Origin of the sequence: Halorussus halobius (genome assembly GCF_004765805.1) — an archaeon.
GTDB lineage: Archaea > Halobacteriota > Halobacteria > Halobacteriales > Haladaptataceae > Halorussus > Halorussus halobius.
On record NZ_SBIU01000003.1, the window covers coordinates 828,105 to 883,651 of the forward strand.

A 55,547-nucleotide genomic window follows, 5' to 3' on the forward strand; every position below is an offset into this window, starting at 1 on the left:
GGACGTGGACCTCGTCGCCGTCGAGGCCGGCGGGTCGTCGCTCGCCATCGACGAGGAGAACGACCTCGCGCCCCACTCGGCGTCCCTCTCGGCCGGCGAGGAGGGCGTCCTCCACGGCGCGCGCACCAAACTGCTCCAGAACCGGGACGGCCAGATTCTCGAATCCCACAGCGTGAGCGCGGGGCTGGACTACTCGGGCGTCGGCCCGGAACTCGCCCACCTCGCCGACGAGGGGCGAGTGACGCCGGTCAACGTCGGCGACGACGCGGCGCTCGAAGCCTTCCACCGGCTGTCGACGCTGGAGGGCATCATCCCGGCGCTCGAATCGAGCCACGCGCTCGCGTATCTGGAGGAGAACCCCGAGCGACTGGGCGACCTCGTGGTCGTCAACGTCTCCGGACGGGGCGACAAGGACCTCGACACCGTCATCGAGGAGAGCGAGCAGCGCGGGCTGGCCGAAGCCCCGTCGATGGAGGTGTTCGGGGATGGCGAGTGAGATTCGGGACGCCTTCGCCGACGAGCCCGCGCTGGTCGCCTACGTCGCGGCCGGCGACCCGGACGCGGACGCGACGAAAGAACACGTCCGGGCGCTCGTCCGGGGCGGCGCGGACGTGGTGGAGCTGGGGCTCCCCTTCTCGGAACCCATCGCCGAGGGGCCGACCATCCAGGCGGCGATTCGCCGGGCGCTCGACGCGGGGATGACCCCCGAGCGCTACCTCGACCTCGTCCGGGAGTTGGACGTGGACGTGCCGCTGGTCTGCATGACGTACTTCAACCTCATCTATCAGTACGGCGGCGAGCGAGGCGTGGAGCCGTTCGTCGAGGCGGCGGCCGACGCGGGCCTCTCGGGACTCATCGTGCCCGACCTCCCGGTCGACGAGAGCGACCCGCTCAAGCGCGCCTGCGACGCCCACGGCCTCGACCTGATATTCATGGTCGCGCCCACGACCACCGACGACCGCCTCGACCGGATGCTCGACCGGGCGACCGGCTTCGTCTACGTGCAGGGTCGGCTCGGAACGACCGGGGCGCGCTCGGACGTGAGCAGCCAGACCCACGGCAGCCTCGACCGACTCGACGGGACCGACCTCCCCAAGGCGGTCGGGTTCGGCATCAGCGAGCGCGACCACGCCCGGGAAATCGTCGCGGGCGGCGCGGACGGCATCATCGTGGGGAGCGCGTTCGTGGACATAATCGCCGAGCAGGAGAACGCCGTCGACCGCCTCGAAGCGCTGGCCCGCGAACTCAAGGCGGGCGCGCTCGACGGGGCGTCGGAAGTGCCGGAACCGGAAGGCAAATAACCGTCGTTTGCTACAGATTCACACAATGAACGCGGGTACTGCGGCGCGGCTCGAACGCATCGGCACAGGCGACAAATACGTAATCGTCCCGATGGACCACGGCATCACCCTCGGTGCGGTGACGGGACTGGTGGACATCGAATCGACGGTCGACGCGGTGACGCGGGGCGGGGCGGACGCGGTCCTGACCCAGAAGGGCGTCGCGCCCCGGGTCCACCCGAACAAGAACGGCGCGGGCTACGTGGTCCACCTCAACGCCTCGACCTCCATCGGCCCGGACAGCAACGACAAGCGACTCACGGGCACGGTCACGGAGGCGGTCCGGGCGGGCGCGGACGCGGTCTCGTTCCACATCAACGTCGGCAGCGAGTACGAGCGCGAGCAACTCGCGGAACTCGCCGAGGTGACCGACGACGCCGCCGAGTACGGCATGCCGGTGCTGGCGATGGCCTACGCGCGCGGTCCGGGCGTGGACGAACACGACGCCGAGAATCTGGGCCACGCGGTCCGGCTCGCCGAGGAGGTCGGCGCGGACGTGGTCAAGACGGCCTACAGCGGCGAAGCCGACAGCTTCGAGCGCGTGGTCGAGTCGACCCGCCTGCCGGTGGTCATCGCTGGCGGCGAGCCGGAGGGCGACCGCGCGACCCTCGACGCGGTCCGTGGCGCGATGGACGCGGGCGCGGCGGGCGTCTCGATTGGCCGGTCGGTGTTCCAGCACGACGACCCCGAGGCCATCACGCGAGCGGTCTCGGCGGTGGTCCACGACGGCAGCGCGGCCGACGAGGCACTGCGCGAGGCGGGGCTGGCGGTCGAGGCCTGACTTCTCGGCGATTCGGTTCGGACTTCCGGCGAGCTATCCTGGCTTCCCACGTCGGCGCGCGCTGGGGCGGCGCGGTCGCGGTTTGCCGAGGCGCAAGCGGTAGCTAGCGTTCTCCGTCTCTCAGATGCGGTCCGCTACGGGAGCGGCAGTAGTAGATAGCAACTCCTACGTTTCTGGCGGTAGAAGCGTGCGTACGATTCCTTCCGGAAAGACGACCTCCGAGTGTGTACTCGTGGCGGCCGCTCGGAGACACAAGACTTTCACTCCACATCCGCCGAGGTGGAACACTGAGATTTACCATGAGTGTCGGTGTCCCGACCAGCATCAGGAGCATCCTGCTAGCTTCCCTACTCCTCTCGACGGCCGGCTGTACCGCGATTAGCAACCCCGACGACGCCGCGCCCGGCGACTCGTCGACGACGCCGGAATGCGAACTGACACACGAACTGGTGGAGCCGTCGGACGGGTCCGTCGATGCGACCGAGACGTACGCGTACGAGAACCTGAGTAGCGACGCACGGCACGCGTTCGACGAGGTTCTCGCCGACGGTAGCTACTCGACCACCAACCGGAGCCTGCAGTCCTCCGAGTTCCGGTACTGGGACACGACGACGAGCTACAACGTCACGTACCGGAACGAGACGTACAAGCTACTGACGTACTCGGGGTCGGGTTGCGAGCGATAGGTCCTTTCCGAAAACCGTGTTTTCAGGTGCGAGGCTCACTGTCGCAGTGCGGTCGCGGTTTGCCGAGCCTCAAGCGGTAGCCAGCGTCTTCGAGACTGTAATTATTCACGAACAGTCTCCATAGGGTCGAGCAGAATTCGGCTCTCGTTCAGTTCCGACTGTAGAGGACGTTCGTACAGTCCCGGTACTCAACAGAAACCCAACGTTTTTGTGTACGTCCTTACAATGTTTACAATGCACAGCTCGCTCACCAGAACGTCGGAAGGGATAGTTACCAAATAACACGCTGTCCCGAAACGGCGCGACGGTCCACGGTCGACCGACCGAGTAGCGCGCGACAGTGCGTGAACGAGTAGCGCGTGGGTCCACGCGCGAACTGGACCACCATCCCATGTCGAAAGCAGACAAACGAATCCCAGTCACGGAAGAACGATGGCAGGAGCTCAACGACCTCAAGGAGGCCGGGCAGACCTACGACGAACTGCTCAAAGAACTCGTCGAGCAACAGCAGCGACGCCAGCTCGCGGCGCGTACTCGGGCCGTCGAGGAGGCTTCCGAGGAGGAGCTGACGTCGCTCGATGAGCTATAACGTTCTTCTCGCGGACCAGCCTCGCGAGTACGTCCGAACGCTCGACGACAAAAGTACGAGAATCGTCAAGGAAAATCTCCGGAAGTTGGAGGACGACCCGCATCCTCGTCCGGGCTCGGGGTCCGGCGACAAGGAGAAAATCCACGTCGACGGGAAGGAACTCTATCGGCTCCACATCAGCCGCACGCATACCGCCTTCTACTCGATAGTGGAGGACGAACAGCAGGTTCGAGTCGTCGAACTGCTACCAATCGACGACGCGCACGACCGCTACGGGTTCTGACAGGGACCAGCACGGCTTGGCGGTGAGTCCGTGGTCGGTCAAAAACCTCGACCGCTTCGCGGTCGGCCAAACGCCTCGCTTCGCTCGGCGTACGCTTATCGTTCTTCCGAGTCCAGCACTCGAATCTGGTCGCCCCGCACCGTCATGCGGCCACCTTTTTCCGCCTCGGGTGGCCTCGCTCACTTCGTTCGCGTCGGCCACCGCTCGGCGCAAAAATCTGGACCAAAAAGACCGACCGCTTCGCGGTCGGCGAAACGCCTCGCTCCGCTCGGCGTACGCTTATCGTTCTTCCGAGTCCAGCACTCGAATCTGGTCGCCCCGCACCGTCACGGGAATCGGGACCGTCGCCTCGTACAGCTCGACCGTCACCTGGTCTTTGCCCTCGTCGATGCGCTGGACCTGGGCCTTCTCGCCCTTGAACGGCCCGGCGATGAGTTCCACGATGTCGCTCTCGGCGATGCCCTCCACGTCGGGCGTCGGCGAGAGGAAGTGTTCGACCTCGGAGATGTCGCTCTCGCCGGGCACGATGCTCTGGGCGTGGGGAATCTCCTCGAGCACGCGGTTGATGACCGCGTCGCCGTCGGCCTCGACCATCACGTAGCTCGTGAGCGAGTCGGGCGCGAGCGCGGCGTGAATCTCGGGCTCCTCGCGGTTCATTATCATGTCCGCGACGGTGCGTTCCTGGCTCGCGGTCGTCTTGACTGCGTACATTGGCATCTGAGATCACCTACGGCAGGAAGCTCATGACCGCGAAGATGACGAAGCCGAGTATCCCCACCAGGATGATTCCGGCCCCCGCGATCTTGGATATCTTCGAGAACTCCTCCCACGAGGGCGTGCTGGCCAGCTTCAGCACGCGAACGTACGACGAGAGGTCGAGTTTGACGTCCATGGTTGTCGAGGATACGGGAGCGGCCTTTTTCTATCTATTGTTCTGGAGGCGAGTCCGAGTGACGGGGAAATCACGCGGCCACGCACCGAAACGGCCGACTGGTCGTCCCGCAGTCGTTCACAGGCCTGCCGGAACGTCGTCCAAGGACGCCCCGCACACGGGACACTTCGTCGAGACCAGCGGCGCGCTGATGAGTTCGTCCCTGTCTTCGAAAACCGTGTCACATTCGCCACCCACCGAACATTTCACCTGCATACTGAACCAGAGACGAACGCCTCCGCTTAGTTGTTTCGCCGATTACCGACATGTCCGCGCTCGACACGAGCCGGCCGTGAAATGGCTGGTCCGCGTTCGGCGCATCGTGAATGGGAGAACTCAGAACGGAATCCGAAGAGTAGTGTCCACTCCCCAGCAGGTCAGTCGAACGCGTAGTCGGACACCTGCTTTCCACAGTCCTGACAGACGCTCGTCCCGTCGTCCCACTCGAATTCGGTTCCATCGCAGCTCGGGCACTCGTCGGGGTGATCTTTCGAGACCATACGCTGGCGTTCTCACGTTGGCACATAAAGTTCGCGACGACGCACGAATTTACGGGTTTACGCGACCGAGACATCCCGACACGTGAACCCGAGCGCGACCCCTCGTCCCCCGTCGGCAGTTCGCCCGTCGAGCGTTCCCCGTGAACGTCGAACCCAGCGCGTCGGGACCGACCGAGCGACTACTCCACGTAGTCGATGTCTTCGAGTCGCTTGTTGGCCTTGGCCTGCTGGGCCTCGTTGCGGCCGTATATCTGCGGGGACTCGACGCCGGTGACCACTATCATCGTGCGCATCTCGCCCTCGAGTTCCTCGTCGATGGAGGTGCCCCAGATGATGCGGGCGTCGGGGTCGATGCGGTCGTAAATCTCCTCGACCACGCCCTCGGCCTCCTCGATGGACATGTCGTTGCCGCCGGTGACGTTCACCAGCGCGGAGTTCGCGCCCGAGATGTCGACGTCGAGCAGTGGCGAGCGCATCGCCGACTTGACGGAATCTTGGGCCTTCGCGTCCGAGTCGCTCTCGCCGAGGCCTATCATCGCCACGCCGCCCTTCTCCATCACGGTCCGGACGTCGGCGAAGTCGAGGTTGACGAGGCCGGGCTTGGTGATGAGTTCCGTGATGCCCTTGACCGAGCGCATCAGCACCTCGTCGGCGACCTTGAACGCCTGCCGGACGGGCAGTTTCCCGACCGAGTCGAGCAGGCGGTCGTTGGGCACGACGATGACGGTGTCGCTCACGTCCCGAAGCCGTTCGAGTCCGGCCTCGGCGTTGGTCCGGCGGACCTCGCCCTCGGCGGTAAAGGGCGTCGTGACGATGGAGATGGTGAGCGCGCCCGACTCGCGGGCGGCCTTGGCGACGACCGGGGCCGACCCCGTGCCCGTCCCGCCGCCGAGGCCGGCGGTGACGAACACCATGTCCGACCCCTGAATGGCGTCGTAAATCTCCTCCTGACTTTCGAGGGCGGCCTCCTCGCCGACCTGCGGGAGCGAGCCGGCACCCCGGCCCTGGGTCTTCTGCTCGCCCATCAGTATCTTGGTGTCGGCCTCTATCTCGACGAGGTGCTGGACGTCGGTGTTGGCCGCAACCAGTTTCGCGCCGTGGATGCCCTCCTCGGCCATGCGGTTGACGGTGTTGCCGCCGGCCCCGCCACAGCCGACGACCGTGATGTCGGTCTGGAGGTCCTGCAGGACGTCCTTGAGCTCCTCGTCGGTCATGGTCCCCGACGGGTTCACGTCGGCGGTCCCGCCCGACGGCGAGCCCCCGGACGCGGAGCCACCCGACCCGGACCGTCCGGCGGGCTGGCCCTGCCCGGCGTCCCCCTCGGCTTCCTCGATGGCGTCTTCGACTAGCGAGTCCATGCTGAAGATGGCTTGAGAACGGAGCGTAATTATCTTTCCCCTCTTCGTCGGACGAATGTCTGACGAACGGCGGTATTTCCCCGGATTCAGACAGGAAACTCGCGCGTCCGCTCGCGGCGCACGTCCTCGGGCGCGACGGCCTCGCCGTCGACCGTGACCGACTCGCCCGCCGACAGTTTCCCGAACGCCGGCCCCTCGGGGACGCCGAGGTCGCGGGCCGCCTCCGGGTCGAACGCGGTCCGGCGCGCGACGACCGCGCCGTCCTCGCGCGCGACCGAATCGTACTTGCGCTCCAGCAGCGACGCGAGGTCGTCGACCAGCGCGGCCCGGTCGGCGGGCTCGCGGACGGCGGCCCGGCCCGCCGCGCGGGTCCCGCTCTGGGCGGTCTCGAACGCGAGCGCGCGGGTTTCGACCGCCTCGCGGGCGGCCTCGGCGTCGATGCCCTGCGCTTCCGCGAGCAGGTCGGCCGGCAGGTCGACGAGTTCGTGGTCGGGCGCGCCCGCCCCGCGTTCCGCCTCGCGCGCTGGCTCGCCGAACCGGAGGCCCGCGCCGACCGCCGAGAGGTCGGCTTCGAGCGACTCGACCAGTTCGAGCGGGACGCCGGCGGTCTCGCGCACCCACGTCTCGCTCGCGACGTCGTAGCCGAGGTCCGCGACGACGGCTTCGAGTTCGGGACGGTCGCCCTCGACGACGGCGCGGTCGGCCCGGCTTCGCTCGAACGCCCGGGCTATCACGTCCCGATTCCGCTCGGGCGCACCCATCGCGTCGAGCGTCCAGTCGGCTCCGACGTGGCCGACCGCCCAGTCGGTCTCGCGCTGGATGCGCTCGAATCGCGGGACGTAGTGGCCGCCGCCGAAGCCGACGAGTTGCCTCTCTCGGTGGGGCTCGACCCCCTGCAGGTCGAGGACCGCGCGCGCGACCGCCCCGGCACCCTCGGGGTCGTCCCACTGGGGCTCGTCGCTGCCCAGCTCCGCGAACAGCGACGGGACGCCCACCTCGGAGGGGCCGTGGTGGGTACACTCCATCCCGACCGCGTACCCCTCGGGCGCGTGGGCCTCGAAGCCGTCGAGCAGGCGCGCGTGGGCGTTCGGGCACGCCTCGGCGAGCGCGCCGGACTCGCCGCCGTACTTCGCGGGGCCGAAGTTGCCCGTGAAGTGAGCGGTCAACAGCGGGCCGGTGTCCCCGGAGTGACGGGAGACGAAGACGAGCAGGTCGGGCGCGCCGGAGCGGGCCGGACTATCCCCGCCGGTCGCTTGCGCGGCGGCGTCCGACTCGCCGAACGCGGCCGCCGCGTTCTCGACCTCGAGGTGGAGGTCGTCGAACTTCCGGAGTTCGAAGCCCTCGCGGCGGTAGTACGTGCCCCCGCCCTCGGCGTCGGGCCGCGAGTCGTCCTCGCGGGACTCCCAGTCGACGAGGTCGAGCAGGCGCTCGCCGACGTGCTCGGACGCCGAGTCGGCGCGGCTGACGACGATTGCTATCACGGCCGGACGTACGTCGGTCGAGCGCGAAAAGCGCCTCGAAACCGGTCAGTCGGCGTGGTCGACCGCTTCGGACCCGCCGGGAAACGCGTCCCGGGCGTTCGCGACGGTGCGCTCGAATATCGCCCGGACCTCGTCGCGCCGGGCGACGAACAGCGCCGCGCCCAGCGCCATGTAGACGACCGTGTAGCCGTACAGTAACAGGAGGCTGAGTTCGCTCGCCTGCGGTTCGGCCATCGTCCGGACGACCCAGAACTCGGCGGCGACCTGCGAGACGAACAGCACCAGCAACACGACCGCCTCCCGGACGCTGATCTCGAAGTTGGTCAGCACGCCGATGGCGAAGAAGCTCTGGGCGGCGGTGATCCAGATCTCCGCCTGCTGTTTCTCGTCGAACGGGAGCGCGCCGACCGACCCGGCCGCGATGCTGTACACCACCGCGAGCGTCCCGATGAGCAGCGTCCACTGGTTGAGCTTCGAGGAGATGAGCGCGTTGAACCCGGCGGTCGAGCGCGCCTTGTTGACGAGGTAGGCGACGACGATGAGTTCGGGCGACTCGGAGGCCAGCGGCGCTATCCACTGTATCATGAAGAAGGGCGGAATCCCGAACGCCACGCCAAGCGTCTCGAGCCCGTGGGCGAACGGGTGGACGGCGGTGTATATCATCGCGCCAGAGTAGCCAAACAGCAGGAGGACGGTGGCGACGCGCGGCCCCCGCGAGTACTGCTGGAGGTACGCCGGCACGCCGACCTGGTCGTCGTGGGCCACCACGTCGCCGCGGATGATGATGCCGATGTACAGCGCGTAGAGGCCGACGAGGACGACGGTGTCGCCCACGCCGATGCCGCCGCCGAGCGGGACGAAGAAGGCGACGACGGTCGCGGCCAGCAAAAAGGCGATCTCGGTCGCGAGTTCGCGGTCGAGTTGGACCTTGCTCCGCAGGAATCCCGGCTCGCGCACGACGGCGGGGTCGGCCGAGCCGAGCGCGCGGTACACGGTGAACAGCGCGATGCCCGACCAGCCCAGCCCGATGAGGATGCGGTTCGCGCCCGTCATGTTCGCCACCGCGAGGTTGGCCGCCTCCGCCCCGCGCGCGGTGCCGACGTTGGCTCCGGCGGTCCACGCGTACAGGGCGTCGACCGCGTACTCGGGGGCGACCGCGAGGACCGCCAGCACGGCGATGGCGAACGCGCGGGGCACGTCCTTCTCGGCGGTCTCGGCTCCCCACGCGAGGAGGAACGAGGCTCCGAGGACCGAGACGCCGGAGACGGCGACGGTCCCCACGGTTCCGAGAGCGGCCGTCGAATCGGTGAGGTAGGTCCCGAGCCACGGAAGCGTGAGGGCGACCGCGCCCGCGACCGCGACCAGCGGGTGACGGAGTCGAGTAGCCATTCTCGGTGGCTTGTCCTGCCGGAAACGTAGATGTTGCGCTCCCGCGTCCGGGAAGCCCCGGCGTCCCGCGTCAGGCTACGGGAACAGGGCGTAGACGAAGCCGGCGTACGAGGCCAGCAACACCAGCCCCGTGCCCCGGCCGACGCGCCGGTTGGCCGCCATCAGCGCCAGCGCGCCCACGGTGAACCCGATGAGGACGGGAAAGTGGAACGACCGGACGTCGGTCTCGACCGCGAGGGGATTGACGAGCGCGAGGATGCCGATGACAGCCAGCACGTTGTAGATGTTGCTCCCGACGACGTTGCCGATGCTGAACTCGGCCTCGCCCCGGAACGAACTCACGACGGAGGTGGCGAGCTCGGGCAGCGACGTGCCGAACGCGATGACCGTCAGTCCGATGAACAGGTCGCTGAAGCCGTACGCCCGGAGGAGGTTCGTGCTCCCTTCCAGCAGTCCCATCGACCCCGCGAGCAGGCAGGCCCCGGCCCCCAACAGCACCACGACGTCCCGGAGCGTGGTCGACCCGCTCTGGTCGACTTCCACGTCCTCGGTCACCGCGACCTCGTCGCCCTGTCGGGAGTTGTACAGCAGGTAGCCGGTGAACGCCGCGAGCAGCACGAGCAACAGCCCGCCGTCGAGCGCGCTCAGCGAGCCGTCGAGCCCGAGGACGACCAGCAGCGCCGCCGCCGCGAACATGAACGGCCCGTGCTTCACGAGAACCGCCCGGTCGACCGACATGGGCTGGACCAGCGCCGACGCGCCCAGCACCAGTCCGATGTTGGCGATGTTCGAACCGAGGATGTTGCCCAGCCCGATGTTGTCGGAGATGCCCACGCTCCCGAGCAGGCTGACGAACAGTTCCGGCGCGGTCGTCGCGAACGCGACGATGGTGACCCCGACCGTCGCGGGGTTGATGCCGAACTCGATGGCGAGTTTGGAGGCGCTGTTGACCAGGAGTTCCGCGCCGAGGTACAGAAACAGAATCCCGCCGAGGAGATACCCGACGTCGAGGAGCGACCACGACGCACCCGTAGCGAGTGGAACTACCATTGGCGGGAGGTTTCGGTGGCGAAACTTAAATTTCACTAATGGACGTGCGATGTACGAAACGGGGCGTTCGGAGCGTCAAACGGTGGAACTATCGGCGTCGCGCCACTCGTCGGGACCATGGACGTGTTCGGACTGCTGGGCGACCCGGTGGGCCACTCGCTGTCGCCGCCGATGCACGAGGCCGCCTACGACGACCTCGGCCTCGACGCCCGCTACGTCACCTTCGAGCCAGACGACCTCGGCGCGGCCATCGAGGGCGCGCGGGCGCTCGGCGTCGCGGGGCTGAACGTCACCATCCCGTTCAAGCGGGACGCGCTCGATTACGTCGAGCCCGACGACCTGGCGGCCCGCATCGGCGCGGTCAACACCGTCGACTTCTCGGCGGCCGACGCGGGGACGCCCCCGACGGGCCACAACACCGACGCCGCGGGGGTCAGGCGGGCCTTCGCCCACCACGACGTGACGCTGGCCGACCGCGACGCCGTGGTCGTCGGTGCCGGCGGCGCGGCCCGCGCGACCGCGTTCGCGCTGGCCGACGCGGGCGCGACCGTCCACGTCGCCAACCGGACGGTCGAGCGCGCCGAGGAACTCGCCGAGGCGGTCGGCGACCGCACCACGGCCGGCGGCCTCGACGCGCTCGAAGCGCGCGTCTCGGCGGCCGACGTGCTGGTCAACGCGACGAGCGTGGGGATGGAGGAGGACCGCTCGCCGGTGCCCGCCGACGCCCTCCACGCCGACCTCGCGGTGCTCGACGCCGTCTATCGCCCGCTCGACACGCGCCTGCTCCGGGACGCCCGCGAGCGCGGCGCGACGGCGGTCGACGGCGCGTGGATGCTGCTGTATCAGGGCGTCGAGGCGTTCGAGCTGTGGACCGGCCGGGACGCGCCCGTGGACGCGATGAACGCCGCACTCCGTGGACGCCTTTAAGTGCCACGCCCGTCTACTGTCGGGCAAATGGGACTGCTCACGAAGCTGAAGTCGTTGCTTGGATTCGAGGACGACCGCTCGCAGGTGCGTCGGAGCGAGTCGGGCGTCACCATCGAGCGCGACCCCACCGAGCCGGCCGAACCCGACGAGTCGGCCGCGTCCGGGGCGGAGACCGAACCCGAGGCGTCCGACGCCGCCGAGGCGTCGACCGCCGAATCCGACGAGTCGGGGACGAGCACGCCCGACGGAATCGAGGAGGTGGGCTCGGAGACGGAACCCGACGAGCAGTCGGTCGAGGCCGAGCCGGAGACGGTCGACGCCGACGAGGGGACCGTCGACGCCGAGCCGGAAGCGACCGATGCCGAGGCCGAGCCGGAAGCGGGCGACGACGAGGCCGAGCCGGTCGAGCGCGCCGAAACCGACGACGATGCCGAGGCCGTCGACGTCGAGGAGGAGGCCGACGAGGAGACGCCCGAAGCGGAGCCCGAGCCCGGGGAAGGTGAATCCGAGGACGCCGTGCCCGACGAGACCGAGGCCGAATCCGACGAGCCGGCCGGTGCGGGCGAACCCCTCGAAGACGTGAAAGGCATCGGCGCGGCCTACGCCGAGCGGCTCCGGGACGCGGGCGTCGAGGACGTCGCCGACCTCGCGGCCGCCGACGCCGAGGGGCTCGCCGAGGCGACCGACCTCTCGGCCAAGCGCATCTCGACGTGGATAGAGCGAGCGCAGGCCCGGTAGCCGACACGCGAGCGACCCGTCCTTCTCACCGACCGACCACCCCCGGACTCGCGCCGCCGACCGACCCGCGAGCGGCTCGGCCGGCCGCTCGGCTCCGCGACTCCCGACGCGGTTCCGAGCGACTGCGGACCGATTCTACGACCCCGAGTCGGTCGCCCTCGAGCGCCGACGCGTCGTCCGACGAGCGCGGAGGGTCGACCTCGCCGACGGGTCCGCCGACCGCGCGGGCCGCGACGTTTCGGACGGGCGGGAGCGCCGGCTATCGACAGCGCGGCGACGAAGTCGACCGGCGAGCGCCGAAACGGTGGTCGAACAGAGCGAGTGAAAGGGAACGACGAATCGCAGTGCCGCGACGTCAGTCCGACAGCACCGAGCCGAGTGGATTCAGCGAACTCGCCGCGGTTCCGCCGTTCTCCGCGTCGTCTTTCGCGACGTCGGTGTCGTACTCGGCGTCCTCGGCCGCGACGTTGAGCGCGCCGAAGGCCGAGCGGAACGCGAGGTCGGCCACGTCGAGGACCGCCTCCTCGACCAGGTCGCGCCGGGACGACGGGGCCTCGTCGAGGACCGCGGTCGCCACGGCCGCTATCTCGTCGGCGGTCGCCGCCACGTCGTCGGCGGCCGCGAGGCGCTGGCCGATGCGGTGGCCGACGAGCGAGGCGACCGCGTCGGCGGCCTCGTCGTCGGACGCCGCGTCGAGCACGGCCGCGACCGAGGGAGCCTTGCCGGTCGATTTTTCGCGGGGGCCGACCGTCTCGTGGATGACGGGGTCGAGACCCAGCGACTCGTACAGCTCGGTCATGGTCGGGCCGTAGGCGTCGAGGCCGGCCGACAGCTCGGTGGATTCGCTGGCCTCGACGCGGTAGGCGGTGAACGCCCGCACCTCGCCGTCGCCGAGCTGTCCGGCCGGCGAGGCGAGCGAGTCGTCGACCTGCGCGACCGCGTCGCCGAAGACCTCGCTCGGATCGCCGAACTGCGGGGCCGCGACGACGTTCCAGCCGGGTTCGAGCGTGGTCGTTCCGGGGTCGGACTCGTGGTGGCCCGGCGGGACGCCCTCGCGCTCGCGGAAGTCCACGACCGCACGGACGCCCTCGCTGGGCGTCACGCGGAACCCGTCGAGGGTGCCGACGCGCTTGTTCCGGCCCTGCCCGCGAATCTTCTTCCACTTGCCGGACTTGGCGTGCCAGTACTCCATCGTCCCGGCGAACTCCCGGAAGTCGTCGACGCCCAGAATCTCGTAGATGGTCCGGTCGGTGCCGCCGGGGACGCCGAGTCCGTAGGTCGTGCCGGCGTCGAGGTAGAGGTCGGTGGCGATGCGAGTGGTCTCGGACCGGTCGACCTCGGCCGGGCGGGCGGTCAGGAACGGGTCGTACGCGAACTCGCCGTCGGCGATGGTGTCGTCGTACGCTCGGCCGCCGAGGTAGTTCAGCCGGACGTCGAACGGTCCCTCGGGCGCGGAGTCACCGTCGGCGGGGTCGCCGACGAACGGCACGTCGGTCGACGAGAGGTCGTTGTACCGCGCCACGACGGCGTCGGCGTCGAGCCCGGAGTAGCCGCCGTCGATGTCGAGACCGGTCTCGGCGTCGACGGTGTTGTTCTCCAGCGAGACGTAGTCGCCGGTCTGGAAGAAGCCGGTCGCGGCGTTCGCGACGGTGTTGTCCCGGACCACGACGTCGCGCTCGCCGAAGCCGTAGTCGCCGACCCGGATGCCGAGGTGGGCGTGGGCGACCTGGTTGGCCTCGATTTCGGCGTTGGCCTCGTCGACGAAGATGCCGGCGTCGCCGTCGCCGGACGGGTCGTCGGCGTCGGGCCCGGAGATGGTGTTCCGGGCGATGCGGTTGTCGTCGCTGGCGTCGAAGTCGCCCCAGAGGAGGATGCCCGCGTCGAAGCCCTCGCCGTAGACGATTTGGGACTCGGTGACCGTGACCTGGTCGCCGTTCTCGACGTAGACGCCGCCGTAGCCGTCGTCGTCAGGGCGGTCGAACGCGAGGCCGGTGATGGTCGCGTTCGAGACCGGACCGCCGCCCGAGATGTCGGTCCCGACGCCGATGCCGCTGTCGACGACCGTCACGTTCTCGACGGTGACGTCCGAGACGTTCTCGTCGAGGAGCACGCCGTTGGTGCCGGCGGCGGTCACGTTGCGAATCGTCGTTCCGCTGACGAGCGCGTTGACGTGGACGCCGAAGCCGACGTCGTTCTTGGGGTCGATCTCGCCGTCGAGGACGTTCGCCGAGAGGTTCTCCAGCGTGACGCCGTCGGCGTCGACGTTGACCACGCTCGGCGACGCGACGTCCTCGGCGTGGACGATCTCGACGGTCTCGCCCTCGACGCCCCGGATCGTGACGCCGCCGGTACCGACGTACAGTCCCGAGTCGCTGCCCCGGTCGGACGCGACCTCGTAGGTGCCCCCACCGACGACGACCTCGTCGCCGGCGGTCACGAAGTCGACGGCCGCCTGCAGGTCGTCGAGGTCGTCGGGGACGCTGAGCGGCGACTCGTAGACGGTGGTCGGGTCGAGCGTCACGGACGTCGCTATCTCGTGGTTGCCGTCGTCGACCGAGACGAACCGCGCGTCGAACGCGAACTCGCCGACAGCGCCCGCCGGGGTCCGGACGGTCGCCTCGACGGAGCCGTCGTACGGCTCGTCGTAAGTGATGGGCTCGCCGAACGGGACCGTCTCGCCGTTGACGGTCAGCGTCAGGTCCGACTCCTCGACGTATCGGAGCCCGGAGACGCCGAACTCCATCTCCACGAGGTTCGAGCCGTCGAGTTCGAGGGTCGCGGAGTCGCCGGGGGCTATCTTCTCGGCCGGGGTCGAGACGACCTCGACGGGCGGCGTCTGGACCGCGTGCTCGACGAGGTTGGCCAGCAGCGCGCGCCCCTCGGCCGTGAAGACGTCCGAGCCGACGTAGCTGCCGACGCCCAGCGACGAGGCGAGCGCGACCCGCGAGAGGTCGTCGACCGCGAGGCCGGCGTCGCCGGTGTCGCTGCTACCGAGCGCGGTCCCGGCGAGGGTCGAACTGGAGACCGGACCCTGGTAGTCGTCGAAGTACGCGTGGAAGCCGCCGAAGTAGAAGAACCCGGAGTCGACCGGGTCGGGTTCGTTGACGGTCACGCTGTCGCCGGGGTCGGCGACGTCGTCGAGCACCGGGTGGTCGCGGTCGACCGTGTAGTTGACCGGCGGGGCTTCGAGCTGGACGTACGCCTCGGTCACGTCGCTCGGATTGCCGATGATATCGGAACTCTGATAGATTGAGTCGGTCCCCGTGCCGTACTGGTCGAGGTAGACGACCCCGACATCGGGTGCGGTCGCGACGTCGGCGAACGCGGTGACGACGTCCTCGTCGGTGCCGAGGTCGACCGCGACGTACGCGTCGTGCTCGCGGTCCTCGGCCGCCGAGACCGCGGTCGGGGCGTCGAGCGTCGAGAGGTTGTACCGGGGGTGAAGTTCGCCGCCGAGCATCGACTCGACGTCGGCCCCGTACGCGCCGGTGTCGTCCACGATGCCGACCGAGACGGAGTCGGCGTACACCGACGTCGAGCCCGTCGCCACCGTCACCGTCTCGCCGAGCCCGTCGAGGGTGACCTCGAGGTCGAGGTCGCCCGAGCCGTCCTGGCTGGTGTCGACGGTGAGGGTCACGACGCCCGAGGTCGCGCGGCCGAACGAGAACGCCTCGCCGAACGCGGCCTCCTCGCCGTTGACCGAGAGGCTCGCGTCGCCGCCGTAGGTGCCGACGCGGTCGACGGTTATCGTCTCGGCGTTGGCGGCCCGAACCTCGACGTCGAATGACTCGCCGGCCTCCAGTCCGTCGGGCTGCTCGGTGACCGGCGTGACAGCGAGGTCGTCGCCGAGCGTGAAGTCCCGCGTGACGAACGCCTCGCCGACGTCGACGGTGACCGTCTCGCCGTCGTGACCGAACGCGTCGACCGAGAGCTCGTAGGTCCCGCTGGCCGCGCGCAGCCGGTACTCGCCGTTCTCGTCGGTCTCGGTCGGGAAGCCGTCGAGTTCGACCGACGCGCCCTCGATGGGCTTGCCGTCCGCGTCGGTGATGGTCCCCTCGACGCCGGCGTCGGCCGCCACGCGGCCGATCGCGGTCACCGCGTCCACGATGCCGTGGCCGTACCGGACGTCCGGCTCGTCGGGTTCGCCCTCGGGCTTCCACGCGGTGTTCTCGAGCGCGTTCTTGGCCTGTTCGGGGGTGACGTCTTCGGCCCCCGCGGACTCCATCAGACCGACCACCCCGGTCAGGTGGGGCGAGGCCATCGAGGTGCCCGAGATGGCGTTGTACGGCCCCTCGCTGTGGTCGACCGGGTACGAGCTGGTGACGTCGACGCCGGGCGCGGCCGCGTCCGGGACGACGTACGAGTCGGGCCACTCGTCGGGAGCGTTGTCGCCCCACGCGCTCTGGGTGTCGATGGTCTCGCCGCCGGAGAAGCTGGCGATGCCCTCGTCCTCGTTGCTCGCGCCGGCCGCGAAGCTCTCGACCACGTTGCCGGGCGACCCGGTCGTGCCCTCGCCGTCGTTGCCGGCCGCCGCGACCACGGTGGTTCCGGCCGCCTCGGCGTTGCGAACCGGCTCGATGAGCTGGCTGTTGTACCCGGTGGCACCGAGGCTCATGTTGATGACGTCGGCGTCCTGCTCGACCGCCCACTGGATGCCGGCGATGATCTGGGTGAACGACCCGCTGCCGCCCGGAAGGATGAGCCCGTGCAGGAGTTCGGCCTCGGGCGCGACGCCGATGGCGGTGCCCGAGTCGTCGCCGCCGGTGGCGGTCCCGCTGACGTGGGTGCCGTGGTACGCCGAGTCGTGTGGCTCCGAGTCGACCTCGTTGCCGTCGCCGTCGAACTCGGCGAAGTTCCCGGCGTCGATGTCGATGTCGGGGTGGTTCGGGTCGACGCCGGTGTCCAGCACCGCGACCGTCGCGCCCTGCCCGCGAGCGTCGAACTGGTCCCACGCCTCGGGGACGTCGAGCTGGTCGAGACCGTAGGTGACGTCCGTGGCCTCGGCGCTCGCGTTGCCGGTCTCGGGGTCCGGAATCGCCATCTCGTAGTTGGGATGGACCTGGGAGACCCCCTTCTGTGCTGCCAGTTCGTCGGGGTCGACCTCGTCGGTGTCGACCGCGAGCAGGAGCGAGTTCGAAATCCAGAACTGGTTCTTGACAGAGAGACCGTCGGTCCGTTCGACGTAGTCGACGATGGGGGCCTGGCTCTCCTCGGCCTCGGCCTTGAGTTCGTCGACGACCGACGTCTCGGCGGCGAGCGGAACGTCGACCTGCTCGGCCCGTACCACGAGCTCGGTCGTACCCTCGGCGCTTGCGCCCGTTCCGGACACCAGCGAGAGAACGCCGGCACCCGCCGTCCCCTGGAGGACCTCACGCCGCGACAGCCGACCGACCGCACCATTATTTGCGCTATCGTTTGTACTTGTCATTTGTGCCTCTATGGCTGAAAGCCATACGCACACGTCCGCCCTTATTTTTAAAAATGTTTTGCTATCAATCGTAATTAGGAAGAAAGTAATTCCGATTCGCCGCGGGAATACGTCCGAGTGTGAATCCGTGGACCGCGCGCCTATCATCCGTAGACTGTACAGAGATGGGCACACGTGTACGCTACCGCTGGCCCCGCGGGTCGGTGGGCCGATATCGCTCGCCCGCAGTGGCCGACGCCGCCCGCGCCGAGTACGGGTTCGTCGAGAAATGCGCCCTGGCACGGGCCGGACGTCCGACCGTCGATGTCCCCCGAACATCGCGCCGTGGTTCGTGCAGCCGAGCGCGCCGTCGCACCCGAACTCGTCGTCCGAGGTCGGCGCTCACTCGATCCGGAACTCGGGTTCGGCGACCGACTCGCTCTTGCACTCGGGGCACCGCGACGGCCGGTTGGCCGGGTCGTCGAACCCGTCGAACCCGCAGTCCCGACACTCCGGCGGCGCGACCAGCAGCCGCTCGTCGGCCTCGGACAGCGACCGGGCGACGTGGCGGACGTGCTCGACCGCCAGCGCCGCCGTCACGTCGAACTCGCGGGCGAGCGAACTCGGCGCGGCGGCGGTCTCGCGGAGGTGGGCGGCGATGCGCTCGCGGGTGGTCTCGTCGGCCTCGCGCATGTGATGGCGTCGGAACCGGGCGGACATAACCCTTTTCGCGGGGGCGTGGACGAGGACAGCCCCGACAAACGATACTCGGCGAAGGGCGACCATCCACCGGTCGCGCTCGGCGAACCAGCCGACGCCTCGGCGGACTGAACGGGCGAGGCGGGGTCACGCGAGCGAAGCGAGTGTGACGTTGTCGGAACTTGCTTCCGACAGGACTCGCGTTCGCGTGGTCGTCTCTGCGGGCCACTATTCGAAGCGGCGAGCGAAGCGAGCCGCGAGAATATCCCGCAGAGCGACCGCGAGCGCGCCGAGGGCGTTCGAGGACGTTGCAGTGGTTGTATCGTCGGAGAACTCGTCGAAGGCGTTCGAGAGCCCCGTTTCCACTCGAACCGACCCGCCGACCACGTCGACTCGCCACCCGGCGGATTTAAGCCGGGGGGCTAAGCATACCTGAGCATGAGCGTTCCCCGCATCGTGCAGTCCGAACTCGACGGCGAACAGGTCGCGGCACAGGTCCCGCTGGGAGGCGAGGACGCCCTGTTCGTGACCCCGACGCGCACGCTGGTCTACCGCGCCGACGGACTCCTGAGCGACGAGTCCGTCGAGGCGTACCCCCACGACGCCGAGCGGATCGAGATATCCGAGGGGCGACGCAAGTCCGCCGTCGAACTCGACTACGGCATCGAAGGCGAGGCGAGGTTCAAGGTCCCGAGCAGTCGGCTCTACGAGGCCCTCCACCCCGTGCTGGCGGGCGTGCTCAACGCCGCCGGCGTGACCGGCCCCGACGAGACGGTGACTCAGACCTACCAGTTCAGCGAGCTCACGCTGGTCATCACCAGCGAGCGCGTGGTCAAACACGTCGGCTCGGCGGTGTGGGACGACGACTACGAGGAGTACCACTTCGCGGACGTGACCCGCCTCGACGTCGAGGAGGGCAGCGTCTCCTCCCAGATTATCATCGAGACCGACGGTCGGCCCCAGCGCATCAAGACCCCGAGCGACCAGACCCGCGAGGTCCGCGAGCGAATCGAGCGCGCGCTGCTGGACTACCACGGCGCGCCCTCCTACGAGGCGTTCGCTCGCGAGCGCGCCCAGGCCTCCGACGACGACCCCGAGGACGAGTCGGCCGACGACGCCGAGGCCGACCAGTCCAGCGCCGACCCGCTGGCCGGCGGCGTCGACCCCATCGACGCGAACCCGCCGGAGCTCGACGACGAGGGCGCTATCGTCGAGGACGACGCGAGCGAGACGGCCGACGAGCAGGCGGAGTCGGCCCCCCAGACTGGCGAGGCGGCGTCCGCGAGCGCCGGAGCCGAGTCGCCGGCCGCCGACGAGCGAGCCCGACGCGTCCCCGACGAGGACGGAGGCGAGGTCGACCCGAGCGACGGCGCGACGGACGCCGACGCGAGCGGACCCTCGACCGGCGGGGAGACGTCCCGCGAGGAAACGGTGGTCGACCCCGACAAGGCGGTCCAGACCGGCGAGCCCGACCGGTCGAGCCCGGAGCCGGGCGAGACCGCGTCCGACAGCGGGTTCGCCGACTCGGGGTTCGAGCCCGCGAGTTCCGAACTCGAATCCGACGACACCGACGAGCAGCTCGCGGCGCTGACCGAGGCGGTCGAGCGCCAGAACGAACTGCTGGCCGAGCAACAGCGCACGCTCGAAACCCTCATCGACGAACTCCGGCGCGGCCGGTGAGCGGGCCGCGTCGGGCGTCGAGCCGTCCCCGGGCTCGGGCTGGCTCCGAGGTCGGACCGCTTTCGGGGCCGAGCCGTCCCGGGCCGGTCAGTCCCGACCGGTGACTTTCCGGATGCACTCGGGACCGAACGGACCGTGTTCGGCCGCGTCGAGTTCGAGGAAGTGACCCTCCGAGATGCTCGCGCCACAGCGCCGACACGAGAACTCGCCCTCCTTGGTGACGACCTCGCTGCCGAAACTGACGTAGGTGCCGCCCGTGGGCCGGACGACCCCGTCCTCGCGCTGGATGACGCCGCGTTTCTCGGCCTCGTCCAGAATCGCCCGCGTGGTCGCCGGGTGGGTGGTGACGGTCTCGATGCGGTCGACCGCTTGTGCGACCGAGAGTTCGGGGTGTTCGAGCTTCGAGAGGAGTTCGACGCCGACCTCGACGGGGTCGAAGTCGTCGCCCGTCGACTCGGCCTCGCCGCTGGTCGCCCGCTCCGCGGGGTCGTCGCTCCCGGCGTCCGCGTCGTCGGCCATTACCCCGGATTGGCTCGCCCCGCGGGTTAAAGCTTGCCGGACGGCGAACGTGGTGAGACCAGCGACGATAACGCTCCGGGAGCGCGAGGTTCCGTCGAGAACTCGTCGGCGCGCGCTGGCCGACTCATCCACGTCGGCGCGCCCCGGCGTCATCGCGCCCTCGGCGCGATTGCTCGGCGGACGCGGTTGTTTCCCGGCGTCTGCGCAAGCGACGTGCGCGCAGGCTCGGCGGACGCGGGTCGTCCGTCGACGTCTCGTCGAACGGAGTGAGACGAGGCTCGTGGACCAACGCTCCACGGCGTCTGCGCGAGCGAAGCGAGACTTGCGGGACGCCCTCGGCGTCCCGCCGGTCTGCGAGCGCAGTTCGCAGGGACCGCAAGCGGTTGGGCGGACGAGGCTGTCGCGGTGCTGTGCGGTCGCGGTGCGGTCTCTCATCGGTCGAGGCAGTAGCTAGCTCCGCGTTGCGGTCGACGACCGGCAAGCGATATCGAATAGCCGACGAACGGGGCCCAAGCACCCAACTGTCCCCGACCCGTAGCCGGTCTATGGCCTACCGAACCACGATTGGATGGTCCCTGCTATCGTCGGGCGTCGTCACGCTCCTGCTCGCGTTCCTCCCGGGCGACTCGCTGTGGTGGGGCGTCGGCCTGCTCGCGGCGGGCATCGCGGTCCTGTTCGTCCGGCAGTGACCCGCCGACGCCACCCGTCGATTTTCGGCCGGGCTACGCGACGTGGACCCGGGTGACGTGACCGCCACAGCCACACTGCTCGACGTACTCCCACGAGGCGTCGTCGCCGAACCGCTCGGCCAGCGCGTCGTACAGGTACGTCTCGGGATGGCCGTGGTCGCCGTGGGTCACGAGGTTGACGTGGTTGCCGGCGGCCGTGTGCTCGACCGCCGTCGCGGCCTGTGCGACCACGAGGTCCCGGTCGTCGGCGTGCTGCGGTTTTTCGAGGTTGGCCGACCACGAGTTGTCGTGGACCCGGTCGGTGATGGGTTCGACGTCCCGGTCGAGGTCCGCGGTGTGCTCCCGGTCGTCGCCGTTCGCGTCGGCGTGGTCGTGGTCTCGGCTACTGGTTCCCATGTCTAAACGAAGGGCCCGGTCGGGCAAAAGGGGCGTTCCGAACACGTTCGCGCCCCGCGGGCGCGGAAGCGCCGCGACAGCGCCGGGCGGACGTCGACGGTCAGTGCCGCCGGGCCGCCAACATCCCGACCGCGAGCAGCACCGCGAGCGCTCCGACCACCGCGGCCGGGCCGAACCCGGGTGCCGGGGCGCTCGCCGCGAGCGCGTCGTCGGTGGTCGTCGCGTCCTCGTCGGCCGCTCCCTCGTCGCCGTCGGCCGCGTCGTCGCCCTCGTCGGGCGTCTCCGCCGCGGTCGTCGTGTCGCCCTCGCCGAGGTCGGCTCCGGCGTCCGCGGCGGTCGTCTCGCCGTCCTCATCGCCGACACCGGCGTCGGCCTCGTCGTCCGCGGCGGTCGTCTCCTCGTCCCCGACGTCTTCGTCCTCGTCGGCAGTCGTCGTCTCCTCGTCCGCGTCGGCAGTCGTCCCGCCGTCGCCCGCCTCGGTGGTCTCGGTCCCGTCCGCGTCGGCCGCCGCGCCGTCGGTCTCCACGACCACGCCCGAGGCGTTGGCCTCGGGGTCGGCGACGTCGACGGTGAAGTTCGTGCCCGGTTGGACGTCCGAGAGGTCGACCGTCACCTCCCACGTGCCGTCCTCGCCGACCGTCGCGGTCCCGCGTCGCAGGAACGGGGCGTCCTGCGTGTTCGAGAGTTCGACGGCCAGGTCGGTGCCCGCCGCGACCGAACTCGCCCCGGAGACGGCGGCGTCGCTCGACGCGGGCACCTCGACGGGTTCGTCGAACGTGACGTTGCGCTCGACCACCGAGAAGTTGGTCGTCAGCGAGGTGGCGTTGCCCTCCTCGACGTAGGGGTTGGCGTCCGAGACAGTGAAGTTGGCCTCGTAGGTCGCGCCCTGCTCCAGCGCGTTCGCGTTGAGCACGAGGAAGAACCGGTCGTCGTCCTCGTCGACCAGCAGGTCGGCCCGGTCGAGGTCGACCTCCTCGGACGGCACGTTGGGCTCGGCTCCCCTGGTCAGCGACGTCGACAGCCCGGTCTCGTTGTCGTTCAGGTCCGAGACGTTCTCGACGTAGGCGTACAGCCCCGACGCCTCCACGCCCACGATGGCCCAGTCCTGGTCGGCGATCCGGTCGTCCCGCGTGGCGACGTCGGTCAACTGGGAGACGCTCCGGACGCTGGCGGACTCCGGTGCGGTCCAGGTCTGGATTCCGCCGGTCTCGCGCTCGGTGAGTTCTATCAGTCCGACGGCCGTCCGCTGGGTCCCGACCGAGACCGCGACGGGGTAGCCCGCGGCGTCGAGCCGGCCCGGAATCGGGTCGGTCAGCAACTGGAAGTCGGTCACGTTGTCCTCGCCGGCCGCCGAGACGCCGGGCGCGTCGCCCGACTGCCCGGCCCGGTAGGTGTCGAACTCGACGGTGGCTTCGCCGTCCTCGTCGCCGTCGACGACGGTGAACCGCGAGTGGTAGCCCACGTCCGCCGAGCCGAGGTCGACCGTCGCCTCGTCGGTGCCGTCGAACGTGACGTTGAACCGGACCACGTCTCCCCGGTTCTCGACCGGCGACTCGTCGTCGAGCCCGGCCTCGCCCGCCATCGGCTCGGTCACGGTTATCGCCGCGGTGTCCTCGGCGGTGCCGTCGGCGGCGGCGACGGTGACCTCGTAGGTCCCCGGCTCGACGCCGCTGAAGTTGGCCCGGAGCAGGTCGTCGCCGCTGACGTTTCGCTCGACGACCGCGCGGTCGTCGCCAGCTCGCGCGGCCGAGAAGGCGTCCGCGAGCTCAGAGGCGTTCAGCTCCTCTGAGAACAGCGAGACGCGGTAGCCGGCGCGGTTGGACTCGAGCCGGAGGTCGGTCCGCGCGTCGGGGTGGTCGTCGTTCCGGACGATGTCGTCCTCGAAGCTGGCGTTGAGCGACTGGGCGGCAATCTCGAAGCTCGCCTCGCTCGCGTCGCCGACGCGCTGGGCGTCGCCGTTCTCGAAGACGACCGGGCGGTCCTGTTCGTCGACGACGACGAACCGGCCGTCGAGCCCCGAGGTGCCGACGACCGCCGAGCCGTTCCCGGCGAGCAACACCTCGGTCACGAGCCCGCCGACGTCGCCGTCCTCCAGCTCGCGGACGGCCCAGACCTCGCTGGCGTTGTCCGCGCCGGCGGTGAACTCGAGGAACTGCCCCTGCCAGAACACGTCGCCGGAGTCGACGGCCGCGTCGGCCAGCTCGTCGTCGCCTTGCTGGTACGCTCCGGCGTTCGATTCCTGCTGCGTCGATTCGGCGTCCGACGTCGGCGCGTTCGACGCGACTGCTCCCGAGAGCCCCGCCGTGGCCGCGCCGACGACGAGGAGTGCCGTCAGTAGTAGACTCGTTCGTGTCATGGATTTCCCCCAACTGCCCCCACCGCGATGCCCGCCCCGAGGGCGGCGTGCGCGGGTTCTCGTCGGCACTTCGACGAAATTCGCCAAGTATCTTGCGCCGGTATCGGGAGCTTGCGTTCGAGCAAAGGCAGCCTATGCCGACCGACGCCCGGATACCGGCCGGACCGCCGCGAGTAACGAGGGCCGACCGACGGCGCTTCGGCCCGACCCGCGACGCCGGGGTCCGACCCGCGACCTCCCGACCGACTACTGGGCCAGCGACGCGAACCGCTCGACGGCCTCGTCGGTGCCCGCGACCACCACGTCGTCGCCGCGTTCGAGCCGGAAGCCCGGCCCGACCGTGGTGTGGACCTCGCCGTCGCGTTCGACCGCGACCACGGTACAGCCGGTGCGGGAGCGCACGTCGACGTCGCCGAGCGTCCGGCCGGCCAGCGCGGGCGCGACGGTCCGGACGATCTCTATCTGCTCGTCCATCGAGACGACCTCCTCCCGGTCGAGGACGGTCGAGGCCAGCATCCGGCCCGAGACGGTCGCCAGCGCCAGCACGTAGTCCGCACCCGCGCGGTATATCTTCCGGACGTTCTCGGTCTCCTCGGCCCGGGCCAGCACCTCGACGTCGGGGTTGAGGTCGAGCGCGACCAGCGTGCCGAACCCGGTGACGGTGTCGTCGGCCACCGCGAGCACCACGCACCGGGCGTCCTCGATGCCGGCCTCGACCAGCGTCTCGGGGTCGGTGGTGTCGCCCACCACGTCCACGCCGGGCTTGTCCTCGACGTCGACCACCGTGTAGGGGACGTTCGCGGCCGCGAGTTCGGCCGTGACGACCGACCCGACCTCGCCGTGTCCGACCACGACGACCCGTCCGCGCCCGGGCGTCCGGGTCCGCGAGCTGGTCAGCTCCGCGAGGTGGTCTATCTCGGGGCGTCGCCCCGCGACCAGCAGGACGGTCCCGTCGCCGAGTTCGAGGTCGGGCGAGGGCGGCGCTTCGAACTCGCCCTGTATCCACGCGCCGACGACGTTCACGCCGGTTCGCTCGCGGATCGCGCTCTCGGCGAGCGTCGCGCCGGCGAGGTCGCTGTCGCGCTGGACCGAGAGTTCCGCCACCTCGAAGTCCTCGCCGACCTCGACGGCGGCCTCCGTGGGGTGGTGGTCGTCCGCCCCGTCAGCCCCTCCCTCCTCGCCCCCGGCCGTCCAGCTCCCGTCGAGGTCGGTCGAGACGGTGGTCGTGACCTTCCCGGCGAGGCGCTCGCCGAGGAGTCCGCGGGGCGACAGCACCTCGTCGGCCCCCGCGAGTTCGTGGTAGGCGGCGAGGTCGGGGTCCTCGACCATGCTGACCACGCGCACGTCGGCGGCCGCCTCCCGGGCGGTCAACACGACGCTCACGTCGACCTCGTCACCCGCGTCGGCGACCAGCGCGGTGGCCGCACCGAGATTGGCGGCTCGGAGCGTCTCGACCGACTCGGGGTCGCCGTGGAGGACTGCGTGGCCCGACTCGTGGAGGTCGACCGCCCGGTCGCGGTCGGGTTCGACGACCACGTAGGGTACGTCCCGGCCGGTGAGTTCGGCGATCAGCGCCTCGGCTCGCGGCGAGTACGTACAGACCACGACGTGGTCCTCGACCTCGTCGAACGACGACGGGAGCGTGGTCGAGAGCGCGTCCTCGAACAGCGGGACGACCAGCACCGGCAGCGCCATGAAGATGAGCACCACGCCGGTCAGGTCCATCACCATCACGAACACGTTCATCTCGGGGGTCGACCACGGCGCGTCCGACCCGTACCCGGTCGTGGTGAACGTCTCGACGACGATGCGAAGCGAGTGGTAGAACGGCTCGGGGTCGTTCTCGAAGGCGGTCATGCCGTAGTCGTAGGCCACGGCGAACCCGAGCATGACCGCCGCGAGCGTGCCGAGGTAGTAGAGCGTGCGGCGCTTCCACGTGTCCATCGCCCGGGAGTTTTCGGGTCAGCGGTTTAGCCCTTCGGGACCGACTCCACGCGCTCTAGGACGATTCCCTCGGCGAAGCCGCCGCGTTCGTCGGTCTTCTCCTCGCGGTGGCGCGCGACCGTCTCGGGGTCGACGTCCTCGGTCTCGCGTATCGCCTCGACGACGTCCAGTACGTCGGCGAGTTCCGCGAGGTCGCCCGACTCCCGGAACTCCGCCGCCTCCTCGCAGAGCTTTTCGCGGAGCCGTCGCCGATACTCCTCGCCCTCGGCGACGTGAGTCACGGGCGTCTCACCGCTCTCGCGCACGATATCGGGTATCTCGTCGCGGACGAGCTTGTCGTACTCGGGCACGGGAAAATCGGTACGCGACGCGAACAAAGTCGTTTCGGCTCGTCGGAACTGTCGGGGATTAGACGATCGGAATCAAACCGCTTCCGCGCTCTCGGCCGCGCGCTCGCCGGTCTGTAGACACTCCTCGACCGCGTCGGCGAGGACGTATATCTGCTTGCGGGCGTCGGGGATGTACACCCGCTCCTCGACGACGTCCTGTTGCTTGAGCCGCTTGATGGAGCTCCGGACGGTTCGGGGCGACAGCCGGGTCCGGTCGCTGATCTCGCCCTGCGTGAGGGGTTCGTCGGCGTATTCGAGGACCTTTACGACCAGCTTCGCGCTCGGCGGGGCGTCGTCGTCGAGACAGTCGGACATCGTGTCCGGAACGTGGGCCGCCAACGGATTATACGTTTGCTAACCCGAGTGAAACGGGGTTACGTACAGGTAACCGCCCGGCCGGAAACGGTAGGTGGGCGGGTGGCATACTCCCGGCGACCATGCGACCGACAGCGGCGTCGCGGCCGGCGAGACGGGAGGGAGCGGCGTGACCTCGCCGGTCCGCCGGGGACTCGCGCTCCTCGCGGCCGGGCTGGTGGTCCTCGTCGGGTCGTTCGGGGCGAGCTGGGCGCTCGCGCCCGAGGTCGACACCGCGTCGTCCGGCGACGAGGAGTCGAACGGGACCGCAGTGCTGGTCGGCGTGCAGGGCCCGGGACCGAACGGCAACGTCACCGCGCTCGACGCCGACGGCGACGTGCGCTGGAGCGTCGGCGACATCATCAGCTACCAGAGCGTCCAGACGCTGGACAACGGGTCGGTGCTGGCGACGTTCGCGGCCGGGGGCTACGACGACTGCGGGCCGTACGACCCGCCGTGCAAGCGGACCGGCGTCCGAATCATCGACCCCGGTACGGCGTCTTCGGCCGACGATTCCAAGGTGGAATCGTCGGCCGACCCCGAGGTCGTCTGGCAGTGGAGCTATCCGGTCCGGACCCGCGAGGACAGCGAGGTCCACGACGCCGAGGTGCTGCCGTCCGGGAACGTGCTGGTCGCCGACATGGAGTTCGAGAGCGTCTTCGTCTTCGACCCAGCGACCGGCGACCGGGAGTGGACGTGGAACGCCAGCGAGTTCTACGACGCGCCGGCCGACCCGACCCGCGTCGACTGGCTCCACCTCAACGACGTCGACGCCATCGGCGAGGACCGATTCCTGGTCTCGATCCGCAACGAGAACCAGCTCCTCGTGGTCGAGCGCGGCGAGGGCGTGGTCGAGGTGATAAACGAGGACGGCGACGAGGACCTGCTGAACCAGCAGCACAATCCGCACTGGCTCGACGACGGCGCGGTGGTAGTGGCCGACTCCGAGAACCACCGCGCGGTCGAACTCCACCGCAACGGGACGACCGGCGAGTGGGAGGAAGCGTGGTCCGTCGCGTCGGCCGGCGGCCTCGCGCTCGACTGGCCCCGCGACGCCGACCGACTGCCCGACGGCAACACCCTGATAACCGACAGCCGGAACAACCGCGTGGTCGAGGTGAACGAGACCGGCCGGCAGGTCGCAAGCTACGCGGTCCCCTCGCTGCCCTACGAAGCCGACCGGGTTCCCCACGGGGAGTCGCCCGGCGAGCCCTCGCCGGCGCTCCCGCGGAGCGGTTCCGCCGGAACGGCCGGTAGCGGGCCCGAAGAGCGGCTTCCAGTCCTTTCGCCGGTGCTGGCCGGGGTTCGTCACGCGGTCGCACTCCCGTTCTGGGTGTCGGAGGGCCACGTCCTGGCGGTTGGCGTCGCGGCCGCGCTCTGGGCGTGGGGCGGCTATCTGCTGGTGCGGGCGGGCATAGAGAAGAGTTGATGGCGCTGGCGGTGGGACGGTCCGCCATGAGCGACGCGGGCGACGCGCGGGGCGGCCGAGACGAGTCCGAGGGCGACGGACGGGCCGAGTCGAACCCCGATCGGGGCGGCCGGCCGTGCCCCGTCTGCGGGGAGCCGCTGTACTCGCGGCACTGCAAGTACGTCTGTCCGCAACACGGCGTGGTGTACGACTGTAGCGACACGTTCTACTGAGGCGGAGTCACGGGGACAGCCGCCGGCGAGTCGCCGTGAGGACGCCGACTCGGCGAGGGGTCGACCGGCGGTACTTCCGCGCCGCGCTCCGCCACGAGGGCGTCCTGTACACCTCGGCCGCGCGCGCCGCCGAGCAGGTGGGAAGACGACGGCGCGTGGCGAGTCGGCGGCGCGCTTCCGAGTCCGGACACGCTGTACGGCCGCTACGTGAACCCCGCGTGGACCGACGAGTAACCGACGCGCGACGCCACGCGACCGGCCTACCGTCGAGCGCTCACCGCGCGATACGCCGGCCCCGCGAGCAGCGCGACCGCGAGCGCGCCGGCCGCGACCAGCAGCTCCCAGCCCACCGCCGACAGCCCGCCGGTCGAGAGCCGGGTGAGCGAACTCCCGGCCAGCACGGCCGGGACGGTCCACGGGACTTCGCCGACCGCCGTGCCGACGACGAACGCGCGGGTCCGCACCCCCGACAGCCCCGCCGCCGCCGAGACGGGGTCGGAGGGCGCGGGCGCGAGCCGGGAAGCCACCATCCCGCGGAGGTCGCCGGTCGCCGCGAAGAAGCGCTCGCCCGAGTCGCCGAGTCGCGCGACCAGCCCCGACCCCTCGCCGACGTACCGCGCGGCGAGGAAGGGGAGACACGCGCTGGCGGTCGTGCCCGCGAGCGCGACCGGGACCCCGACCACGGGGCCGTAAGCGAACCCGACCAGCACCGCCACGAACGAGGTTGGCCACGCGAACAGCGGCCGGACGAGGTAGACCCCGACCAGTAGCCCGCCGAAGACGGCGGGCCGGTCCGCGAGGTCGCGGGCGAGTCGGACCAGCGGCTCCGGGCCGGCGAGCAGGCCGGCGGCCGCGACGACGCCGACCAGAGCCAGACCGACGGCCTGCCGGCGGGCGAACCCGGTCATCGCGGAGGGGTTTTCGTTCGTCGGGTAACTGCCTTCGGGTTCGCGGTAGCGTTCGGGTCGGTCCAGTTCGAGTGGGAAGAGTCCGCGAAAGTCGTCGTTAGATTCATCCAGAAATGTCGATAATACAGCTAGTCGGCGGTGCGCGCAGCAAAGCGTTTAGGTTCCCCCGGCATATCTTCGAGAATATGCCAACTGGCGAGGCACGGAGACGTGCGCGTGGTCGACGGTGGGGCTGACCTACCAGCACCTCAACCCCACCTCGGGCGGCGGGTCGTACCTGCTCCGGTTCCCTGACGCGGTCCGCGAGCGCACGCCGTGTCTCCTCGTCGACTCGGGCGTCGGCGTCGACCTCGACGCGGCGCTGGCCGACGACGACTACCTCGCCGCGGCGTTGCTCACTCACGCCCACCTCGACCACTACGCCACGCTCGCCGAGTCGCTGCGCGACGGTGCCCCGGTGTACGCCGCCGCCGCGACCGCGGCGGTCCTCGACGACGTGCTGGCCGAGGGCGAGAAGAACTACGACATCGGCGCGGTCGAGTCGGTCCTCGACGCGGTGGTGCCGATAGACGGCTGGGAGACCGTCGTCTCTGACGTGGAGGTCGCGCCGGTCCCGGCGGGCCACGCGCCGGCGGCGGCGGGCTTCGTCGTCCGGTTCCGCGACGGGTCGCGAACCAACCACGTCCTGTTCACGGGCGACTTCACGGCCCGACCGGTGGCAGGCTACCCCGGCCTCGACGCCGACCTCCCGTTCGATATCGACGTGCTGTTCGCGAACGTCTCGACCGCCGGCGACTTCGAGGAGACGCTCTCGGAGGCGCTGTTCACGGTGGTCGAGCGCGCTCGGGCCGGGTCGTCGGTGCTGGTCACCGCGAGCGCGCTGACCGGCGTCCACGTCGCCTACCTGCTGGGCCACCTCGGCGAACGCGTCGGCGCTTCCGTCCCCGTGAGGCTGGTGGGACAGGCCGCCAAGCTCTACGCCGACCTCGGCTACGACGTGCCCGACGTCGACGCGGTCCCGGTGTTCGACTCGCCGGGCGACGTGCTCGACCGGGACACCGTCACCGTGGCCGGCCCCGAGGTCCCTTCCGCGGGGAGCGCCCGCCGGCTGTTCGAGGCCATCGAGGACGACTCGGCGGCCACGCTGGTCCAGGTGACCGGCGGCGCGACCGACCCGGTCGGGACCGCCGGCTGCACCGTGTACGACTACGAGGTGGTCAACCACCCCGCGAGCGGCGCGGTCGACGCCCTCGTCGAATCGCTCGACCCCATCCACGTCGTCGCCGGCCACGGCCCCGACCGGGAGATTCGGTCGTTCCGGGGCCGGTACGACGAGCGGTTCGTCTGGGCCGGTTCCGACGACCGCGAGCAGACCCTCTACGGCGACGGCCGGTGGTCGCCGCCGCCGTGGCTGAGCGAGCCGGCGGTCAAGTCAATCCGGGCCCGCGACTGGCGGTCGAACGGCGTCCGGTCGGGCGAGGCGGTCACGGACGGCGACGGCTTGCCCGCGGTCGCGCGCGACGGGGCGGTCGACCTCGACGCCGAGGGCGTCGAAGTCGGGCGGTTCGAGGCTCGCTTCGGCGACGCGGACGAGGACGCGACGGGTGCGGTCGCCGGTGAGCCCGACGACGCCGAGCGAGCTTCCGCGGCGGAGTCGGGTGCCGACGACCTCGCGGCCGACAGCGGGTCGGCTCGGGGGGCGAGTCCGCCCGACGCCGACCACCCCGCCGTGGCCGACGCCGAGACGTTCCGGAGCGAGGTCCTCGGCCGGCTGGACGCGCTCGAATCGACGGTCGGCGGCGACGCTTACCGGGCGCGTGTCGCGGACGCCGGCGGGGACGTGACCCTGCTCAGGCTCTTAGAAGAAGCGGACCTCGACCACGGCGAGGAGCTGACGGTCGTCGTCGCCGAGCCGGACGGGGAGCGGTCGGTCGACGGATAGAACTGCGGGACGGCGGCGAGCGGGCGGGACCTACGCGGAGACGGAGGGCGTCGCGTCGAGGTGGCCCTGCTCCCACTCGCGGCGGGCCTCGATCTCCCGACGACCCCGGTCGGTCAGGGCGTAGTAGTTGGTGCGGCGGTCGAGTTGCCCCTTCTCGACGAGGCCCTTGTCGACGAGGGTATCGAGGTTGGGGTAGAGCCGGCCGTGATGAATCTCCTTCTCGTAGTACGATTCGAGTTCCTCCTTGACGGCCAGCCCGTGCGGTTCGTCTTTCCCCGCGATGGCGTACAGCAGGTCCCGCTGGAACCCAGTCAGGTCGTGCATGAGTTACGCTAGACGATAGTTTTTCTGTAATTATAAATTTGGTGGCCACAAAACCGAACGTTCGTCGGAACCGATTCTCAGCTTATTTTTCACGCCAACGGTCCCCAACGAGTGTCGAGTTTACTCGTCGCCCGCCGGGTCAGGTGCCGCATAACAAACATCGGTCGGGGGCAACGTCGGTGACGAGCGCCCGGACCGCGCCGGTCCGGGTCGAACGACACCATGAACTCGCGCACGAACACGCCGACTCGGGTCCGCCAGCACAGGCCAGCGGGAGACGCGCTCGGGGTGACCGGATGAACGTCCTCAACCTCGTGTCGAACGCGAACGCCCGGTTCTTCGAGGAGCAGACCCGGGCGCTCGAACGACGCGGCGTCGCCTGCGAGACGTCGACCCCGCCGGGCGACCACCTCGCCCGCGAGGACGTGACCGAGCGGTCGGTCGGCGACTACCTCCGGTTCGTCCCGCAGGTAGCACGGGAGTCGCTCGCCGGCTACGACCTCGTCCACGCCAACTACGGGCTGACCGCGCCGATGGCGCTCGCGCAGGTCCGACTCCCGGTCGTGGTGTCGCTGTGGGGGTCGGACCTGTTCGGCCGATACGGCTGGCTGTCGAGGCTGTGTGCCCGCTACTGTGACGCGGTCATCGTGATGTCCGAGGACATGGCCCGCGCGCTCGACCGGCCCTGCCACGTCATCCCCCACGGCGTCGACCTCGAGAAGTTCGCGCCCCGGCCCAAGGACGCCGCGCGCGCCGAACTCGGCTGGGACCCCGACGCGCGCCACGTCCTGTTCCCGTACCCGCCGAGCCACGAGGTGAAGAACCACCCGCGCGCCCGCCGAGTGGTCGAGCGCGCGGGCGACCGAATCGCGGCCGACGCGACCCTCCAGGTGGTGTACGGCGTCGCCCACGCCGAGGTGGCGACCTACATGAACGCCGCCGACGCCCTGCTGTTGACTTCCGACCACGAGGGGTCGCCCAACGCCGTCAAGGAGGCGATGGCGTGCAACCTCCCGGTCGTCTCGACCGACGTGGGCGACGTGCGCGAGCGCCTCGCCGGCGTCTCGCCGGCCACCGTCTCGGACCGCGACGACGAACTGGTCGACGGCCTCGCGGACGTGCTGGCCGACCCCCGGCCCTCGGACGGCCGAGAAGCAGTGCGGGACATCAGCCTCCAGCGGATGGGCGAGCGCATCGAGGGCGTCTACGAGTCGGTGGTGTGAGCGCGAGCCGACCCCGACCGCCGCCGGAGCCTCGCCCCGTTCTTGGGTCCCGATAGCGTCCGCCTGTACGCCCGATAGCGCCCGCCTCGTGTTCGACAGCGTCCGCCTATAGCCGCCCAAACGCGGGCTACCGCGGGTCAGGCGCTGGAGAACAAAGTGCGCACGGGCGGTCGAATGACTCGACCGAATCATGAGTCTACAGGCCGCCGAGGGCGGACGCGACGGCGCGACCGTCGACGAGCCGCTGGACGACGCCCGCGTCGTCGTCGGCATCCCGGCGTACAACGAGGAGAACGGCATCGGAAGTACCGTCCTCGGCGTCAAGCGCTACGCCGACGACGTGGTGGTCGTCGACGACGGGAGCACCGACCGGACGCCCGCCATCCTCGAACAGGCCGACGTCACCGTCCTGCGCCACGAGCGCAACCGGGGCAAGGGAGCCGCCGTCCGGACCCTGTTCGCCCACGCCCAGCGGACCGACTGCGACGCGCTGGTGGTGCTCGACGGCGACGGCCAGCACGATCCCACCGACGTCCCCCGACTCGCGGGACCCGTGGTCGACGAGGAAGCCGACGTGGTGGTCGGGAGCCGCTACCTCGACGGCGGCGAGGACGACGAGACGCCGCTCCACCGCCGACTCGGGCAGTTGCTGCTGGACTTCGCCACCGCTCGGGTGACCGGGTCGGAGCTCACGGACACCCAGAGCGGCTACCGGGCGCTCTCGCCCGACGCGCTCGACGCCATCTCCATCACCACCGACGGGATGGGCGTCGAGTCGGAGATGCTCGACGCCGCGACCAGCGAGGGGCTGACCGTCACCGAGCGCCCCATCGACGCCCGGTACGACGAGCTCGACGGACAGACCCACAACCCCATCCGGCACGGCCTCGCGGTGCTGGCGTTCCTCGGGCGACTCGCCAGCCGCCGAGGGTCGTCCTCGGAGTCGACCGGCGACGCGCGGTCGCGGCCGTCCCGGGAGCGCTGACGGGGAGTCCCCGACGCTCCGCGTCCGGCGTCAGTCGGGCTCCACGTCCACCCGAGCGCCCGTCCTCGCGGACTCGTAGGCCGCCTCGGTCAGGGCGGTCACGGCCAGCGCGTCCCGGGCGGTCGCGGGCGGGCGCTCGCCGGTCGCCACGCAGTCGAGAAACGCCTCGGCCTTGTTCCGGACGGTCTCGCTGTCGACGAACGGGACGACCGTCGCGCCGTCCGACTCGACCGTCGAGAGTTCCCGAGCCTCCCACTGCCTGCCGTCGAGGTAGACCGCGCCCGCCTCGTCCCAGACGCGGACGTGCTCCCGGACGCAGGGGGCCTCGCTGTGGACCGCGATGGTGCCGGTCGCGCCGTTCTCGAACCCGACCGTCAGAATCGCCCGGCGGTCGACCCGGCGCTCGTCGTCGGCGAACGCCATCTCGGCGTCGACCCACGCGGGCGAGAGGCCGGTGGTCCACAGCACCGCGTCGACGAGGTGGCTTCCCGTGTCGTAGAGGTTCCCGCCGCCCGAGCGGTCGGGGTCGGTCCGCCACGTCCCCTCGAACTGGGGGAGCCAGTTCTGGGTTATCTCGGCGCTGAGGTAGTCGGGCGAGAGCGCAGCATCCCCGCCCTCCGATTCCCCGCCGTGCCACCGCTCGCGGGCGCGCTGGAACGCCGGATTGAGGTGGCGCTGGTAGCCGACCATCAGCACGCGGTCGGTGGTCTCGGCGCGGTCGGCGAGGTCCCGAGCGCGCCCGAGGTCGGTCGTCAGCGGCTTGTCACACAGGACGTGGAGGTCGCGGTCGAGCGCCGCCGCCACCATCTCGTAGTGGAGCGTGTGGGGCGTCCCCACCAGCACCGCGTCGAGCGGTTCGGCGTCGAGCATCGCGGCGTACGCCTCGTATCTGGACGCCTCGGGAATCCTCAGCGTCTCGCCGGCCTCGCGGCGGGTCCGGGCGTCGACGTCGGCGAGCGCGGCCGGCGTCGAGCGCGGGTCGCGCCGGAACAGTTCCCCGACCGTCGTGCCGATGTACCCACCGCCGACGACGCCGACGCGGACCGGTTCGGACGTAGCGCGGGACATTCGTCCGGTCTCACGACGAGGGCGCTCTTGAGTCGTGGGGCCGCGTCGGGGACTCGTCCGGTCGCCACTCACAGGCGACGGTAGACGAACGGCGACAGGACCGCGGCCAGTCCGGCTCCCGCGAGTATCGGGACGACGCCGGTCGGGTCCGGAGCGAACAGGAACGCGAGGGAGAATCCGACGAACGCCGCGATAACGACCGAGGCGAGGGCTCGGAGCGGGGACTCCATGGCCGTACCACTCCGTCCCCGCGAGATAAACGTGGCGGCGAACTCGGCGCGCCGGCAACAACGCACTTCCGCGCGCCCGTCGTCTCCGCTCGCATGGCAACTATCGTTGGCGTCGAGACCGACGGCGGCGCGGTCCTCGCGGGCGACCGCCTGCGAGTCGAGGAGGGGACTGTCCGGAGCCGGGACGCCCGGCACGTCTTCGACTTCGGCGCGGTCGGCGCGGCGGCGGTGGGCGAGACCGACGCGGTCGAGGAGTTCCGCCGCCGACTCGAAGCCGAGATTCGGTCCCACGACACCGAACACGACGACCCGACGAGCCTCGGCCGACTCGCCACGGTCGCGTCGAACCTCGCCAGCGAGGGCGTCGAGGCCGTCGTCGCGGGCCGCGAGGACGGCCGCGCGCGCGTCCGAGGCGTCGACGCCGGTGGCGGCATCGTGACCGACGACCGGTTCGCGTTCGGGTCGGGCGCGGAGCTCGCGCTCGGCGTGCTGGAGAGTGGGGAGGCCGAGAGCGTGACCGACGCGGCGGAACTGGCCCGCGAGGCCATCGCGGCGGCGGCCGACCGGGACACGGGAACGGGCGAGGAAATCGACGTGTATCGGCTCGAGAGCGAGTCGGAACTGGGGTGAATAAACGTCGTCCCCGTCGACGCGTGCGCTCGGTCAGCCTCCGTGCGTTCTCGCCGGGCCTGTCTGGGTCTGGGACGCGCTATTCTGGTCGGCTTTCGGTCGGCGCGCTGACTCGGTTTCCACGTCGGCGCGTGCTGGCGCGGCCCGAAAGTGGCCGCGACAAAGCGCGCGAGGGAGGGGCCGTGTGGTTGCGGTGCGTTGCGGGTGCGATGCTTTGCGGTCACTCATAGGCTTCGGCGATAGCTAGCTTCCTGTTCGCGCCGACCTCTGCGTAGAGCCGGATTCAAGCTAGCTACTGCTTGAGCCAATGAGTGACCGCAACGGCACCGCATCCGCCCCGCGACGGCGAGCCTCGTCCCTCCCCAGCCTCGGCGAGCGCCTGAAGGCGCTCGCCTCCCTCGCGCGTTTTGGCGGACCACGAGGGTCCGCCAGCGCACGCCGAGTTTCTGGTCCCGTCGCTTGAGCGCAGGTGTTCCCGTCGCTTGGGCGCAGGTGTGGCCAAATCGACGTGACGGGCGTCCGCCGGGACTCACCCCGCTTTTAACTCCGTCCGGACCCAACGCCCGAGCGACCATGACGCAAGTCGAAATCGAATACTGCGTGCCGTGTGGCATGCTCGACCGGGCCCAGGACCTCCAGCACGCGCTGCTCGACGAGTACGGCGAGCGACTCGACGCGGTGGCGCTGGTGACCGGCGACGGCGGCGTGTTCGAGGTCCGCGCGGACGGCGAGCAGGTCTTCGACAAGGACGCCGACGAGTACGACGTCGACGCCATCGTCGAGTCGGTCGGCGAGTACGCCTCGGCGACCGCGTAGGCCGCCGGCCCTTCTCACGCGTATCGACGTCGCACGTTTTCGCTCCCGGCGGTATCGGCCACCCTACGGTCGACCGACGCGGCTCCGAAACCCGCGTCGCGGCCAAGCGGGCGGGCGAGGAAGACGAGACGCGCGCACGGTTACGCCCGACCTGACGCGGAGAGCTATCGCGCGCCCGACGAAACCGTGGTGAGGATTTATCACTACCCCCGTGGTCACCCACGCCGGGGGCTACGAATGAGCGCTACTCAGTACGGGGGTCGAGTCCGAGCTATCGCCGACGCCAACCCGGCCGACCGCGCGAACGACGGCCGTCGACTCGCTCGCGCCGCGGAGGTGCCGGGATGAAGCTCGCGATGATCGGCTTCGGCCAGGCCGGCGGCAAGATAGTCGACAAGTTCATCGAGTACGACCGCCGCACCGGCAGCGAGGCGGTCCGGTCGGCGGTCGCGGTCAACACCGCGAAGGCCGACCTCGTGGGACTCGACTACGTGCCCGAGGCCAATCAGGTGCTCATCGGTCAGTCCAGGGTCAAGGGCCACGGCGTCGGTGCGGACAACGAGCTGGGCGCGGAAATCGCCGAGGAGGACATCGACGAGGTTCAGGGCGCGGTCGACAACGTGCCCATCCACGACGTCGACGCCTTCCTCATCGTGGCCGGGATGGGCGGGGGCACGGGGTCGGGCGGCGCGCCCGTCCTCGCCAAGTACCTCAAGCGCGTCTACACCGAGCCCGTCTACGGGCTGGGCGTCCTCCCGGGCCGCGACGAGGGCGGCATCTACACGCTGAACGCCGCCCGCTCGTTCCAGACGTTCGTTCGCGAGGTCGACAACCTGCTCGTGTTCGACAACGACGCGTGGCGCGAGGCCGGCGAGAGCGTGGGCGCGGGCTACGACCGCATCAACGAGGAAATCGTTCGCCGATTCGGCGTGCTGTTCGGCGCGGGCGAAGTCGCCCGGGGCGACGAGGTCGGCGAGAGCGTCGTCGATTCGAGCGAGATAATCAACACGCTCGGCACGGGCGGGGTCTCGACGGTCGGCTACGCGGCCGAGGGGGTCGAGAACCCCTCGGGCGGCCTGCTCTCGCGGTTCACGAGCGACGGCACCGAGGAGGTCGACTCGACGCACGCCACAAATCGCATCACCAGCCTCGTGCGCAAGGCCGCGCTGGGCCGACTCACCCTGCCGTGCGAAATCGACAGCGCCGACCGGTCGCTGCTCGTGGCCAGCGGTCCGCCGGAGTACCTCAACCGGAAGGGTGTCGAGAAGGGGCGCAAGTGGCTGGAGAACGAGACCGCCTCGATGGAGGTTCGGGGCGGCGACTACCCGACGCCGGGTGCCGAGGAGGTCTCGGGCGCGGTCCTGCTGTCGGGCGTCTCGGAGGTGCCCCGCGTCGAGGAGCTTCAGGAGGTCGCGGTCGACGCCCAGGACGACATCGAGCAGATGCGGGCCGAGAGCGACCAGCGCACGACCGACCTGATAGAGGACGACGACGGCGAACTCGACCCGCTGTTCTGAACGCGACCAGAACGTCGAATCGGGGGGTTCGCTGACCCTACTTCTCCGCACTGGAGTTCTGTCAGAACCACGATGCGGTAGTCAACCAGACCAGAATCAGACCTGCGACGATAGCTAACATCGAGTCGAACATATCCAGCGCAGGGATGATAGAGGACAGTGCGCTTGGAAGGCTGATGTCGTAGCCCTGCAACCGAAACACTGGCTGCACCATCTGGTGAGCACCGTAGAAGAGGACCCCAAATCCCGAGAGTTGAATGGCCGTATAGCCGAGAGTCTTCGCACGCAGTCCAAGAACCTCTACTGAGAAGTGTCTCCGTTGCGTCTTCGGGGAATTCCCGCCAACTGTCGTCTCGTTCTGAATCGACCCGTCGAGCGCGACATCCGGGCTCGAATCGATATCGGACTGTTTCGACGAACCGACGGTCGGCTGGTCTGCGGTCGACTCAGCCTCGGTGGCTCCGATCGTTTGTCGGTCACGCTCGCTACTACTCGCTTCGCGTCTGGTTGCCGCCGTGTCGTCGACAATCGGTTGGTCGGAAGCGTCGAGCGCGAGACAGTCATGCTTCTCAGGGAGAGTGTGCCTGCTGCAGGTTTCGCGACCGCAGTAGTTGCAGTTTCGGGTGAATTCGTCGGTATCCCCGCAGACATAGCAACGGCCCATGGTACAATCTTCCCTAGCGTCTAAAGTTAATTATTCGGGTCGAACAAGATGTCGGCCGTGGATCGCTCAGTTCTCCTCTGGTGCGATATATGACCGTGTCGAATCCCGGGGTGCTCCCACCAACGTCCGACCGACGACTGGGATTCTATGTCATCGGGCTCGGGTGTGCCAGCGACCCGGCCCCTCCCGAATCGCCGTCCAGCGCCTCGAAGACGATGACGCCGTCGTTCTCGAACACGGTCCGGTAGGTCGGCGAGAGGTGCATCGACATCGCCAGTTTGCTGGTGCGGCGATACTCCATCCCCCGGACCGTGAACTGGCCCTTCGGCAGGTAGACGTAGTCGGTCTCGACGCCGGCCGACGAGAGGGTCTGGCGCATGCAGGTCGCGCTGTTGCACGACGAGACGTCCCGGAACAGGTCGAGTTGGCGGTCGTAGGGCTGTTGGCCCTTCCACTCGACGCCCCACGGCCCGACCAGCATCGTGCGGCGGGTCTGTTGGGGGAACCACTCGGCGGCGTCGCCCTGCACGACGAACGTGGCGCTCGAATCGGTCTCGGCCCGGACCCACTCCATCGCCGCGACGTCGTCGCGGTCGATGAATTGCGGGAGCGAGGGGTTGCCGGCGTGGGCGTTCGCGGCCCCGGTGGCGTACGTCGCCCCGCCCGCGAGGCCGACGACCGTGAGCGCGACCAGCGTGACCGTGACAGCGCTCCGGCCGTCGACCGACAGCGAGGTCTCGCGCCGGAGCCACGGCGCGACGCCCTCGAACAGGACCGTCGCGAGGACGAGCGCGCCGACGGTGGCCGACAGTCGCGGCTTGCCGAACGCCAGCACCACCGCGACGAACCAGACCGGGAGGAAGTACCGACCGTCCTTCAGGAGGTACGCCACGCCGGCCACCGGAGCCAGCATCCACAGTTGGTCGAGCGGTAGGCCGCCGAGACCGCCCGACAGCGCCGCGAGTTCCGCGAGGCCGCCGCCGATGCCGCCGTGGGTGCCGGCCGCACCGGTGAACACGTCCGCGCCGTGGTGGGCCATCACCTGCGTCCACCACGGGGCCGCCAGCGCGAGCCCGCCGACCCCGACGAACGCGCCCCGCGCGAGCCCCTGGAGCGTCCGGTCGAACCGGACGAACAGCAGGACGTACGACAGGACGAAGAACGCGGTGTACAGCGGGTGGGTCAGCACCGTCAGCCCGAACAGCACCAGCGAGGGGACGAGCCAGCGCCGGTCGCGGTAGCGGTAGACCCGCAGGCCGGCGTAGACGCCCGACAGCGCGAACAGGAACGCCGGCGCGCGGACGATGCCCCCGGCCGAGATGTGCCACCGGAGCGCGGGCGGACTCACCGCGACCACCAGACACGCCAGCGCGGCCTGGGGCCGGGAGTCCAGCAGGTCCCGGCCCAGCAGGTACAGCGGCACGAGGTACGCCACCGTCACCAGCCCCGGGAGGAACCGGGTGATCGCGATGGGGTCGAGCCCGGTGAGGTCACGGATGGCGGCCACGACGTAGAACATCAGCGGCGGGTACGCGAAGGGGACGCCGCCCGCGGTGTAGTAGGGGATGGTCTCGGGGAGCGCGTAGCCCGCCGCCGATATCTCCTCGGCGACGAGGAGGTACAGCCCCGCCCCGAACGAGGGGTAGGCGTGCGACCGCAGGTAGGCGTACGCCACCACGAGCCCCGAGAGGAGCGCGGGCGCGAGCCAGAGCAGTTCCCGCGTGAGTCCACCCTCCCGTACCGTCGTCTCGTGTGCGAGGTTCTGTTCGGTCATGTCGGGGTTCCCGCGTCCGGCGGTCGGCCGCCGCGTTCGGTCGCCGTCCCGGGTTCCGTCGGGAGGGACCGTCGCGGCCGAGGCCGGACGCACTGGTCTCGACGGGGGTTGTGGCGGGACGGTCTTTGTTATCCGCCGGTTAGTCGACGCGCACGCTCGACGCACCGCGCCCCGCTCCCGGCGCGGCGTCGTTACCGTCACGGGCCGCGAGTCAATCCGAGCTTTCCCAGCCGGAACGGCCGACTGCGTGGGTCGTCTCACTCGTGGCGCAGGGCGTCGATGGGGTCGGTGTGGGCCGCGTCCCACGCGGGGTAGAGGCCGGCGAGCACCCCCACGGCGACGCCGACGACCACCGCCGCGCCGAACCAGACCGGACGGAACGCCAGCGGGAGGCCGATGGCGCGCGCGCCGAGGAAGGCGGCTCCGAGGCCGACGAGCGCGCCCAGCGCCGAGCCGAGCACGCCCAGCACGACCGCCTCGACGAGGAACAACTGGAGGACGTCGCGGTTCTGCGCGCCCACCGCCTTCATGATGCCGATCTCGCGGGTGCGCTCGGCGACCGACACCAGCATGATGTTGGCGATGCCGATGGCCCCGACCACCAGCGAGATGACCGCGATGCCCGAGATGTAGGCGGTGAACGTGCCGGTCAGCTGCTCGATCTGGCTCACGATCTGGTCCTGGGTGGTGACCTCGAACTGGTAGTTGTTCGACTTGAGCTGGCGGGCGTCCGAGCGCTCGCCGAGGTAGCTGAACACCCGGCCCTGCACCGCGTCGACCTGCCCCGTGGAGGTGGCGGTCACGAGGACGCGACCGTAGACGAGCTGGCGCGTCCGGAGGTTCGGGCTCAACACCGTTCGCTCGTAGTAGGGGTCGGTCGGCGCGTAAATCTGGGGCTGCTCGCCGTCGCCCTGGATGCCGAGGACGCTCCCGTCGTCCTGGGTCTCGACGACGCCGACCACCGTGGCGTTCAGCACCTCGTCGTTGGCCGCGCGGGTGAACGAGACGGTCTCGCCCACCGAGAGGTTGTCGGCGAACATCCCCGTGGCCGGGCGGTTTATCACCACCTCGCGTTCGCCCGTCCGATACGGGCGACCCTCCGCGAAGTCGAGGTTCCGCACTCGAAAGTAGCCCGGCGACGAGACCGTGATCCACTGCCTGCCGACCGAGGAGTTGTTGAAACTGGCCGACGATGCCGCGATGCCGCTCTCGGGCGCGGCGACCTCGACGCCGCGAAGCTCGCGTATCTGGTCCACGTCGTGCTGGGTGAACACGACCGGCCCGCCGCCACCGCCCAGCGACGGGAGCTGGCTGTCGCCCGGCGACTGGGCGGTCACGTACATCGTGGCGGCGTTGCCCCCGGCCACGGTGCTGATGATGTCCTGCTGGAGGCTCGCCCCGAGCGTGACGAACGTGATGACCGCCGCGACGCCGATGATGACCCCCAGCGTCGTCAGCGTCGAGCGGAGCTTGTGTTCGCGGACGTTGCGCCAACTGATGCGTACGCCTTCGAGAACGTCCATGTGTCCCCCGACCCCGTCCCCGTGGCGCGACCGACGGGAGCGAGCCCCAAAAATCCCCGAACCGAAACGAGCCGTTTCGGCTCGCCCGGCGTCGCGAGTCGACGAGCGGGACGGGCCCGCGGGACCAGCAGCCGAGGACGCCTTTCGCTGGGTTTACAAGACGCTCGCGGAAAGCACTCGCCGATGACCCTCCGTGACGCCGCCGACCGGCTCCGGGCGCGAGTCGGGGGCGCGCTGGCCCGCCGGCTGAGCGTCGATCCGCGCGCGCTGGCCGCCGTTCGCGTCTCGGTCGGCTTGCTCCTGGTCGCGGACCTCGCCATCCGGGCGGGCCACCTCACCGCGTTCTACACCGACGCCGGCGTGATGCCCCGAGCGCTGGTCCGGGACCTCTATCCCGGGCTGGCGGCGCTGTCGCTCCACGCCCTCTCCGGGGCGGCGTGGTTCCAGGGCGTCCTGTTCGTCCTCGCGGGCGCGGCCGCGGTGGCGCTCGCGCTCGGCTACCGCACTCGGCTGGCGACCGCCGCGTCGCTCGTCCTGCTGGTGTCGCTACACGCGCGTAACCCGTTGATACTGAACGGCGGCGACTCCGTCCTCCGACGACTGCTGTTCTGGGGCCTGTTCCTCCCGCTGGGCCGCCGGTGGTCTGTCGACGCGCTCCGAAGGGAGGGCGGGTCGGCGAGTCGGGACGAAACCACTCGCCGCGTCGCGAGCGTGGCGTCTGCGGCCCTGCTCGTGCAGGTGGTCGTGGTGTACGCCGCAAACGGGCTGTTCAAGCTCCGCGGGGACAGGTGGCTCGCGGGCGAGGGGAGCCGAATCGCGCTCGGCCTCGACCAGTTGACCACCGGCCTCGGAAGCGCGCTCGCCGACTTCCCGGCCCTGCTCGGACTGGTCGACCGGCTCTGGCTCGGCCTGCTGGTGACCAGCGTGTTGCTCGTGGTGCTGACCGGCTGGGCGCGGGCGCTCTTCGCCGGGCTGTTCGTCGGGATGCACCTCGGGATGGCGGCGACGCTCAACCTCGGGGTCTTCCCGCTGGTGTCGGCCGCCGGACTGCTCGCGTTCCTGCCGCCGACGTTCTGGGACGCCGCCGAGCGACTGTGGGCCGCCCACGGGAGCCGGCGACTCGACTTCGGCAGGGTGCTCGCCGGGGCCGACCGGCTGCTGCCGGGACCGGTTCGCGTCGAGTGGCCGGGGGCGGGAACTGTCGCGTCCGGCCTCCGAACCGGGTGGTCGACCGCCAAGCCGGGCGTCGTGGGCGGCCTGCTCGCGCTCGTCCTGCTGTGGAACGCCGCCACGCTGGGCTACGCCGGGATGCCCGACGCGGTGTCCGAGACGGTCGACCCCGAGGACTACCGGTGGGACATGTTCGCGCCCGAACCCCGGTCGGACGACGGCTGGTACGTGGTGGTCGGCAACCTGACCACGGGCGAGACCCGCGACCCGCTCCGGGGCGGCGAACTCCGGTGGGACCGCCCGCCGAACGTGGCCGCGACCTACCCCGACGTGCGGTGGTACAAGTACCTCGTGGAGCTCCAGCGCGGGCAGGCCGACCGGCTCGGGCCGGCGTTCGGCGACTACCTCTGTCGGGAGTGGAACGCGGACCACGGGACCCAGCTGGAGAATCTGACCGCCTACTACGTCGAGGAACGGGTCCGACTCGACGAGCCCGAGACCACCGAGCGCGTCGAGTTGTTCCGGTACGCCTGCTCGGAGGGCCTCGCGGAGTCGTGAGGAACCCTGCGGTCGCCGACGACACTCGACGGTCGCTCCAGCGGTCCGGGCGGGGATTACGAAATCGCCTCGCGCTCGGCCCGGATTTTCTCGGCGTACGCCTCCGCCACGCCGTCGAGAATCGCCTCCCCGGCCTCGGGCGTCGCCTCGCGCGGGTCGCCCAGGACGCCGGTGTCCGTGATGGCCTCGAACCCCTCGCTGAGCAGGCGGGACACGGATATCTCGCCCTCGTGGCCGACGTCGAGTTCGTCGGTCCGCACCAGCCCCTCGTCGACGGCCATGACGACGGCCGTCTCCACGGCTCCGGCGTGGATTACGTCCTCCTGATACGCCACGCCGCCCGCGCGGAGTCCCTCGTTCTGTAGCGCCATGAGTTCGTCGAGGTCGGCGAGCGCGAGGACGTTGGCGTCTATCTCCCGCGCTATCTCGGGCGCGACCGTGTTGACCGGCGCGAAGTTCCCGCCGTGGGTCGGCACGAGCGCGACGTGCTCGAAGCCGTGTTCGTCCAGCGACCGGCAGTACGACCGAATCAGGTCCATCAGGGTCTCGGGCGGTATCGTGATGGTGCCGGGGAACTCCATGTGGTGGCCCGAACAGCCGGGTCGAATCGTGGGGGCGGCCAGCGCGTCCCCGAGTTCCTCGGCGATGCGCCGGGCGAGTTCGTCGCCCGCGAGCGTGTCCATGACGAGTGGAAGGTGCGGCCCGTGCTGCTCGATTGCGCCGACGGCCACGACTGCGGTCCGCGTCCCTTCGTCCAGTTCCGCCTCCACTTCCGGCCACGTTCGCTCGGCTAACCGGACGGACGTATTGGATTTCATACTCGTATCCGGCTTGCAGTCGTCGGAACTTAACGCTTCGTCGGGCGTGGGACGGATTGTCTAGGCACGCGGCGAAGGTCGACGGATTCCGGGTTCAGAACAGCGCTTCCAGTTCCTCGGCCTCGTCGTGAACCAGTTGCTCCAGCCGGTCGTCGCTCTCCTCGCGGGCGTTCGCGATGTCGTCCTGGGCCTCGACCGCGACCTCCTGGAGCTCCTTGATTCGCGGGACGTCCGTGACGCCCGACAGCAGGGTGACGGCCGCGACCTCGCCGGTCCCGGCGGTCGGGTAGTCGCCGCCCCGGACCTCCATCGAGGCGGTCTCGTTCTCCAGCCACTTGCGCCCCTTCTCGACACCCTTCCGGTTCAGGTACTCCGAGGGACCCTTCACGACCACCAGCGAGCGGTCGGTGCTGCGGACCTCGCACGGCAGGGTGAGTCGGCCCAGCGCGGCCTTGCGCACCAGACTCGTGATGCGGTTGGTGGTCTCGGTGGCGTCGAGGTCGTCCTCGGAAAATCGTCCGAGCAGCCCGCCGGTCGCCGGGTCGACGCCCTCGTGAGCGTACCCGACGGTCGAGACGCCGCCGCACGCGAGCGTGTTGATTATCTCGCTGGAGTCGACCACGCTCTCGGCGACCCCGCCGTCCCCGTCTATCTCGCCGGCCGAGAACAGCACCCCGAACCGGCGGACGATCTCCTCGTTGATGCGGTCGTAGCCGCCCCGGACCGACTCGCCCGTCTCACGCCACGCGTCGTTGTCGAACACGAGCAGGTTGTCGACCTCGTCGACGAAGGTCTTGAACGAGCGGGCGGCGTTCAGCGTGTAGATGCCGCCTTCGTCCTCGGCGGGCAACACGCCCAGGCCGTAGACGGGTTCGGTGTAGATGCGCTTCAAGTGGTTCGCGAGGACGGGCGCGCCGCCCGACCCCGTGCCCCCGCCCATCCCCGCGACCACGAGGAAGGCGTCTATCTCGTGGACCGGCACCTCGTCGAGCGCGCCCTGTATCTCGCCGATGTCCGCCTCGGCGATTTCCGCGCCCAGCTCGTTGTCCGCGCCCACGCCGTGGCCCTTCACGCGGGCCTGTCCGACGAGAACGCGGTTGCGCTCGGGGACGTGTTCGAGTCCCGCGAGGTCGGCCTTCGCGGTGTTGACCGCGACCGCCGACTGGACCACGTCACAGCCGGTCCCCCTGTCGAACTCGACGAATTTGTCGACTATCTTGCCGCCAGCTTGCCCGAAGCCTATCATTGCGAGCTTCATTCTTGGAGCCTCCCTGAGGCCGATGTACGGCAGTTACCCGACGACTGACCGCGCGTCGCGCCGGGCCTATCGGCTGTACTCCCACACCTAGGCCGACACTCACATTGTTATGCGGCGGCAACTCGGGTTTCAGGCGCGGCCACACGAGTTCGGAGACGGTCGGGAAGTGGATTGCCGAGCAGTCAAGCACGGTCTGTAGCGGGCGGCGTTCCGAGGCACGAGGTCTCCCCCAGCGGAAATCCAGCGGACGCGAATCGAACCGGACGACCCGTAGTTCGCCACACGCGGTTCCGACGCGCGTATTACCCTTCCGACCCTCGCCCGACGCATGCGCCAGTTCATCGTCCTCGGCCACGACGCGCCCACGACGCCCGAGTTCTCGCTCGACGACCTCGCGGGCGGCGCGGGTCGGCTCGACGTGCTGTGTCGGTGCGTCAACTCCGCGTTCTTCCTCTCGCACGACCTCCGCGAGGACGTGCGGGTCCACCTCGTGTTACGGGACCAACTCACCGTCCGGTTCGAGGGGGCCGAGCTTCGCCACCTCAACCCCGACGAGCGAAGCACGGCCGCCCTGATTCGGGGCGCGCTCGAAGCAAAGGACGAAGCTATCGGCCACGTGGCGGCCGAGAGTTCGCCGGGCGTCGCCCTCTCGAAGCGCGGGTTCGAGCCGGTGCTGGACGAGGCGGCGAGCGAGGGAACTGTCGTCGAACTCCACGAGGACGGCGACCCCGTGGTGGAGGTCGAACCGCCCGAGAACCCCGTCTTCGTGCTGTCGGACCACGACGACTTCCGGGAGTGCGAGGCCGACCTGCTGGCCGACGTCGCCGACGAGCGCGTGCGGCTCGGGCCGGAACGGCTCCACGCCGACCACGCGATTACCGTGGCGAACAACTACCTCGACACCGAGGGGTTCGCGCGTTACTGACCCGCGAGCGAAGCGACTACGTGCGTCCTCCCCGCAGTTCGAGGCGACGACATGTCTTCGCTCACCGACGACCCGAGAGAGATAGACCGCTGGAGCGACGGCGTGGGCTGGCTGGCCCATCCCGAGGAGGACGCGAAGCGAGCCAGCCACGCGATTCGGGGCGCGGACGGCGGCGTCTGGCTGTTCGACCCGGTCGACGCGCCGGAAGACGAGGTCTTCCGAGGTCTGCTTCGCATCCGCTCAGCAGACCGCCGGGCGTCGACGACCTCGTGGCCGACCTCGGCGACGTCGCGGGCGTCGCGGTGCTGTCGAACTACCACGCCCGCGACGCCGGCCGAATCGCCGACCGTCACGACGTGCCGGTGTACCTCCCGGAGTGGACGAACCGGGTGGCCGACCGGCTCGCGGCCGACGTCCGGGTCGAGCGCTTCGCGGCCGAACTGGGCGATTCGGGCTTCCGGGTCCGGGGCGGGACCGCACTCCCCGGGTGGCGCGAGTCGGTCGCGTACCGGCCCGCCGACGGGACGCTGTACGTCCCGGACCTGCTCGGGACCGCCTCGACCTACACCGTCGGCGACGAGCGCCTCGCGGTCTACGTCTTCCGGCGGCCGATGCCGCCCCGCGACCGGTTGGCCGGCCTCGCTCCCGAGCGCGTCCTCGTCGGGCACGGGACGGGCGTGTTCGCGGATGCTTCGGACGCGCTCTCGCGGGCGCTCGACCGAGCGCGAGCCGGGTTTCCGCGAGCCCTCCGGGAGAACGGACCGACCCAGCTCCGACTGCTCGCCGAGGGTGCGGTGGAGTTGTAGCGAGTCGCGCGGACGCGTCGTCGACTCGACGCCGGGGCGTCTCGCGCAGCGTCTACTAGGAATTTAAGGGAAATTATGGCGCACAGAGCGCGAAACGGTAGGCCTTTTATCCCTCTCCCTCCCAGTTTCGGACGTCATGAGCTACGACAAGGTCGACGTCCCGGAAGACGGGACGAAGATTACCGCCGTAGACCCGGAGAACGACGAACTCGACGTGCCCGAAGACCCAATCGTCCCCATCATCCACGGGGACGGCATCGGCGAGGACGTCGGACCCGCAGCCCAGAAAGTCCTCCAGAAGGCCGCCGAGGCGACGGGACGAGAGATTCACTGGATGCGACTGTACGCCGGTGAGAGCGCCCGAGAGAAGTACGACGAGAACCTGCCCGAGGAGACGGTCGAGGCCATCCGCGAGCACCGCGTCGCCATCAAGGGCCCGCTCACGACCCCCGTGGGCGCCGGCTTCCGCTCGCTCAACGTCGCGCTCCGCAAGCGACTCGACCTCTACGCCAACGTCCGGCCGACCTACCACCTCGACGGCGTCCCCTCGCCGGTCAAGGAGCCCGAGCAGATGGACATGGTCACGTTCCGGGAGAACACCGAGGACGTGTACGCCGGCATCGAGTGGGAGGAGGGCACCGACGAGGTCGAGCAGGTCCGGGAGTTCGTCGAGGACGAGATGGGCTTCGACCAGACCATCCACGAGGGCGCGGTCGGCATCGGCGTCAAGCCCATCACCGAGTTCGGCACCAAGCGCCTCGTCCGGAAGGCCATCGAGTACGCGCTCGAAAACGACCGCGACTCGGTCACGCTGGTCCACAAGGGCAACATCATGAAGTTCACCGAGGGCCAGTTCCGCGACTGGGGCTACGAGGTGGCCGAGGAGGAGTACGGCGACGAGGTCATCACCGAGGACACCCTCTGGGAGGAGCAGGACGGCGAGCAGCCCGACGACGCGGTGGTCGTCAACGACCGCATCGCCGACAACATGCTCCAGCAGCTGCTGACCCGCACCGAGAACTACGACGTGCTGGCGATGCCCAACCTCAACGGCGACTACCTCAGCGACTCGGCCGGCGCGCAGATCGGCGGGCTGGGCATCGCGCCCGGCGCGAACTTCGGTGACGGCCGCGTGCTGGCCGAGCCGGTCCACGGTTCGGCACCCAAGTACGCCGGTCAGGACAAGGTCAACCCCTCCGCGATGATTCTGTCGGGGCGGCTCATGCTCGAATACATCGGCTGGGAGGACGCCTCCGAACTCGTCCGCGACGCGGTCGAGGCCACCATCTCCTCGAAGAAGGTGACCTACGACATCGAGCGCCAGATAGAGGGCGGCGAGAAGCTGGCGACCAGCGAGTTCGCCGACGAGGTCTGCGCGCACATCGAGGACCTCGCGTAGAGTCGGCCGTCGCCGCTTTTTCACCGGATTCGACGCTTCCGAGCGTCCCGATTCGCCCAACTCCTAGACGTTCGACAACCTACCACGGAGACGCGCCGGGGCGACCTCGACTGGTCGTCGGGTCGCGCTACCGGCCGGACGCCGTCTCGTTGCCCCGGCGTATCTCGATGGACTCGTCGTCGAAGATTTCGAGCGTGTCGAGTACCGTTCCGTTCTCGGCGACGCGCTGGACGACCATCGCCGGGTCGCGCTCGTCGCCGCCGTCGGTCGCGTTGGCGTCCGGAACCGATTCGCCGCGGAGGAACGCCCGCACCGCGTCCGACTCGTCGACCTCGACCACGTCGCTCGACTCCGCGTCGACGAACGCGATGTACGCGATGCCGCTGCTGTCCTCCGGAACGACGCGGACCTCCCAGTACAGCGTCCCGTCGACCACGACCGGAATCGGCTCGGACGGGACGAACCGGTTCCAGTCCGTGGTCCGGGCGGCCTGCCTGACGTAGTCGGTCGCCTTTCGCGGCCCGAACAGCGACTGCTCGGGCGAGTACCGGCTGTACTCGCCGGTCCGACCGTCGACGGTCCAGACCTCCTTCAGGCCTTGCGCGTCGCCGTACGGTTCGACTGCGACGAGAAGCTCCGGACCGTCCTCGGTGAACACCGCGAACGGCTGGTCGTTGTTGTCGCCGGGGACGGGCGCGAGTTCGATCTCGTCTTCGTGGCTGGTGAACGTGTTGAGGATGCCGTTGCGGTACTTCGTGCTGGCGACTCGCTGTCGGGCGAGCGAGAAGGGGTAGAGCTTCTGCTCGTCGAGGACGGGGTGGGCTCGCGCCGCGGACGGTGAGAGGTCCTCGACGTTGCCGTCCTCGTCGACGAGGACGACGCCGCCCCACTCGGGCGTCGTGTACGGGAGTGGAGTCCAGTGGAACGTCGGTTTCGTGTACGGGACCGCGACGTACTGCTCGTCGTCGTGAACGACCATGAAGGGGTCCTGGTAGTTCACGAGGAACTCGCCGTTCTTGATGACGTGCCACTTGTAGTTGTTGTAAAACGAGGTCCCGATGCCCTTCTCGAGGTCCCCGGTGAACGTCTTCGTCCGGGTGTTCTGTCTCGTCATGTCGACCATGACGGTGCCGTGCTGTTGCTTCGTGAAGTGGTTCCACGTCCCGTCCGGGGCGAGCGCGTACGACCAGTGTGGCGTGCCGTTGTGGACGGTGATGTCGCTCCCGGCGAGTCGGTACTGGGGGAAGTTCAGCGTGTTCGAGGCGTATCGCTGGGAGACGCTCTGGGTGACGATGCGGGGCCTGTCGGCGTCGACCTCCGACAGGTTCGACGTCTCCGTCGCGTCCACCATGGTTCGCGTGCCGAGCGTCTCGTCGGCGAGGAGACCGCCGACGCCCGACCCGACGATCAGAATCGCGACGAACGTCACGCCGGCGGCGTTGACCCCTACCGGAACGCCGCTACGAACGAGCGCGAGGTAAATCAGTGCGGTGACGACCACGGCCACGACGACTATCGGCGTCGAGTACACCAGATAGACGAGTCCTTGGAGCCACGGCCGGAAGTACCACGCCGCGGCGGCCACGAGCGCGACCAGCAGGACCGCCCCTATCGTGGCGCTTCGGCCATCGACGGTGTCGGGGAGTCTCCAGTCGGTGTCGGTGTCTTCGGGCATCGCTGTCTCGGAAGATGGGTCGTCTCCCGTGAGTTTCTTTCGCTTCGCCGCACATTTCCGTCTTGAAAGGTCGAACGGCCGGGAGACGAACCGGACCCGTCAGTCCTGCCAGTCCGGGTCGGTCCGGGGCGGGCTGAAGACGTCCAGCCCTTCCACGGGAACGTCGCCGCGATTCTCGGCGGCGTGGGGTTCGTCGCTCGGAATCGCGTAGGAATCGCCCGCGCTCACCGCGAACTCCTCGCCGTCGACGAGGAACGTCAGCGTCCCCTGCGTGACGTAGCCGGTCTGCTCGTGGTCGTGGCTGTGTTCGGGCACGGTCGCGCCGGGTTCGATGTCGAAGTGCTGGACGTTCATCCGCTCGGCCCCCGCGAGCATCGAGAGGTGGACGCCCTCGACGGCTTCGGTCGACTCCTCGGCGTCTTTGGGTACGACTTGCATGGTCGTCGGAGCCGACGGCGGGTACCCACCTAAAGCTTCGACTCTCGGAAGGGCTTACCGTGGCCGAGGGCGTTCGGGGATGCTCGCGGTTGCGGTGTCGGCCACGCGTCCGAACGCGTCCAACCACGCGAGTCCGAAGGTTCACGTACGAAAAGGCCGCACCGACGAGTATGTACGCCGTCGTGGGGTGTAGCGACTGCAACGCGCTCACCATCGTCGAGGGCCGACCCGAGACCACCCAGTGTCCCCGGTGTGGCAAGCGCCGGCAGTTCGAGAAACTCAAGACGTTCGTCGAGACCGACGACGCGGACCGCGCTCGCGAGGTGCGGGCGTCGATGCTGGCAAACAGGCAGGGCGAGGGCGACGCCTTCGCGGAGCTGGACTCGTTCGCGGAGATGGACGAACAGGTCGAGGCGGCGGTCGTCGCCGACGAGGAGTACCTGTCGTCGTCGGGCATCGACGCCGACGAGGTCGCGGCGGCCGCCGACCGCGCCGAGAACCGCTCGGCCAGCACGCGCGGCCAGTCCCGCGAGGAGACGGTCCGGGCGGCCCTGCGAGAACTCGACCGACCCACCGAGGACGAGGTGGTGGCGTACGCCGACGAGCGCGGCGTGCCCGCCGACTACGTCCGGCAGGCGCTCGACAAGCTGGTCCGGGCGGGCGAGGTCAGCGAGAGTCGCGGCCGCTATCGCTCGCTGTGAGGACGGGTGGGAGTAGCGACGTCGGGACGGAAAGTCGCGGGTAGGGGTTACGAGGGTCGGGGGCAGCACCCCGACCCGTGGATGACAGGGAGTCGCCTCCCCGCTGGCTGGTGGTGGCAGGCGGTCCACGAGCGGCTCGGCGGGGCCGGGCCGCGAGCGGTTGGAGATGTGGGGCTGGAGACCGAATCGAACCGGCCGCGGCCCCGGTCGAGCGGCGGAAGAGCGCAGTGCAGGAACGTCCACCCTCTCGGTCGGCCGCTCGTGGACCAGCTACTGCTACCGCCGCGACCGGCATAAAACTCACCAATCCGTGTGGTGAAAGTAAAAGTGGTCGGGACGCAGGCCCTCGCGGCGTCGCCGCGTCCGGACGCGGCGACCGGGAGACGTTCCGTAATCCGGTAGCCACAAGACCACGCGGTCACAACGTCCGGCAACGATGTCCCAGGCCGCGACGCTCGTCGGCTTCCTGCTCATCATCGCCGTCAACACTGTGGTAGCGTCGGTCGTCATCCGATTCTTCCGGCTCCGGCTCTCGACCCAGTGGGGCGCGGTGGTGTACACCGCCGTCGTCGTCCCGCTCGTGTTCGTCGCGACGACCATCCTGCTGTCGGGAGTCGTCGGCTTCGGCGGCGAGGGCGTCGGCGACAGGGGGACCGCGCTCGTGCTCGTCTGGCTCGTCCCGTTCACGCTCGCGGTGACCCTCGACGTGTTCTGGCTGCCGTCGCCCGACGAAGCCGAGACGCCCGAGCGGGCGAGGTGAGGAGTTCGGCGGTCGCGGCTCGCCGGACCGACGCTGTCCGGGGTTATTCGTCGGCGAGGGCGTCGTAGACGTCGCGGTGTTCCTCGCGGTCCCGCCGGGCGGTCGCGCGCAGTGTCTCCGGAAACGCGTCGCCGGACCCCTCGACGGGTTCAGCGGTCGTCCGCTCGGCGAGATACTCGACGACGCCGGACTCGTCGAGCAAGCCCTCGCGGACGCCGAGGAGTTTGAGCAGCAGTCGAACGTCGTCCCCGTAGTCGAAACGGTGTCCGTTCGCCGCCAAGAAGACCGTCGTGGCGTTGAGCGAAGTTCGCTTGTTGGCGTCCACGAACGGATGGGTCGCGGCGAGCAACCGCAGAAGGTGGAACCCCTTCTCGTGTACCGAGTCCGGCACGTCGCCGAAATGACCCCACTCGACGTACTCGAGTGCGAACGCCAACTGGTCTTCGTCACGGACGCCGGGTTCGCTGGTATCGTACTCGGCTACGATATCCTCGTGAATGTCGAGGAGGTCGGTGACGGTGGGATACCAGAACCCGTCGTCCGGTTCGGCCATCGGTTCCCCCGTTCTCCGCTGACTGAAAAGAAACTACCGGAGAGGTGACCGCCCTACTCCTCCCACGGCTCGCCGCCCTGCTGGTCGCCGAACAGTTCCCGCATCAGCGTCACGATGCTCTCGGGCGGGAACTGGCCGCGCTCGGTCACGATGGCGTCGACGTATCTGGGCGGGGTCACGTCGAACGCGGGGTTCTCGACGGTCAGGCCCCCGGCCGCGTCGCCGTCTATCTCCGACTCCTCGTCGGCGCTGAGCACCTCCCGTTCGTCGCGCATCTCTATCTCGACGGTGTGGCCGGTCATCGTGTCGGGGTGGAGCTTGAGCGTCTGGGCCGCGACCATGACGGGGACGCCCCGCTCGCGGGCGTTGACCGCGAGTCCCGAGGTGCCGATTTTGTTGACGACCGAGCCGTCGGCCGCGATGGAGTCCGCGCCCACGAGGACGTGGTCGGCGTCGTCGAGGTAGCGTCGGGCGGCGTTGTCCACGACGAGCGTGACCGGGACGTCCCACTCGCGCAACTGCCGGGCGGTGATGTGGCCCTGCTTGCGCGGCCGGGTCTCCTTGACGATGGCCCGAATCTCCTTGCCCTGGTCGAGCGCGGCCTCGACGCACGAGAGCGCGTCGGTCGAGTGACAGTGGGTCATCACGGTGTCGCCGTCCCTGAGCCGGTTCGCGCCGATTCGGCCGAGGTTGTCCTGGGCCTGGTCGAGTTCCCGCCGGAACTCGGCGGCGGTCGTCTCGACGCTCTGGCGCAGGTCGGCCACGCCGTCGCCCACCATCCCCCGGAGGACGTACCGCAGCGCGTTCGGCAGGCTGACCGCCGTGGGTCGAGTCTCGCGGAGGTGGCGGGCCGCCGCGCGCATCTCCGCCCGGAAGGCCTCGGGGTCGCCGGCGTCGCTCTCGGCGGCCTGCTCGTCGAGCGCTCCGGCCGCCGCGTCCGCGATGGTGGCCGCGCCCCGAATCTCCATCTCGGCGATGTCGTCGGCCACCGACGCCACGGTCGCGTGGACGTCGGGCTCGGTCTGGTCCATGCGCCGAGGTACGAACTGCGGGCGCAAAAGTCGTCTGGGTGCGGTCGAATGGACGTGTTCGGAGCCGACGAGTTCGAGTGTGACAGGCCTCGAACGCTCTCGGAGTGCTCTCCAGCGATACAATCACTGCAACCTCCTCGAAAGCCCTCGGCGCGCTCGCCCGGCCGGGACTCGCTGCGCTCCTCGGCCGCCGGCCTGCGGTGCTTGCGTCGTCCGGGCCGGACCGACCCCGCCTCGCCCTTTCAGTCCGCCGAGGTGGTGGCTGTGTCACCGGCCGAACCCGACGTTTCCACGCCGTGGCGCGACTACCGAGCCTCCCAGTCCGGCGCGTGCTGGCGCGACCTCGTGTCGCGCCAAACGCGCGAGGGATGAGGACCGCAGCGAAGCGAGGACCGCAATCGGTTGGGGAGGCCTGTGGCTCGCGGTCGCCGGTCGGGTGCGACTGAAAGGGGCCGCCCGGTCGCGCACCGCGTGGTCGTCTCTGGCGGCTCTATCTGCGGCGGGCAGTGCGGAGAGCCGCAGATATCCGCCAGAGCGACCGCGAGCGGGCGGGGGCTTTCGGGGATAACTTCGCAGTGTGGTCGGGTGCTGTGCAAAGCGAGCGGGCGGAGACTTTCCACATTCACCTCACTACGAGTAGCACGATTACAGCAGAAACTCCAACGACGTCGTTCGGTTCCGCCACCCACACCTTCTTTGTCGTCGCCCGACCACCCACGGAGCATGACCGAGGTACCCGAGGCGGTCGTCGGCGACGCCTACACCAGCACGTTCGCGTGGGAGACGCTCGAATCGCTCGTGGAGGTCGGCAACCGGATGGCCGGGCAAGACGGCGAGCGCGAGGGCGCGGCGGTCGTCGCCGACGCCTTCGCGGACGCGGGCCTGCGCGAGGTCGAGACGAACGAGTTCGAGGTTCCCGGCTGGTGGCGCGGGTCGTCGTCGCTGACCCTCGACGACCCCCACGCCCGCACCTTCGAGGCCGACCACGAGGTCATCGCGCTACCGGGCACGCCCGCCGGCGAGGTCTCGGGCGACGTGGTCGACGTGGGCTACGGCACCAGCCAGGAGTTCGAGGCCGCCGACGTCGAGGGGAAGGTGGCGATGGCCTCCAGCGAGACGCCCGAGGACCACGACCGGTGGCTCCACCGGATGGAGAAGTACGTCGCGGCCGCCGAGGCCGGCGCGGTCGGGTTCGTGTTCCGCAACCACGTCGAGGGGTGTCTGCCGCCGACCGGCGAGGTGGGGTATCACAACCGGCCGGGACCGATTCCGGCGGTCGGCGTCTCCAAGGAGGTCGGAGCCAGACTCGCGCGCTACTGCGGGGACGACGAGGCTCACGCCACGCTGTCGGTCGACTGTCGGAACGAGCCGACGACCTCACGGAACGTCGAGGCCGTGGTCGGGCCGGACGGCGACGTTCCGGAGGTTCTGGTCACCGCGCACGTCGACGCCCACGACGTCGCGGAGGGGGCCAACGACAACGGCGCGGGGTCGGCGCTGGTCGCGGAGGTCGGCCGCCTGCTCGCCCGCGTCGCCGAGGACCTCGACGCGCGCGTCCGACTCGTCACGTTCGGCTCGGAGGAAATCGGCCTCTGGGGCGCGTACCACTGGGCCGACAGCCACGACCTCGACGCGGTGAAGGCGGTCGTGAACGTCGACGGTGCCGGGGGGTCGCGGAACCTCGGCATCGGCGCGAACGAGTTCGACGACCTCGCGGCGGCGTT

52 protein-coding genes and 1 pseudogene (2 of these 53 cut by a window edge) are annotated in these 55,547 nt (G+C 69.8%); 25 read left to right on the forward strand and 28 right to left on the reverse strand.

All coding sequences use genetic code 11. The features are described from left to right. The 6 genes from trpB to EPL03_RS10970 form a co-directional block, all read left to right on the forward strand. Positions 1-496, forward strand: the 3' end of a protein-coding gene (trpB, locus tag EPL03_RS10945; protein WP_135829344.1) for a tryptophan synthase subunit beta. It extends 749 nt beyond the left edge of the window; 496 of the gene's 1,245 nt are visible here — the last part of the coding sequence; its start codon lies off the left edge, out of view; the stop codon is at positions 494-496. Beyond that, positions 486-1,301 carry a tryptophan synthase subunit alpha gene (trpA, locus tag EPL03_RS10950; RefSeq protein ID WP_135829345.1) on the forward strand — a complete coding sequence of 272 codons (816 nt, stop codon included), beginning with the start codon at positions 486-488 and terminating at the stop codon, positions 1,299-1,301. The genes trpB and trpA overlap by 11 nt, the downstream gene beginning before the upstream one ends. Positions 1,302-1,326: 25 nt before the next feature. Further along, positions 1,327-2,121, forward strand: a complete 795-nt coding sequence (locus EPL03_RS10955; RefSeq protein WP_135829346.1) for a 2-amino-3,7-dideoxy-D-threo-hept-6-ulosonate synthase — start codon at positions 1,327-1,329, stop codon at positions 2,119-2,121. 299 nt (positions 2,122-2,420) lie between these two features. Next, positions 2,421-2,807, forward strand: a complete 387-nt coding sequence (locus tag EPL03_RS10960; protein WP_135829347.1) for a hypothetical protein — start codon at positions 2,421-2,423, stop codon at positions 2,805-2,807. A 391-nt stretch (positions 2,808-3,198) separates the two neighbouring features. Beyond that, a complete protein-coding gene (locus EPL03_RS10965) occupies positions 3,199-3,396 on the forward strand; it encodes a hypothetical protein (RefSeq protein ID WP_135829348.1) in 198 nt (65 codons plus the stop codon). Further along, complete coding sequence (locus EPL03_RS10970) at positions 3,386-3,679, forward strand: type II toxin-antitoxin system RelE family toxin (protein WP_135829349.1); 294 nt, start codon at positions 3,386-3,388, stop codon at positions 3,677-3,679. The genes EPL03_RS10965 and EPL03_RS10970 overlap by 11 nt, the downstream gene beginning before the upstream one ends. Positions 3,680-3,958: 279 nt before the next feature. On the opposite strand, the gene EPL03_RS10975 is transcribed toward EPL03_RS10970, so the two are convergent. From EPL03_RS10975 to EPL03_RS11000, 7 genes are all read right to left on the reverse strand, one after another. Continuing rightward, the gene (locus EPL03_RS10975; RefSeq protein WP_135829350.1) at positions 3,959-4,396 is read right to left on the reverse strand and encodes a transcription elongation factor Spt5; all 438 of its coding nucleotides are present in this window, start codon (positions 4,394-4,396) and stop codon (positions 3,959-3,961) included. Between the two features lie 10 nt (positions 4,397-4,406). Beyond that, positions 4,407-4,571 (reverse strand): protein translocase SEC61 complex subunit gamma, encoded by a 165-nt coding sequence (locus tag EPL03_RS10980; protein WP_135829351.1) that lies wholly within the window; start codon positions 4,569-4,571, stop codon positions 4,407-4,409. 416 nt (positions 4,572-4,987) lie between these two features. Next, positions 4,988-5,110, reverse strand: a complete 123-nt coding sequence (locus tag EPL03_RS20640; protein WP_280178849.1) for a hypothetical protein — start codon at positions 5,108-5,110, stop codon at positions 4,988-4,990. A 179-nt stretch (positions 5,111-5,289) separates the two neighbouring features. Next, positions 5,290-6,468, reverse strand: a complete 1,179-nt coding sequence (gene ftsZ, locus EPL03_RS10985) for a cell division protein FtsZ (RefSeq protein WP_135829352.1) — start codon at positions 6,466-6,468, stop codon at positions 5,290-5,292. Positions 6,469-6,554: 86 nt separating this feature from the next. Further along, positions 6,555-7,949: a D-aminoacyl-tRNA deacylase gene (locus EPL03_RS10990; RefSeq protein ID WP_135829353.1), complete on the reverse strand. Its 1,395-nt coding sequence runs from the start codon at positions 7,947-7,949 to the stop codon at positions 6,555-6,557. A gap of 45 nt (positions 7,950-7,994) precedes the next feature. Next, on the reverse strand, positions 7,995-9,338 hold the full coding sequence (locus tag EPL03_RS10995; protein WP_135829354.1) for a sodium:calcium antiporter: 1,344 nt from the start codon (positions 9,336-9,338) through the stop codon (positions 7,995-7,997). A 75-nt stretch (positions 9,339-9,413) separates the two neighbouring features. After that, on the reverse strand, positions 9,414-10,388 hold the full coding sequence (locus EPL03_RS11000; RefSeq protein ID WP_135829355.1) for a calcium/sodium antiporter: 975 nt from the start codon (positions 10,386-10,388) through the stop codon (positions 9,414-9,416). A gap of 117 nt (positions 10,389-10,505) precedes the next feature. On the opposite strand from EPL03_RS11000, the gene EPL03_RS11005 reads away from it, so the two are divergent. Both EPL03_RS11005 and EPL03_RS11010 read left to right on the forward strand, forming a co-directional pair. After that, complete coding sequence (locus tag EPL03_RS11005; protein WP_135829356.1) at positions 10,506-11,315, forward strand: shikimate dehydrogenase; 810 nt, start codon at positions 10,506-10,508, stop codon at positions 11,313-11,315. A gap of 27 nt (positions 11,316-11,342) precedes the next feature. Then, positions 11,343-12,053 (forward strand): helix-hairpin-helix domain-containing protein, encoded by a 711-nt coding sequence (locus EPL03_RS11010; protein WP_135829357.1) that lies wholly within the window; start codon positions 11,343-11,345, stop codon positions 12,051-12,053. A 355-nt stretch (positions 12,054-12,408) separates the two neighbouring features. On the opposite strand, the gene EPL03_RS11015 is transcribed toward EPL03_RS11010, so the two are convergent. Beyond that, positions 12,409-17,481 (reverse strand): S8 family serine peptidase, encoded by a 5,073-nt coding sequence (locus EPL03_RS11015; RefSeq protein WP_168216236.1) that lies wholly within the window; start codon positions 17,479-17,481, stop codon positions 12,409-12,411. Positions 17,482-17,862: 381 nt separating this feature from the next. Next, entirely contained in the window at positions 17,863-18,153 is a 291-nt protein-coding gene (locus tag EPL03_RS11020; RefSeq protein ID WP_135829359.1) for a transcriptional regulator, read from the reverse strand. Positions 18,154-18,597: 444 nt separating this feature from the next. Between EPL03_RS11020 and EPL03_RS11025 the strand changes: the two genes are divergently transcribed. Next, positions 18,598-19,839, forward strand: coding sequence for a DUF7115 domain-containing protein (locus EPL03_RS11025; protein WP_135829360.1), 1,242 nt, complete (start codon positions 18,598-18,600; stop codon positions 19,837-19,839). 87 nt (positions 19,840-19,926) lie between these two features. On the opposite strand, the gene EPL03_RS11030 is transcribed toward EPL03_RS11025, so the two are convergent. Continuing rightward, positions 19,927-20,358: a DUF5830 family protein gene (locus EPL03_RS11030; protein ID WP_135829361.1), complete on the reverse strand. Its 432-nt coding sequence runs from the start codon at positions 20,356-20,358 to the stop codon at positions 19,927-19,929. Positions 20,359-20,903: 545 nt separating this feature from the next. Between EPL03_RS11030 and EPL03_RS19990 the strand changes: the two genes are divergently transcribed. Continuing rightward, positions 20,904-21,047, forward strand: coding sequence for a hypothetical protein (locus tag EPL03_RS19990; protein ID WP_168216237.1), 144 nt, complete (start codon positions 20,904-20,906; stop codon positions 21,045-21,047). Between the two features lie 33 nt (positions 21,048-21,080). Here EPL03_RS19990 and EPL03_RS11035 read toward each other — a convergent pair whose 3' ends face one another. The 5 genes from EPL03_RS11035 to EPL03_RS11055 form a co-directional block, all read right to left on the reverse strand. Beyond that, entirely contained in the window at positions 21,081-21,443 is a 363-nt protein-coding gene (locus EPL03_RS11035; RefSeq protein WP_135829362.1) for a CGCGG family putative rSAM-modified RiPP protein, read from the reverse strand. A 100-nt stretch (positions 21,444-21,543) separates the two neighbouring features. After that, positions 21,544-23,799, reverse strand: coding sequence for a DUF7827 domain-containing protein (locus tag EPL03_RS19995; RefSeq protein WP_168216238.1), 2,256 nt, complete (start codon positions 23,797-23,799; stop codon positions 21,544-21,546). 246 nt (positions 23,800-24,045) lie between these two features. Beyond that, positions 24,046-25,743 (reverse strand): potassium channel family protein, encoded by a 1,698-nt coding sequence (locus EPL03_RS11045; RefSeq protein ID WP_135829363.1) that lies wholly within the window; start codon positions 25,741-25,743, stop codon positions 24,046-24,048. Positions 25,744-25,769: 26 nt separating this feature from the next. Next, entirely contained in the window at positions 25,770-26,093 is a 324-nt protein-coding gene (locus EPL03_RS11050) for a nucleoside triphosphate pyrophosphohydrolase (protein WP_135829364.1), read from the reverse strand. A 72-nt stretch (positions 26,094-26,165) separates the two neighbouring features. Next, positions 26,166-26,447, reverse strand: coding sequence for a winged helix-turn-helix domain-containing protein (locus EPL03_RS11055; protein WP_135829365.1), 282 nt, complete (start codon positions 26,445-26,447; stop codon positions 26,166-26,168). 94 nt (positions 26,448-26,541) lie between these two features. Between EPL03_RS11055 and EPL03_RS11060 the strand changes: the two genes are divergently transcribed. Next, entirely contained in the window at positions 26,542-27,915 is a 1,374-nt protein-coding gene (locus tag EPL03_RS11060) for an aryl-sulfate sulfotransferase (RefSeq protein WP_210424960.1), read from the forward strand. Positions 27,916-27,941: 26 nt separating this feature from the next. Then, on the forward strand, positions 27,942-28,127 hold the full coding sequence (locus tag EPL03_RS20740; RefSeq protein WP_135829366.1) for an HVO_2523 family zinc finger protein: 186 nt from the start codon (positions 27,942-27,944) through the stop codon (positions 28,125-28,127). A 260-nt stretch (positions 28,128-28,387) separates the two neighbouring features. On the opposite strand, the gene EPL03_RS11070 is transcribed toward EPL03_RS20740, so the two are convergent. After that, positions 28,388-29,035, reverse strand: coding sequence for a TVP38/TMEM64 family protein (locus tag EPL03_RS11070; RefSeq protein ID WP_135829367.1), 648 nt, complete (start codon positions 29,033-29,035; stop codon positions 28,388-28,390). Positions 29,036-29,261: 226 nt separating this feature from the next. Here EPL03_RS11070 and EPL03_RS11075 point away from each other — a divergent pair, with 226 nt between their 5' ends. Beyond that, complete coding sequence (locus EPL03_RS11075; protein ID WP_135829368.1) at positions 29,262-30,977, forward strand: MBL fold metallo-hydrolase; 1,716 nt, start codon at positions 29,262-29,264, stop codon at positions 30,975-30,977. Between the two features lie 30 nt (positions 30,978-31,007). On the opposite strand, the gene EPL03_RS11080 is transcribed toward EPL03_RS11075, so the two are convergent. Further along, entirely contained in the window at positions 31,008-31,301 is a 294-nt protein-coding gene (locus EPL03_RS11080; protein WP_135829369.1) for a PadR family transcriptional regulator, read from the reverse strand. A gap of 296 nt (positions 31,302-31,597) precedes the next feature. On the opposite strand from EPL03_RS11080, the gene EPL03_RS11085 reads away from it, so the two are divergent. Together EPL03_RS11085 and EPL03_RS11090 are read left to right on the forward strand one after the other, a co-directional pair. Beyond that, on the forward strand, positions 31,598-32,524 hold the full coding sequence (locus tag EPL03_RS11085) for a glycosyltransferase family 4 protein (RefSeq protein ID WP_135829370.1): 927 nt from the start codon (positions 31,598-31,600) through the stop codon (positions 32,522-32,524). 190 nt (positions 32,525-32,714) lie between these two features. After that, positions 32,715-33,509 carry a glycosyltransferase family 2 protein gene (locus tag EPL03_RS11090; protein ID WP_135829371.1) on the forward strand — a complete coding sequence of 265 codons (795 nt, stop codon included), beginning with the start codon at positions 32,715-32,717 and terminating at the stop codon, positions 33,507-33,509. 30 nt (positions 33,510-33,539) lie between these two features. Here EPL03_RS11090 and EPL03_RS11095 read toward each other — a convergent pair whose 3' ends face one another. Next, the gene (locus EPL03_RS11095; RefSeq protein WP_135829372.1) at positions 33,540-34,577 is read right to left on the reverse strand and encodes a Gfo/Idh/MocA family protein; all 1,038 of its coding nucleotides are present in this window, start codon (positions 34,575-34,577) and stop codon (positions 33,540-33,542) included. A gap of 68 nt (positions 34,578-34,645) precedes the next feature. Beyond that, positions 34,646-34,807, reverse strand: a complete 162-nt coding sequence (locus tag EPL03_RS20000; RefSeq protein ID WP_168216239.1) for a hypothetical protein — start codon at positions 34,805-34,807, stop codon at positions 34,646-34,648. Positions 34,808-34,900: 93 nt separating this feature from the next. Between EPL03_RS20000 and EPL03_RS11100 the strand changes: the two genes are divergently transcribed. From EPL03_RS11100 to EPL03_RS11110, 3 genes are all read left to right on the forward strand, one after another. After that, entirely contained in the window at positions 34,901-35,437 is a 537-nt protein-coding gene (locus tag EPL03_RS11100) for an Ntn hydrolase family protein (RefSeq protein WP_135829373.1), read from the forward strand. Between the two features lie 573 nt (positions 35,438-36,010). Beyond that, the gene (locus tag EPL03_RS11105; protein WP_135829374.1) at positions 36,011-36,253 is read left to right on the forward strand and encodes an Rdx family protein; all 243 of its coding nucleotides are present in this window, start codon (positions 36,011-36,013) and stop codon (positions 36,251-36,253) included. Positions 36,254-36,597: 344 nt separating this feature from the next. Next, on the forward strand, positions 36,598-37,770 hold the full coding sequence (locus EPL03_RS11110) for a tubulin/FtsZ family protein (RefSeq protein ID WP_135829375.1): 1,173 nt from the start codon (positions 36,598-36,600) through the stop codon (positions 37,768-37,770). Positions 37,771-37,831: 61 nt separating this feature from the next. Here the strand turns inward: EPL03_RS11110 and EPL03_RS11115 are convergent, their stop codons facing one another. The 3 genes from EPL03_RS11115 to EPL03_RS11125 all read right to left on the reverse strand — a co-directional run bounded on the left by EPL03_RS11115 (position 37,832) and on the right by EPL03_RS11125 (position 41,731). Continuing rightward, positions 37,832-38,434 (reverse strand): AN1-type zinc finger protein, encoded by a 603-nt coding sequence (locus EPL03_RS11115; RefSeq protein WP_135829376.1) that lies wholly within the window; start codon positions 38,432-38,434, stop codon positions 37,832-37,834. A gap of 145 nt (positions 38,435-38,579) precedes the next feature. Next, positions 38,580-40,208 (reverse strand): 6-pyruvoyl-tetrahydropterin synthase-related protein, encoded by a 1,629-nt coding sequence (locus EPL03_RS11120; RefSeq protein WP_168216240.1) that lies wholly within the window; start codon positions 40,206-40,208, stop codon positions 38,580-38,582. A 257-nt stretch (positions 40,209-40,465) separates the two neighbouring features. After that, a complete protein-coding gene (locus tag EPL03_RS11125) occupies positions 40,466-41,731 on the reverse strand; it encodes an ABC transporter permease (protein WP_135829377.1) in 1,266 nt (421 codons plus the stop codon). A gap of 183 nt (positions 41,732-41,914) precedes the next feature. On the opposite strand from EPL03_RS11125, the gene EPL03_RS11130 reads away from it, so the two are divergent. Then, a complete protein-coding gene (locus EPL03_RS11130) occupies positions 41,915-43,459 on the forward strand; it encodes an HTTM domain-containing protein (protein WP_244605252.1) in 1,545 nt (514 codons plus the stop codon). A 56-nt stretch (positions 43,460-43,515) separates the two neighbouring features. Here EPL03_RS11130 and EPL03_RS11135 read toward each other — a convergent pair whose 3' ends face one another. After that, a complete protein-coding gene (locus tag EPL03_RS11135; protein ID WP_135829378.1) occupies positions 43,516-44,277 on the reverse strand; it encodes a creatininase family protein in 762 nt (253 codons plus the stop codon). A 94-nt stretch (positions 44,278-44,371) separates the two neighbouring features. Continuing rightward, positions 44,372-45,535, reverse strand: coding sequence for a tubulin/FtsZ family protein (locus tag EPL03_RS11140; RefSeq protein ID WP_135829379.1), 1,164 nt, complete (start codon positions 45,533-45,535; stop codon positions 44,372-44,374). Between the two features lie 328 nt (positions 45,536-45,863). On the opposite strand from EPL03_RS11140, the gene trmY reads away from it, so the two are divergent. The 3 genes and pseudogenes from trmY to icd all read left to right on the forward strand — a co-directional run bounded on the left by trmY (position 45,864) and on the right by icd (position 48,665). Continuing rightward, positions 45,864-46,460 (forward strand): tRNA (pseudouridine(54)-N(1))-methyltransferase TrmY, encoded by a 597-nt coding sequence (gene trmY / locus EPL03_RS11145; RefSeq protein ID WP_135829380.1) that lies wholly within the window; start codon positions 45,864-45,866, stop codon positions 46,458-46,460. A 51-nt stretch (positions 46,461-46,511) separates the two neighbouring features. Then, positions 46,512-47,266: pseudogene (locus EPL03_RS11150) on the forward strand (hypothetical protein). Positions 47,267-47,402: 136 nt separating this feature from the next. Further along, positions 47,403-48,665 carry an isocitrate dehydrogenase (NADP(+)) gene (icd, locus tag EPL03_RS11155; RefSeq protein ID WP_135829381.1) on the forward strand — a complete coding sequence of 421 codons (1,263 nt, stop codon included), beginning with the start codon at positions 47,403-47,405 and terminating at the stop codon, positions 48,663-48,665. Positions 48,666-48,792: 127 nt separating this feature from the next. On the opposite strand, the gene EPL03_RS11160 is transcribed toward icd, so the two are convergent. Both EPL03_RS11160 and EPL03_RS11165 read right to left on the reverse strand, forming a co-directional pair. Then, positions 48,793-50,340, reverse strand: coding sequence for an ABC transporter permease (locus EPL03_RS11160; RefSeq protein WP_135829382.1), 1,548 nt, complete (start codon positions 50,338-50,340; stop codon positions 48,793-48,795). Between the two features lie 99 nt (positions 50,341-50,439). Next, positions 50,440-50,778, reverse strand: coding sequence for a cupin domain-containing protein (locus tag EPL03_RS11165; RefSeq protein WP_135829383.1), 339 nt, complete (start codon positions 50,776-50,778; stop codon positions 50,440-50,442). Between the two features lie 170 nt (positions 50,779-50,948). Here EPL03_RS11165 and EPL03_RS11170 point away from each other — a divergent pair, with 170 nt between their 5' ends. Both EPL03_RS11170 and EPL03_RS11175 read left to right on the forward strand, forming a co-directional pair. Further along, complete coding sequence (locus tag EPL03_RS11170; RefSeq protein WP_135829384.1) at positions 50,949-51,479, forward strand: DUF5817 domain-containing protein; 531 nt, start codon at positions 50,949-50,951, stop codon at positions 51,477-51,479. A 436-nt stretch (positions 51,480-51,915) separates the two neighbouring features. Continuing rightward, positions 51,916-52,239 carry a hypothetical protein gene (locus EPL03_RS11175; protein WP_135829385.1) on the forward strand — a complete coding sequence of 108 codons (324 nt, stop codon included), beginning with the start codon at positions 51,916-51,918 and terminating at the stop codon, positions 52,237-52,239. 43 nt (positions 52,240-52,282) lie between these two features. Here EPL03_RS11175 and EPL03_RS11180 read toward each other — a convergent pair whose 3' ends face one another. Both EPL03_RS11180 and EPL03_RS11185 read right to left on the reverse strand, forming a co-directional pair. Next, entirely contained in the window at positions 52,283-52,792 is a 510-nt protein-coding gene (locus EPL03_RS11180) for a type II toxin-antitoxin system death-on-curing family toxin (RefSeq protein ID WP_135829386.1), read from the reverse strand. A 53-nt stretch (positions 52,793-52,845) separates the two neighbouring features. Beyond that, the gene (locus EPL03_RS11185) at positions 52,846-53,823 is read right to left on the reverse strand and encodes a ribose 1,5-bisphosphate isomerase (RefSeq protein WP_135829387.1); all 978 of its coding nucleotides are present in this window, start codon (positions 53,821-53,823) and stop codon (positions 52,846-52,848) included. Between the two features lie 723 nt (positions 53,824-54,546). Here EPL03_RS11185 and EPL03_RS11190 point away from each other — a divergent pair. Then, a protein-coding gene (locus EPL03_RS11190; protein WP_135829388.1) for a M28 family metallopeptidase crosses the window boundary here: on the forward strand, positions 54,547-55,547 show its 5' portion. Its footprint extends 373 nt past the window's final position; 1,001 of the gene's 1,374 nt are visible here — the first part of the coding sequence; the start codon lies at positions 54,547-54,549; its stop codon lies beyond the right edge, outside the window.

What these genes read in the sequence shown, in the direction of transcription:
- trpA (WP_135829345.1), top strand. Translation starts at nt 486, where the DNA reads ATGGCGAGTGAGATTCGGGACGCCTTCGCCGACGAGCCCGCGCTGGTC.
- EPL03_RS10955 (WP_135829346.1), top strand. Translation starts at nt 1,327, where the DNA reads ATGAACGCGGGTACTGCGGCGCGGCTCGAACGCATCGGCACAGGCGAC.
- EPL03_RS10960 (WP_135829347.1), top strand. Translation starts at nt 2,421, where the DNA reads ATGAGTGTCGGTGTCCCGACCAGCATCAGGAGCATCCTGCTAGCTTCC.
- EPL03_RS10965 (WP_135829348.1), top strand. Translation starts at nt 3,199, where the DNA reads ATGTCGAAAGCAGACAAACGAATCCCAGTCACGGAAGAACGATGGCAG.
- EPL03_RS10970 (WP_135829349.1), top strand. Translation starts at nt 3,386, where the DNA reads ATGAGCTATAACGTTCTTCTCGCGGACCAGCCTCGCGAGTACGTCCGA.
- EPL03_RS10975 (WP_135829350.1), bottom strand. Translation starts at nt 4,396, where the DNA reads ATGCCAATGTACGCAGTCAAGACGACCGCGAGCCAGGAACGCACCGTC.
- EPL03_RS10980 (WP_135829351.1), bottom strand. Translation starts at nt 4,571, where the DNA reads ATGGACGTCAAACTCGACCTCTCGTCGTACGTTCGCGTGCTGAAGCTG.
- EPL03_RS20640 (WP_280178849.1), bottom strand. Translation starts at nt 5,110, where the DNA reads ATGGTCTCGAAAGATCACCCCGACGAGTGCCCGAGCTGCGATGGAACC.
- ftsZ (WP_135829352.1), bottom strand. Translation starts at nt 6,468, where the DNA reads ATGGACTCGCTAGTCGAAGACGCCATCGAGGAAGCCGAGGGGGACGCC.
- EPL03_RS10995 (WP_135829354.1), bottom strand. Translation starts at nt 9,338, where the DNA reads ATGGCTACTCGACTCCGTCACCCGCTGGTCGCGGTCGCGGGCGCGGTC.
- EPL03_RS11000 (WP_135829355.1), bottom strand. Translation starts at nt 10,388, where the DNA reads ATGGTAGTTCCACTCGCTACGGGTGCGTCGTGGTCGCTCCTCGACGTC.
- EPL03_RS11005 (WP_135829356.1), top strand. Translation starts at nt 10,506, where the DNA reads ATGGACGTGTTCGGACTGCTGGGCGACCCGGTGGGCCACTCGCTGTCG.
- EPL03_RS11010 (WP_135829357.1), top strand. Translation starts at nt 11,343, where the DNA reads ATGGGACTGCTCACGAAGCTGAAGTCGTTGCTTGGATTCGAGGACGAC.
- EPL03_RS11015 (WP_168216236.1), bottom strand. Translation starts at nt 17,481, where the DNA reads ATGACAAGTACAAACGATAGCGCAAATAATGGTGCGGTCGGTCGGCTG.
- EPL03_RS11020 (WP_135829359.1), bottom strand. Translation starts at nt 18,153, where the DNA reads ATGCGCGAGGCCGACGAGACCACCCGCGAGCGCATCGCCGCCCACCTC.
- EPL03_RS11025 (WP_135829360.1), top strand. Translation starts at nt 18,598, where the DNA reads ATGAGCGTTCCCCGCATCGTGCAGTCCGAACTCGACGGCGAACAGGTC.
- EPL03_RS11030 (WP_135829361.1), bottom strand. Translation starts at nt 20,358, where the DNA reads ATGGCCGACGACGCGGACGCCGGGAGCGACGACCCCGCGGAGCGGGCG.
- EPL03_RS19990 (WP_168216237.1), top strand. Translation starts at nt 20,904, where the DNA reads ATGGCCTACCGAACCACGATTGGATGGTCCCTGCTATCGTCGGGCGTC.
- EPL03_RS11035 (WP_135829362.1), bottom strand. Translation starts at nt 21,443, where the DNA reads ATGGGAACCAGTAGCCGAGACCACGACCACGCCGACGCGAACGGCGAC.
- EPL03_RS19995 (WP_168216238.1), bottom strand. Translation starts at nt 23,799, where the DNA reads ATGACACGAACGAGTCTACTACTGACGGCACTCCTCGTCGTCGGCGCG.
- EPL03_RS11045 (WP_135829363.1), bottom strand. Translation starts at nt 25,743, where the DNA reads ATGGACACGTGGAAGCGCCGCACGCTCTACTACCTCGGCACGCTCGCG.
- EPL03_RS11055 (WP_135829365.1), bottom strand. Translation starts at nt 26,447, where the DNA reads ATGTCCGACTGTCTCGACGACGACGCCCCGCCGAGCGCGAAGCTGGTC.
- EPL03_RS20740 (WP_135829366.1), top strand. Translation starts at nt 27,942, where the DNA reads ATGAGCGACGCGGGCGACGCGCGGGGCGGCCGAGACGAGTCCGAGGGC.
- EPL03_RS11070 (WP_135829367.1), bottom strand. Translation starts at nt 29,035, where the DNA reads ATGACCGGGTTCGCCCGCCGGCAGGCCGTCGGTCTGGCTCTGGTCGGC.
- EPL03_RS11080 (WP_135829369.1), bottom strand. Translation starts at nt 31,301, where the DNA reads ATGCACGACCTGACTGGGTTCCAGCGGGACCTGCTGTACGCCATCGCG.
- EPL03_RS11085 (WP_135829370.1), top strand. Translation starts at nt 31,598, where the DNA reads ATGAACGTCCTCAACCTCGTGTCGAACGCGAACGCCCGGTTCTTCGAG.
- EPL03_RS11090 (WP_135829371.1), top strand. Translation starts at nt 32,715, where the DNA reads ATGAGTCTACAGGCCGCCGAGGGCGGACGCGACGGCGCGACCGTCGAC.
- EPL03_RS11095 (WP_135829372.1), bottom strand. Translation starts at nt 34,577, where the DNA reads ATGTCCCGCGCTACGTCCGAACCGGTCCGCGTCGGCGTCGTCGGCGGT.
- EPL03_RS20000 (WP_168216239.1), bottom strand. Translation starts at nt 34,807, where the DNA reads ATGGAGTCCCCGCTCCGAGCCCTCGCCTCGGTCGTTATCGCGGCGTTC.
- EPL03_RS11100 (WP_135829373.1), top strand. Translation starts at nt 34,901, where the DNA reads ATGGCAACTATCGTTGGCGTCGAGACCGACGGCGGCGCGGTCCTCGCG.
- EPL03_RS11105 (WP_135829374.1), top strand. Translation starts at nt 36,011, where the DNA reads ATGACGCAAGTCGAAATCGAATACTGCGTGCCGTGTGGCATGCTCGAC.
- EPL03_RS11110 (WP_135829375.1), top strand. Translation starts at nt 36,598, where the DNA reads ATGAAGCTCGCGATGATCGGCTTCGGCCAGGCCGGCGGCAAGATAGTC.
- EPL03_RS11115 (WP_135829376.1), bottom strand. Translation starts at nt 38,434, where the DNA reads ATGGGCCGTTGCTATGTCTGCGGGGATACCGACGAATTCACCCGAAAC.
- EPL03_RS11120 (WP_168216240.1), bottom strand. Translation starts at nt 40,208, where the DNA reads ATGACCGAACAGAACCTCGCACACGAGACGACGGTACGGGAGGGTGGA.
- EPL03_RS11125 (WP_135829377.1), bottom strand. Translation starts at nt 41,731, where the DNA reads ATGGACGTTCTCGAAGGCGTACGCATCAGTTGGCGCAACGTCCGCGAA.
- EPL03_RS11130 (WP_244605252.1), top strand. Translation starts at nt 41,915, where the DNA reads ATGACCCTCCGTGACGCCGCCGACCGGCTCCGGGCGCGAGTCGGGGGC.
- EPL03_RS11135 (WP_135829378.1), bottom strand. Translation starts at nt 44,277, where the DNA reads ATGAAATCCAATACGTCCGTCCGGTTAGCCGAGCGAACGTGGCCGGAA.
- EPL03_RS11140 (WP_135829379.1), bottom strand. Translation starts at nt 45,535, where the DNA reads ATGAAGCTCGCAATGATAGGCTTCGGGCAAGCTGGCGGCAAGATAGTC.
- trmY (WP_135829380.1), top strand. Translation starts at nt 45,864, where the DNA reads ATGCGCCAGTTCATCGTCCTCGGCCACGACGCGCCCACGACGCCCGAG.
- icd (WP_135829381.1), top strand. Translation starts at nt 47,403, where the DNA reads ATGAGCTACGACAAGGTCGACGTCCCGGAAGACGGGACGAAGATTACC.
- EPL03_RS11160 (WP_135829382.1), bottom strand. Translation starts at nt 50,340, where the DNA reads ATGCCCGAAGACACCGACACCGACTGGAGACTCCCCGACACCGTCGAT.
- EPL03_RS11165 (WP_135829383.1), bottom strand. Translation starts at nt 50,778, where the DNA reads ATGCAAGTCGTACCCAAAGACGCCGAGGAGTCGACCGAAGCCGTCGAG.
- EPL03_RS11170 (WP_135829384.1), top strand. Translation starts at nt 50,949, where the DNA reads ATGTACGCCGTCGTGGGGTGTAGCGACTGCAACGCGCTCACCATCGTC.
- EPL03_RS11175 (WP_135829385.1), top strand. Translation starts at nt 51,916, where the DNA reads ATGTCCCAGGCCGCGACGCTCGTCGGCTTCCTGCTCATCATCGCCGTC.
- EPL03_RS11180 (WP_135829386.1), bottom strand. Translation starts at nt 52,792, where the DNA reads ATGGCCGAACCGGACGACGGGTTCTGGTATCCCACCGTCACCGACCTC.
- EPL03_RS11185 (WP_135829387.1), bottom strand. Translation starts at nt 53,823, where the DNA reads ATGGACCAGACCGAGCCCGACGTCCACGCGACCGTGGCGTCGGTGGCC.